At 61.2% G+C, this 56,797-nt stretch carries 51 protein-coding genes, 1 tRNA gene and 4 pseudogenes (2 of these 56 cut by a window edge); 20 read left to right on the forward strand and 36 right to left on the reverse strand.

Annotated features, from left to right (window positions below; all coding sequences use genetic code 11):
* The 7 genes from QX041_RS29630 to QX041_RS29660 form a co-directional block, all read right to left on the reverse strand.
* A protein-coding gene (locus tag QX041_RS29630; protein ID WP_316167490.1) for a DUF2339 domain-containing protein crosses the window boundary here: on the reverse strand, window positions 1-786 show its start. It extends 1,896 nt beyond the left edge of the window; only the first 786 of its 2,682 coding nucleotides appear in the window; the start codon lies at window positions 784-786; its stop codon lies beyond the left edge, outside the window.
* A gap of 188 nt (window positions 787-974) precedes the next feature.
* Window positions 975-1,481 (reverse strand): protein tyrosine phosphatase, encoded by a 507-nt coding sequence (locus QX041_RS29635; RefSeq protein ID WP_315754022.1) that lies wholly within the window; start codon window positions 1,479-1,481, stop codon window positions 975-977.
* Window positions 1,482-1,582: 101 nt separating this feature from the next.
* A complete protein-coding gene (locus tag QX041_RS29640) occupies window positions 1,583-1,807 on the reverse strand; it encodes a hypothetical protein (RefSeq protein WP_315717220.1) in 225 nt (74 codons plus the stop codon).
* Window positions 1,804-2,043: a hypothetical protein gene (locus QX041_RS29645; protein WP_315717219.1), complete on the reverse strand. Its 240-nt coding sequence runs from the start codon at window positions 2,041-2,043 to the stop codon at window positions 1,804-1,806. The genes QX041_RS29640 and QX041_RS29645 overlap by 4 nt, the downstream gene beginning before the upstream one ends.
* 1 nt (window position 2,044) lies before the next feature.
* Window positions 2,045-2,662: an HD family hydrolase gene (locus QX041_RS29650; protein ID WP_316167493.1), complete on the reverse strand. Its 618-nt coding sequence runs from the start codon at window positions 2,660-2,662 to the stop codon at window positions 2,045-2,047.
* A complete protein-coding gene (locus QX041_RS29655; RefSeq protein ID WP_316167495.1) occupies window positions 2,659-3,288 on the reverse strand; it encodes a DNA-3-methyladenine glycosylase I in 630 nt (209 codons plus the stop codon). Before QX041_RS29655 ends, QX041_RS29650 begins: the two co-directional genes overlap by 4 nt.
* Window positions 3,289-3,297: 9 nt before the next feature.
* Window positions 3,298-4,182: a folate-binding protein gene (locus tag QX041_RS29660; protein ID WP_316167497.1), complete on the reverse strand. Its 885-nt coding sequence runs from the start codon at window positions 4,180-4,182 to the stop codon at window positions 3,298-3,300.
* Window positions 4,183-4,380: 198 nt separating this feature from the next.
* On the opposite strand from QX041_RS29660, the gene QX041_RS29665 reads away from it, so the two are divergent.
* The gene (locus QX041_RS29665; protein WP_316167543.1) at window positions 4,381-5,715 is read left to right on the forward strand and encodes a dihydroorotase; all 1,335 of its coding nucleotides are present in this window, start codon (window positions 4,381-4,383) and stop codon (window positions 5,713-5,715) included.
* Between the two features lie 133 nt (window positions 5,716-5,848).
* Here QX041_RS29665 and QX041_RS29670 read toward each other — a convergent pair whose 3' ends face one another.
* Window positions 5,849-6,367: a protein phosphatase CheZ gene (locus tag QX041_RS29670; protein ID WP_316167499.1), complete on the reverse strand. Its 519-nt coding sequence runs from the start codon at window positions 6,365-6,367 to the stop codon at window positions 5,849-5,851.
* A 689-nt stretch (window positions 6,368-7,056) separates the two neighbouring features.
* On the opposite strand from QX041_RS29670, the gene QX041_RS29675 reads away from it, so the two are divergent.
* Both QX041_RS29675 and QX041_RS29680 read left to right on the forward strand, forming a co-directional pair.
* The gene (locus tag QX041_RS29675; RefSeq protein WP_316167500.1) at window positions 7,057-7,548 is read left to right on the forward strand and encodes a CBS domain-containing protein; all 492 of its coding nucleotides are present in this window, start codon (window positions 7,057-7,059) and stop codon (window positions 7,546-7,548) included.
* 215 nt (window positions 7,549-7,763) lie between these two features.
* A pseudogene (locus QX041_RS29680) lies at window positions 7,764-7,925 on the forward strand (transporter); the annotation flags it as partial.
* A 62-nt stretch (window positions 7,926-7,987) separates the two neighbouring features.
* Here QX041_RS29680 and QX041_RS29685 read toward each other — a convergent pair.
* A complete protein-coding gene (locus QX041_RS29685) occupies window positions 7,988-8,365 on the reverse strand; it encodes an Ig-like domain-containing protein (RefSeq protein WP_315717213.1) in 378 nt (125 codons plus the stop codon).
* Between the two features lie 245 nt (window positions 8,366-8,610).
* A complete protein-coding gene (locus tag QX041_RS29690) occupies window positions 8,611-9,870 on the reverse strand; it encodes an HlyD family secretion protein (RefSeq protein WP_315754037.1) in 1,260 nt (419 codons plus the stop codon).
* 390 nt (window positions 9,871-10,260) lie between these two features.
* On the opposite strand from QX041_RS29690, the gene QX041_RS29700 reads away from it, so the two are divergent.
* The 3 genes from QX041_RS29700 to QX041_RS29710 all read left to right on the forward strand — a co-directional run bounded on the left by QX041_RS29700 (window position 10,261) and on the right by QX041_RS29710 (window position 13,801).
* The gene (locus tag QX041_RS29700; protein WP_316167504.1) at window positions 10,261-11,757 is read left to right on the forward strand and encodes a DUF1254 domain-containing protein; all 1,497 of its coding nucleotides are present in this window, start codon (window positions 10,261-10,263) and stop codon (window positions 11,755-11,757) included.
* A 128-nt stretch (window positions 11,758-11,885) separates the two neighbouring features.
* Window positions 11,886-13,238 (forward strand): IS1182 family transposase, encoded by a 1,353-nt coding sequence (locus QX041_RS29705; RefSeq protein WP_316167505.1) that lies wholly within the window; start codon window positions 11,886-11,888, stop codon window positions 13,236-13,238.
* Window positions 13,239-13,501: 263 nt separating this feature from the next.
* The gene (locus tag QX041_RS29710) at window positions 13,502-13,801 is read left to right on the forward strand and encodes a hypothetical protein (RefSeq protein ID WP_316167506.1); all 300 of its coding nucleotides are present in this window, start codon (window positions 13,502-13,504) and stop codon (window positions 13,799-13,801) included.
* A gap of 852 nt (window positions 13,802-14,653) precedes the next feature.
* On the opposite strand, the gene QX041_RS29715 is transcribed toward QX041_RS29710, so the two are convergent.
* The 4 genes from QX041_RS29715 to QX041_RS29730 all read right to left on the reverse strand — a co-directional run bounded on the left by QX041_RS29715 (window position 14,654) and on the right by QX041_RS29730 (window position 16,525).
* A complete protein-coding gene (locus tag QX041_RS29715) occupies window positions 14,654-14,920 on the reverse strand; it encodes a hypothetical protein (protein WP_315717207.1) in 267 nt (88 codons plus the stop codon).
* Between the two features lie 168 nt (window positions 14,921-15,088).
* The gene (locus QX041_RS29720; protein ID WP_409998686.1) at window positions 15,089-15,469 is read right to left on the reverse strand and encodes a TIGR02301 family protein; all 381 of its coding nucleotides are present in this window, start codon (window positions 15,467-15,469) and stop codon (window positions 15,089-15,091) included.
* 49 nt (window positions 15,470-15,518) lie between these two features.
* On the reverse strand, window positions 15,519-15,938 hold the full coding sequence (locus tag QX041_RS29725; protein WP_315754043.1) for an NUDIX hydrolase: 420 nt from the start codon (window positions 15,936-15,938) through the stop codon (window positions 15,519-15,521).
* A gap of 65 nt (window positions 15,939-16,003) precedes the next feature.
* Window positions 16,004-16,525 carry a hypothetical protein gene (locus QX041_RS29730; protein ID WP_315828341.1) on the reverse strand — a complete coding sequence of 174 codons (522 nt, stop codon included), beginning with the start codon at window positions 16,523-16,525 and terminating at the stop codon, window positions 16,004-16,006.
* Between the two features lie 86 nt (window positions 16,526-16,611).
* Here QX041_RS29730 and QX041_RS29735 point away from each other — a divergent pair, with 86 nt between their 5' ends.
* Window positions 16,612-17,382 (forward strand): SOS response-associated peptidase, encoded by a 771-nt coding sequence (locus QX041_RS29735; protein ID WP_316167507.1) that lies wholly within the window; start codon window positions 16,612-16,614, stop codon window positions 17,380-17,382.
* Window positions 17,383-17,542: 160 nt separating this feature from the next.
* Here the strand turns inward: QX041_RS29735 and QX041_RS29740 are convergent, their stop codons facing one another.
* Genes QX041_RS29740 through QX041_RS29755 form a run of 4 tightly spaced genes read right to left on the reverse strand, consistent with a single transcriptional unit; the run spans window position 17,543 to window position 21,049 of the window.
* A complete protein-coding gene (locus QX041_RS29740) occupies window positions 17,543-18,124 on the reverse strand; it encodes an NUDIX domain-containing protein (RefSeq protein ID WP_316167508.1) in 582 nt (193 codons plus the stop codon).
* A 9-nt stretch (window positions 18,125-18,133) separates the two neighbouring features.
* Window positions 18,134-18,589: a GNAT family acetyltransferase gene (locus QX041_RS29745; RefSeq protein WP_315828344.1), complete on the reverse strand. Its 456-nt coding sequence runs from the start codon at window positions 18,587-18,589 to the stop codon at window positions 18,134-18,136.
* A 15-nt stretch (window positions 18,590-18,604) separates the two neighbouring features.
* Window positions 18,605-20,032 (reverse strand): FAD-binding oxidoreductase, encoded by a 1,428-nt coding sequence (locus QX041_RS29750; RefSeq protein WP_315828345.1) that lies wholly within the window; start codon window positions 20,030-20,032, stop codon window positions 18,605-18,607.
* Window positions 20,033-20,050: 18 nt separating this feature from the next.
* Window positions 20,051-21,049 (reverse strand): L-threonylcarbamoyladenylate synthase, encoded by a 999-nt coding sequence (locus tag QX041_RS29755; RefSeq protein WP_315828346.1) that lies wholly within the window; start codon window positions 21,047-21,049, stop codon window positions 20,051-20,053.
* 229 nt (window positions 21,050-21,278) lie between these two features.
* Here QX041_RS29755 and QX041_RS29760 point away from each other — a divergent pair.
* Window positions 21,279-21,355, forward strand: a tRNA-Pro gene (locus tag QX041_RS29760).
* A 174-nt stretch (window positions 21,356-21,529) separates the two neighbouring features.
* Here QX041_RS29760 and QX041_RS34430 read toward each other — a convergent pair.
* Window positions 21,530-22,090, reverse strand: a pseudogene (locus tag QX041_RS34430) (site-specific integrase); the annotation flags it as partial.
* A gap of 9 nt (window positions 22,091-22,099) precedes the next feature.
* On the opposite strand from QX041_RS34430, the gene QX041_RS29765 reads away from it, so the two are divergent.
* Window positions 22,100-22,399: a hypothetical protein gene (locus QX041_RS29765; RefSeq protein WP_246741431.1), complete on the forward strand. Its 300-nt coding sequence runs from the start codon at window positions 22,100-22,102 to the stop codon at window positions 22,397-22,399.
* 1,004 nt (window positions 22,400-23,403) lie between these two features.
* Window positions 23,404-24,339, forward strand: a complete 936-nt coding sequence (locus QX041_RS29770) for an AraC family transcriptional regulator (protein ID WP_315754057.1) — start codon at window positions 23,404-23,406, stop codon at window positions 24,337-24,339.
* Here QX041_RS29770 and QX041_RS29775 read toward each other — a convergent pair.
* Window positions 24,332-25,540, reverse strand: a complete 1,209-nt coding sequence (locus QX041_RS29775) for a Xaa-Pro peptidase family protein (RefSeq protein ID WP_315754059.1) — start codon at window positions 25,538-25,540, stop codon at window positions 24,332-24,334. The two genes, QX041_RS29770 and QX041_RS29775, sit on opposite strands and share 8 nt — an antisense overlap.
* A gap of 253 nt (window positions 25,541-25,793) precedes the next feature.
* Here QX041_RS29775 and QX041_RS29780 point away from each other — a divergent pair, with 253 nt between their 5' ends.
* From QX041_RS29780 to QX041_RS29805, 6 genes are all read left to right on the forward strand, one after another.
* Window positions 25,794-27,170, forward strand: a complete 1,377-nt coding sequence (locus QX041_RS29780) for a M24 family metallopeptidase (protein ID WP_315754061.1) — start codon at window positions 25,794-25,796, stop codon at window positions 27,168-27,170.
* Between the two features lie 128 nt (window positions 27,171-27,298).
* Complete coding sequence (locus QX041_RS29785; RefSeq protein WP_315754154.1) at window positions 27,299-28,027, forward strand: ABC transporter permease; 729 nt, start codon at window positions 27,299-27,301, stop codon at window positions 28,025-28,027.
* Window positions 28,027-29,097, forward strand: coding sequence for an ABC transporter ATP-binding protein (locus QX041_RS29790; RefSeq protein WP_315754063.1), 1,071 nt, complete (start codon window positions 28,027-28,029; stop codon window positions 29,095-29,097). Before QX041_RS29785 ends, QX041_RS29790 begins: the two co-directional genes overlap by 1 nt.
* A 5-nt stretch (window positions 29,098-29,102) precedes the next feature.
* Window positions 29,103-30,143: a PotD/PotF family extracellular solute-binding protein gene (locus tag QX041_RS29795; RefSeq protein WP_315754065.1), complete on the forward strand. Its 1,041-nt coding sequence runs from the start codon at window positions 29,103-29,105 to the stop codon at window positions 30,141-30,143.
* A 2-nt stretch (window positions 30,144-30,145) separates the two neighbouring features.
* Entirely contained in the window at window positions 30,146-31,009 is an 864-nt protein-coding gene (locus tag QX041_RS29800; RefSeq protein WP_315754067.1) for an ABC transporter permease, read from the forward strand.
* Between the two features lie 90 nt (window positions 31,010-31,099).
* Window positions 31,100-31,726, forward strand: a complete 627-nt coding sequence (locus QX041_RS29805; RefSeq protein ID WP_316159595.1) for a GAF domain-containing protein — start codon at window positions 31,100-31,102, stop codon at window positions 31,724-31,726.
* Window positions 31,727-32,152: 426 nt separating this feature from the next.
* Here the strand turns inward: QX041_RS29805 and QX041_RS29810 are convergent, their stop codons facing one another.
* From QX041_RS29810 to QX041_RS29825, 5 genes are all read right to left on the reverse strand, one after another.
* Window positions 32,153-32,365, reverse strand: a complete 213-nt coding sequence (locus QX041_RS29810) for a hypothetical protein (RefSeq protein WP_316167509.1) — start codon at window positions 32,363-32,365, stop codon at window positions 32,153-32,155.
* A 35-nt stretch (window positions 32,366-32,400) separates the two neighbouring features.
* A complete protein-coding gene (locus QX041_RS34435; protein ID WP_410051900.1) occupies window positions 32,401-32,745 on the reverse strand; it encodes a DUF6527 family protein in 345 nt (114 codons plus the stop codon).
* Between the two features lie 952 nt (window positions 32,746-33,697).
* The gene (locus tag QX041_RS29815; protein WP_316167510.1) at window positions 33,698-35,566 is read right to left on the reverse strand and encodes an ATP-dependent helicase; all 1,869 of its coding nucleotides are present in this window, start codon (window positions 35,564-35,566) and stop codon (window positions 33,698-33,700) included.
* 1 nt (window position 35,567) lies between these two features.
* On the reverse strand, window positions 35,568-36,485 hold the full coding sequence (locus tag QX041_RS29820) for an ATP-dependent endonuclease (RefSeq protein WP_316167511.1): 918 nt from the start codon (window positions 36,483-36,485) through the stop codon (window positions 35,568-35,570).
* On the reverse strand, window positions 36,433-37,569 hold the full coding sequence (locus QX041_RS29825) for an ATP-dependent nuclease (RefSeq protein ID WP_316167513.1): 1,137 nt from the start codon (window positions 37,567-37,569) through the stop codon (window positions 36,433-36,435). Before QX041_RS29825 ends, QX041_RS29820 begins: the two co-directional genes overlap by 53 nt.
* 789 nt (window positions 37,570-38,358) lie before the next feature.
* On the opposite strand from QX041_RS29825, the pseudogene QX041_RS29830 reads away from it, so the two are divergent.
* Together QX041_RS29830 and QX041_RS29835 are read left to right on the forward strand one after the other, a co-directional pair.
* Window positions 38,359-38,816, forward strand: a pseudogene (locus tag QX041_RS29830) (transposase); the annotation flags it as partial.
* Window positions 38,809-39,709: pseudogene (locus QX041_RS29835) on the forward strand (IS3 family transposase); the annotation flags it as partial. The pseudogenes QX041_RS29830 and QX041_RS29835, both read left to right, overlap by 8 nt.
* Window positions 39,710-39,987: 278 nt before the next feature.
* Here the strand turns inward: QX041_RS29835 and QX041_RS29840 are convergent.
* From QX041_RS29840 to QX041_RS29880, 9 genes are all read right to left on the reverse strand, one after another.
* Window positions 39,988-40,383 (reverse strand): hypothetical protein, encoded by a 396-nt coding sequence (locus QX041_RS29840; RefSeq protein ID WP_316167514.1) that lies wholly within the window; start codon window positions 40,381-40,383, stop codon window positions 39,988-39,990.
* A 1,224-nt stretch (window positions 40,384-41,607) separates the two neighbouring features.
* Entirely contained in the window at window positions 41,608-42,651 is a 1,044-nt protein-coding gene (locus tag QX041_RS29845; protein ID WP_316167515.1) for a hypothetical protein, read from the reverse strand.
* A 227-nt stretch (window positions 42,652-42,878) separates the two neighbouring features.
* Window positions 42,879-43,223, reverse strand: a complete 345-nt coding sequence (locus QX041_RS29850) for a hypothetical protein (RefSeq protein WP_316167516.1) — start codon at window positions 43,221-43,223, stop codon at window positions 42,879-42,881.
* A gap of 10 nt (window positions 43,224-43,233) precedes the next feature.
* Window positions 43,234-44,886, reverse strand: a complete 1,653-nt coding sequence (gene tnpC / locus QX041_RS29855) for an IS66 family transposase (protein WP_316167517.1) — start codon at window positions 44,884-44,886, stop codon at window positions 43,234-43,236.
* A 59-nt stretch (window positions 44,887-44,945) separates the two neighbouring features.
* A complete protein-coding gene (gene tnpB, locus QX041_RS29860) occupies window positions 44,946-45,296 on the reverse strand; it encodes an IS66 family insertion sequence element accessory protein TnpB (RefSeq protein WP_316167519.1) in 351 nt (116 codons plus the stop codon).
* Entirely contained in the window at window positions 45,293-45,658 is a 366-nt protein-coding gene (gene tnpA / locus QX041_RS29865; RefSeq protein ID WP_316167520.1) for an IS66-like element accessory protein TnpA, read from the reverse strand. Before tnpA ends, tnpB begins: the two co-directional genes overlap by 4 nt.
* 612 nt (window positions 45,659-46,270) lie before the next feature.
* A complete protein-coding gene (locus tag QX041_RS29870) occupies window positions 46,271-48,208 on the reverse strand; it encodes a hypothetical protein (RefSeq protein WP_316167522.1) in 1,938 nt (645 codons plus the stop codon).
* A gap of 73 nt (window positions 48,209-48,281) precedes the next feature.
* Complete coding sequence (locus QX041_RS29875) at window positions 48,282-48,926, reverse strand: hypothetical protein (protein WP_316167523.1); 645 nt, start codon at window positions 48,924-48,926, stop codon at window positions 48,282-48,284.
* Between the two features lie 9 nt (window positions 48,927-48,935).
* Window positions 48,936-50,543 (reverse strand): VPA1262 family N-terminal domain-containing protein, encoded by a 1,608-nt coding sequence (locus QX041_RS29880; RefSeq protein ID WP_316167524.1) that lies wholly within the window; start codon window positions 50,541-50,543, stop codon window positions 48,936-48,938.
* 469 nt (window positions 50,544-51,012) lie between these two features.
* Between QX041_RS29880 and QX041_RS29885 the strand changes: the two genes are divergently transcribed.
* Together QX041_RS29885 and QX041_RS29890 are read left to right on the forward strand one after the other, a co-directional pair.
* Window positions 51,013-51,324: a DUF736 domain-containing protein gene (locus QX041_RS29885; protein WP_316167525.1), complete on the forward strand. Its 312-nt coding sequence runs from the start codon at window positions 51,013-51,015 to the stop codon at window positions 51,322-51,324.
* Between the two features lie 368 nt (window positions 51,325-51,692).
* Window positions 51,693-52,889, forward strand: a complete 1,197-nt coding sequence (locus QX041_RS29890) for a DUF932 domain-containing protein (RefSeq protein WP_316167526.1) — start codon at window positions 51,693-51,695, stop codon at window positions 52,887-52,889.
* A 1,176-nt stretch (window positions 52,890-54,065) separates the two neighbouring features.
* Here QX041_RS29890 and mobF read toward each other — a convergent pair.
* Both mobF and QX041_RS29900 read right to left on the reverse strand, forming a co-directional pair.
* A complete protein-coding gene (gene mobF / locus QX041_RS29895) occupies window positions 54,066-55,196 on the reverse strand; it encodes a MobF family relaxase (protein ID WP_316167528.1) in 1,131 nt (376 codons plus the stop codon).
* A gap of 3 nt (window positions 55,197-55,199) precedes the next feature.
* Window positions 55,200-56,797: the 3' portion of a type IV secretion system DNA-binding domain-containing protein gene (locus tag QX041_RS29900; RefSeq protein WP_316167530.1), read on the reverse strand. Its footprint extends 217 nt past the window's final position; the window shows 1,598 of its 1,815 coding nt (coding positions 218-1,815); the start codon falls outside the window, past its right edge — the gene reads right to left on this strand; the stop codon is at window positions 55,200-55,202.

Here is a 56,797-nt window from a genome sequence, read left to right on the forward strand (position 1 = left end):
GTAGATGTACAGCGCCCAGTAGTTCGGCTCGCCGGTCGACACCAGCACCGGCGTCGTGAACGCCGCGACGATGCCGAGCCCGGCGAGCGCCGGGCCGTGCAGCAGCGCAGCCGCCAGCGTGCCCAGCGCGACGATGCCGAGCAGCACGAAGGCGATCGCGGGCGGCAGGAAGTCGTACAGCGCGTAGGCCGCATAGATGGTGGCGAAGGCGACCGCCGTGCCGGCCGCGGTGAGCATCGCCGGAATGTTGGCGATCGGCAGCGCCGCGATCTGCGAGATGCTCTCCTTGCGCCGTGTCCATTCGCCGGCCGCGAGCAGCGCGGCGGCGAACAGCGCGCCGAGCGCGACGCGCACCTCGGGGCCGACGAGGCCGGCCTCGATCGAGTAGCGCACCATGAAGAAGCCGCCGAGCGCCAGGGTCAGCCCGCCGATCCACACCACCCAGCGGGTGCCGATGCGCTCCTCGAAGCCGGCCGCGGGCTGCGGCACGGGTGGCGGCGACGCGAGCGGCGGCTGTTCGGCCGCTGCATCGCTCGCCATCGCCGCCGGCTGCAGGGTAGCCTCGGTCACCTCCGGCAATGGGGGCGGCATTGGCGGGGCTTCAGCGGGCTCCTGAAGCGGGCTGAGCGGCGGCGCGACCACCGGCGCGGCCGCGATCGGGCGTGCCGCCTCGAGCTTGGCCAGCCGTGCCTGCACCTCGGCCAATCGGTCGGAGGTCCGGCGCGCGAAGGCGAGCGCCGCGAACGCCACCAGCAGGGCGATCCAATCCAGGGGCCAATCGAACATCACGCGGGAATCCTGAAATCGATGCCGCCGGGAGGCGTCACGGGTGGAGGGAAGCTGCGAGCCCTTGCGGACCCCGGCGAATCGGCCAACCGCTCCGGCGGGCCGCACGATGGCCGTCGTTCCCTCTGTGTCAAACCGTGGAACATAAGTTCAAAGCGCACCGGTACGCGGCTACGCAGCGCCGCAACTCAGTCCAGATCGATCCGGAATGGCGCGCTGTCGACCATCATGGCGCCGGGCCCGATCGCGTCCAGCGCGCGCACCATGCGCCCCTGGCGGCCCAGTGCCCTGTCGGCCAGGCTGACGATCAGCCGGTTCGGCGAGGCGATCGGCGAGGCCTGGCGGATCGCCCAGGCGATATCGAGCTCGTCGCGATTGGGGTTGAGCGCGCAGGCCGCGGCGAAGGCGCTCGCGGTGGAGCGGCTGATGCCGGCATAGCAGTGGATCACCAGCGGCGCCGCACGATCCCAGCCGCGCACGAACTGCAGCACCTGGGCGACGTGATCCTCGCTCGGCGCCATGAAGCCAGGAAGCTGCTCGGTGATGTCGTCGACCGAGACCCGCAGATGGTTCTCGGGGCGGATCGTCTCCGGTCGCCGCACCTGCTCGACATTGGCCATGATGGTCAGCACGTGGCTGGCGCCGGTCAGGCGCACGGTCTCGGGCAGGGCGGCGAGTGAGCAGACGTGGATCATGGCGAGCCTTTGAACGCCCGATTATACGAATGGGGGCACAAGGGCAAAAGCGCGTTTTGGATGTCAGCCGTCGGGCTGGCGCATGTGTGCGCCGACGGCCCTCAGCGCGTGTTCTTGAGCTGCCGCAACTCCTGGCGGACCAGATGGGCCTTGCCCTCGATCTCCGCGTTGAGCCGCTCGAGATGATCGAGCACCCGCTCACGGTTCTGGGGGGCGATCTCGACCGGTTTCTCGGACCAGGGACGGCGCACGAACAGGGCCACGATGGCGACGGCCAAGGCGGTCAGGAGCGGAAAGCTCAGGGCAACGAACTGGTGCGTGGTCATCGAAGACCTCCCAGGATCCACTGACCGAGCAAATGTATGAGCACTCCGGTGATAATGCAAACGACCCCCGACCCGTAGATCAGGCCCGCGGGGGTGCTGGGCGGCAGCACCCCATAGACGAACTGGGCAAGCGGCACGAACGTCCCGGCAGTGACGATCGCCGTCGCCAGCGTGTTGACCCAGTTGGCGGCCAGCTTCAGCCGTTCGTTGCGGCGCTCGTCCGGCGTCAGCGGCATCTCAGCACGCCCCCAGCACCGCGTTGAAGCGGGTCAGGAACTGCTTCTCGGCCTTGGCCGCGCTCCAGGGCGTCAGATAATCCGTCACGGTGACGTCCGGCAGGCCGGGGTCGCGACCGAACAGCTTCTTCGCCTCGCTTTCCGAGAAGCCGGCCAGCCGGGTCGCCTCCAGAAAGGCGGCGCCGCGGTCGGCCGCCTTGATCTGGCGCTCGATCTCCGGAGCAATCTCCGCCGGCAGCCCGAAGCGGATGTGGATCGCCCCGAGCAGCCGCTTCTCGACTGATTTGTAGCCGTCGCCGAGCACCGCCTTGAACGGCGAGATCATGTCGCCGATGACGTATTCCGGTGCATCGTGCAGCAGCGCGGCGAGCCGCAGCTTCGCATCGATGTTCGGCTTGCGCGCGCGCATCACCGTCTCGACCAGCAGCGTGTGCTGCGCGACCGAGAAGATGTGCGCGCCGGTGGTCTGGCCATTCCAGCGCGCGACACGCGCGAGCCCATGGGCGATGTCGGCGATCTCGACATCGAGCGGCGAGGGATCGATGAGGTTGAGCCGCCGGCCGGACAGCATGCGCTGCCAGACGCGGTCGTGCCCGCTCGGGGCCTTGTCAGTCGTCATTTGGGAGGCTTGAGGCGCGGGGCGCGGCGCTTGCCGCTGCAGGTCTCGTGGCAGAAGCAGGTGACGAGATGGTCGTTGACCATACCGGTCGCCTGCATGAAGGCGTAGACGATCGTGGGACCGACGAACTTGAAGCCGCGGGAGGCCAGCTCTTTCGAGATCTTGATCGACAGCGGCGTCGAGGCCGGCACGCTCGCGGTGGTCTTGAACTGGTTGACCTTGGGCGCGCCGTCCATGAAGTCCCACAGCAGCTTGGAGAAGCCGGGACCCTTGTCCTTGATGTCGAGCCAGGATTTCGCGCTGAGAATCGTCCCTTCGATCTTGGCGCGGTTGCGCACGATGCCGGCATCGTTCATCAGCGCGTGGATCTTCTTGTCGCCGTAGCGCGCGATCTTCTCCGGCTGGAAATCATCGAAGGCGCGGCGGAAATTGTCACGCTTGCGCAGGATCGTGATCCACGACAGCCCGGCCTGGAAGCCGTCGAGGATCAGCTTCTCGAACAGCGCGCGGTCGTCATATTCCGGCACGCCCCACTCGGTGTCGTGATAGGCGACATAGAGCGGATCGCTGCCCGGCCAGGGGCAGCGCGTCAGGCCATCGGGATGGACGACAGCAGCGCGACCCATGAGACCGGCTCAGGCGACCGTCTGCTTCGGCGCGCCCTGCAGCGCGTCGGGATCAGCGATGCGCAGAACGAGGCCGCCGGCGGTGAGCGGCGTTCCCGCCTCCAACGCCTCCGCGGCGCGGTCGATGCGCAGCAGCGCCATGCCCTTCTGCGCGGCGGCCGAGCCCATGGTGCCGACCGACTTGTCGCCGGCCAGAATCGGCGTGCCCGGCTCGGGACTCGGCCCGTCGAGCAGCACCTTCGCCGCGCGCGTGCGCGTGGTGCCGCGATGATGCATGCGGCTCACGACCTCCTGGCCGACATAGCAGCCCTTGCCGACGTCGACGCCGTGCAGCCGGTCCATGTTGGTCTCGTGCGGGAAGGCGTCGCCATACATGAAGTCGAGCCCGCCGCGCGGCACGCTGCAGTCGATACGATGCGCCTCATAGGCGTCGGAATCGACGATCTCGGCGCCGAGCCGTGCGGCGATCTCCGCCAGCGCCTCCTGCGGCGCAATGACGCGCGCGCCGAGGCGCTCATGACGCGGATCGGCGAAGCTCGGCTCCGGCGTGGCGCCGATGGCGCCATCCCAGACCGCGATCACGCCGAGCTCTCCGGAGCGATTGCTGACCGCGACCTTGGCCCTGAGCTTGTAGAGGTTGAGCTTGTCGGTGAGCGCCTGCGCCAGCGCGCGCGGACAGTCGAGCAGGAAGCGCTCGCCGGCGTCCGTCGCCGGCACTTGCGCCACCAGGAAATCAACGATGATCTTGCCTTGCGGCGTCAGCAGCGCGCCGAACCGGGCCTCGCCAGGCGTGAGCTTGGTGACGTCGGTGGTGAAGAGACCGTTGAGGAACTTGCGTGCATCGTCGCCGCTGACCTGGACCACGCCCCGGTCGTCGAGAAACGTCGCCTTCATTCGAAAAACCTCTTGCGACAGGCCGCACTGAAACGTAAGCCGCCCTGGCATAAACCACAAGGCTGAAACGCCGCCGCGCGGTGGCTTCATTCTAAAGATCGGGACTCGCGTGCCACCGGAGGCCAGCAAATGGGCAGGCGCGCAGCATGATCGATCTGTCTTGGGGCGGTCAGGAGAATGAAATCCTATGAGGGCTTCATGAGCGCGCGCTTCGACGTCATTCTGAAATCCGGCACCGTGGTCAATCAGGACGGCGAGGGCGTCCGCGACATCGGCATTTCAGGCGGACGCATTGTCGAGATCGGCGATCTCGGCACAACCTCGGCCGCCGAGATCATCGACTGCAAGGGCCTGCACGTGCTGCCCGGCGTGATCGACACCCAGGTGCATTTCCGCGAGCCTGGTCTCACTCACAAGGAGGACCTCGAAACCGGCTCGCGCAGCGCCGTGATGGGCGGCGTCACCGCCGTGTTCGAGATGCCCAACACCAATCCGCTGACGGTGACCGAGGAGGCGTTCACCGCCAAGGTCGCTGCCGCTCGCCATCGCATGCATTGCGATTTCGCCTTCTTCATCGGCGGCACCCGCGAGAATGTCGAGCAGCTCCCGGTGCTGGAGCGCGCCGAGGGCTGCGCCGGCGTCAAGGTGTTCGTCGGCTCGTCCACCGGCTCGCTGCTGGTCGAGGACGACGACAGCCTGCGCCGCATCTTCCAGGTGATCCGCCGCCGTGCCGCGTTCCACGCCGAGGACGAGTACCGCCTCAACGAGCGCAAGGACCTGCGCGTCGAGAACGATCCGCGCTCACACCCGGTGTGGCGCGACGAGGAGGCGGCGTTGCGCGCCACGCAACGTCTCGTCACCCTCGCGCACGAGACCGGCAAGCGCATCCACGTGCTGCACATCTCCACCAAGGAGGAGATCGTGTATCTGCGCGACCACAAGGACGTCGCCACCGTCGAGGCGACGCCACATCATCTCACCTTGGCGGCGCCGGAGTGCTACGAGCGGCTCGGCACCTACGCGCAGATGAATCCGCCGGTGCGATCAGTCGATCATCGCGACGTCATCTGGTGGGGCGTCCACCAGGGCATCGTCGACATCTTAGGCTCCGACCACGCGCCGCACACCGCGGAGGAAAAGTCCAAGACCTATCCGGCCTCGCCCTCCGGCATGACCGGCGTGCAGACGCTGGTGCCGATCATGCTCGACCACGTCAATGCCGGCCGGCTGTCGCTGCAACGTTTCGTCGACCTCACCAGCGCTGGCCCCGCCCGCATCTACAACATCGCCCGCAAGGGCCGCATCGCCGCCGGCTACGACGCCGACCTCACCATCGTGGACCTCAAGCGCAGCGAGACCATCACCAACGAATGGGTCGCCTCGAAAGCCGGCTGGACGCCCTATGATGGCCTGCGCGTCACCGGCTGGCCGGTCGGCACGTTCGTCCGCGGCCAGCGCGTGATGTGGCAGGGCGAGCTGCTGACGCCAGCGACCGGCGAGCCGGTGCGGTTCATGGAGACGCTGCGGCCGTAACGGCGCTGCGCGTGAGTTTGCTCCGTCATTGCGAGCGCAGCGACGCAATCCAGAGTCCTTAGCGCGGCCCTGGATTGCTTCGTCGCCCTGCTCCTCGCAATGACGCGGAGCGGGCATCACACCTCGCCGTCGTTCACGCGAACAGCTTGTCGATGTCGTCCTGGGAAATCGCCACGCCCGGCCGCTTCGGGCCCTCCATCAAGTCCGGGGCGCTTGGGGCAGCAAGCTCGGTGGCCAGCCGCGCCAGCTCCTCTTTTCCCCAGATGCGGACGAGCTTGTTGATGTGGTCCTCCATGAACTGCAGCGACTTGACCACGCGCGTGATCCGCTGCCCTGTGAGGTCCTGAAACGCGCACGCCTCGAACACCTTGTTCGTGCTGTCGACGATCTCGTCGCAGACCGCTGCGGCCGTCGGGTCTTTGACTTTCTGCAACTTCGCGACGCTGGCGCCGATCGCCTCCATGCTTTCGAGGATCGCGTTCCCGGCCGTCTCCGTATTCTCGACGATCGCGTCGAGCGTGTCGGTCATCGTCGCGAAACTGCCCTTGCCGTCGCCTTGAAGAGCGGCGAGTTCGCGCCGCATGCTGCTGATCTGGCCGAACATCTCGACCAGGTACGTCTTCAGCAATCTCTCTTCTTCCGGCGCAATCATCAGAAATCCCCGAATTTTCCTTAACGTTTCCTTACCAATTCTTCACGCGGCAGTTGCAAACCCCGGCCTGCGCTTCTGTGAAGGCATTTCGGATTTCGCTTCGGCGGTGACCGGCTCGCGACGCGGCTATCGAGATTTCACGTCAGCTCGAAACGGTACTGTGGTCAGGTAGGTGAAGATCAGCGACCTATTTTTGCCCGTTTTCGTTAAGGGCGCATGTTCATTCACGTCAAAGCCTTCAAATTGCTTCGTGAAGAGTTTCCGAGCGACATGGCTGCCGGGGGAGGCCATTGGGCAGAGCTCGGTCTGCTGTCGGTTTCCGCGACGCGGGGACAGCGCTTGGCGCCTGGATGAGCGCGCGGGCGTCACGACAGGAGGCAGGCGGCGCGCGGCCGGCCAAAATGAATGCGAATGTCCGCTGCCAGGGACGACGCGGACGTGGGGGAGAAATTCCGGTACGCCGCCTCTTGACCCAGAGATCTCTACCTGACCGCGATCAGTCGATCGACTTGCGTTTTGCCGAGCAACATTCTTGCCGGCACCCGATGGTTCCGCTCTCGGGGACGACCTGACGTCTGCAATCCCAGGAATCGATGGGCCGCCTGTGACCCCGATCATCGTTCGGTTCACGGCCAGGCGCACGGCATCGGCGCGGCGCTGACGCAGCCGGATATTTCGACTATCCTGCCATGTGGACCATCAAGGCGGGGCAGGATGGGGTCCAGGAGGGGACATCGATGAGCACAGTAAGAAGCGCGCTGGCGCAGAAGAGTGGCGCCGTGATCCATGTTCGTTCCGACGACATGGTCGTCGAAGCCTTGCGCCAGATGCGCGAGAACCGGGTCCGGTCGGTGCTCGTCATCGACGACGGCGCGCTGGTCGGCATCGTGACGCAGGGGGACTGCGCCATCAAAGTGCTGCTGCCCGGGCTCGACGCCAAGCAGACGCCGGTGGGCCAGGTGATGACGGGCAACCCGGTGACGGTCAAGCCGGACCACCGGCTGGACAGTTGCATGGCCATGATGTCTCAGCGTGGTTTTCGCCATCTGCCGGTGCTGGACGCGGGCAAGGTCGTGGGCGTGATCTCGATCGGAGACGTCGTCAAGAACATCATCCGGGATCTGGAGCACAACGTCGACGACCTGATGGGCTACATCATGAAGGACGGCCCCGGGGGCTGACGGACGAACGTGGTGCCGTCGCCCTCCGCCTATGTCTGCTTTTGTGAAGGGTTTCGGATGCCGGCCGCATGATTGACGGCGCGGCATATTCGGGCGGCCGGCGTCCGAAAGCCTCCAAGGGAGGAAACCGCGCTTGGTGGGCAGGACTGGTACGGCAGGCTCTATGGGGATTTGATGGACGGCAGGTGCGGCAGCACGTCTGCGAGGCTACCGCTACGCAGTACCAGAGCGGCATCGACTTCCATTTCGACTGGGGCGTATCGCAATTCCTGTCGAAGCAGGTCTTTGTCGGCTTCGTCGGCTACGCCTACCAGCAGACTACCGATGATTTCAGTCAGCCCGCCGTGCTCGGCGGTTTCCGTTCGCGCGTGCTCGGCTAAACAAAAGCGGCCCACTCCGGTTGGAAGTGGGCCTTTGTCTATCGGCGAAAAAGGAAGTCCTATTGAACCGTCGCGTTCATGGTGATCACCGACGTTCCGGAGGCAGTCGGTCCCTTGCCAGTTGCCGTCACGGCGAAGCTGTCGGGGCCCTTGTAGCCTGCTTTCGCCGTGTACTGGAATGTCGAAATATTTAGCTTCTTCAGGGTGCCGTGAGCCGGCTTCTGTGAAATGCTCGAGCTTTTCATCACGCCCGCTATCCGAATTGGAAACAGGCAGCTTCCACCAGAAGCGACGTTGAAGTAGCCGGTCGAATTGATACCCCAGTCCGATAAGCTTCCGGAAGCTGGACACTCCGAAGCTGCGCGCGCTGGCGAGAGCGACGCCGAGATGGGCGCGGCGGCAACGAGGGCTAAAAGAACTGCTGTCGAACATCGCATGAAAGCCTCCCTTGTTTTTGAGTAACAATAGGATCGCGCTCCCAGCGTTTCCAATATTGACCAGGATCAACATACACCGCCGACTTGGCTGAAATGCGTGCCAAGGTGTGACCCTTGGCGAAAATTCGCAACTCCTGTGGCACCCAAGACTGCTCAGACAGCTATATGTCTGCTCCAAAGCGGTCATTAGACCGGAGACTTGATTCCTCGCCGGAGCCGTCGGTGTATTTGAGCTACGCAGAGTCTCACAAGTATGCGAGGTACGAACTTATCCAGACGAGAATCGACGTGATCATTCCGATTGGGCCGGCGTTTGCGGCGATGGCCCATGCGCTGCCGGGCATCCCGAGGCGCAGCCGCGTCTTGTCAAAATTATCCGGCAACGAGATCGTCGCCGGGTAGCCCTGAGCGCCACCGATCGAACCGACGCGTGCTAATTGGCCGGAAACCGCGATCTGGCCCTGACCGATGCCGCGAGGGATTTCGAGTATTCGCGCCCCGAATATCTCGCCGGGATTATCGTCGAAGACCAGCTTTACGGTTGCTCCGGGCTTCACTGTTTGGAAGGCGTTCGGCTTGAACGTCGCGAGAATGGTGATGTCGTTGGTGAGGATGAATGACATCTCGGAACGCGTCTGCAATGCCCGAGCGCCAACCGCCAGTGCCAGACTGCTGACGTAGCCGTCGCCCGTTGCCCGAATGGTGGTCTGATCCAGCTCCCACCGGGCGTTTTCGAGCTGAGCCTGGAGTTGTGCAACGTTGGTATTCTCGCCTCCGATCTCGGATTCCATTGCGAGCCGGGCGTTCTCTACTGCGGCTTCCGCTGCGAGCAATTGGTATTGCACGGTGTCGTACTGCACCTGCGTGTCCTGCAGACGAAACTCAGCCTGAGAGCCGGTTGCGACGAGCTTCCGAATGTCGGCCAACCTTTGGGTCTGGTAGACGAGCTGTTGCTTCAAGGCATCGGCGTTCGCCTTGGCTTGATCATAGCTGGCCTTGAGTTGTTTGACTTGCTGCTGCGCCTGAGCGAGCGAGGCCTCCAATTGGCTGACCTTGTATTTGTAAGGTGCCGGATCGATCTGGAACAAGATGGCGCCGGCCTTCACCGGGGCGTTGACTTGGACGGGGATGCTTACGACCTGGCCCGAGACGTTGGGTGTGACCTCGACCACCCTAGAGATCACGACAAAGCGGCCGGCGGGCGTGAGCGAGTTGAACAGGCCAAGGAAGACCATCAAGATGAAAGCGCCGATGACAACGGTGATGGTGCCGGCCCCCCATCCCCATTTCACAAGCTTCAGCTTCGAGAACAGGAGCCAGACCATGACGATGTAGAGTACCATCACGAGGACCATGGCGCTTCGCTCCTTCGTATGCCGCGAGACAGCCGAAAATTGAGCCGGCCGCATTACGGCGGTTTGCCAAGGACGATTCGGCTTCTCGCAAACGGCATCTGCAACATTCTCATCCAAATTATTCTGAGTTGGCCTGTTGATCTGGATCAACGCGAAGATCGATTCTAATGAAACTATTCGTCTTTGGCGGAGGAGGCGAAAATGAAGCTGTCAATCGCAATAGCGACTACGCTGCTGATAACCGGGTTCGTAGCCGCGAGCACTAAGAAAGCCAGCGCTGTGGTGTACTGCACATACGTTGGCTATCCAGCCAATTGCGTCGTACGGCCGGGCGTAGTTCTGAGGCCGCGACCCGTTGCACGACAGGCGGTGGTGGGTGCTGGGACGGTAAATCGCGGTGGCCCGGTCAATCGCGCTGGCAGACGTTGATTGGTCATTCTGCGAGCTGCGAGATTTGTAGCCCTGCACGAAGTCCCGATAATCATGGGATTCACGAAGAGATGCTTTATGAATTCAACATCTGACAGGAAGGGCCGTATCATGAAATTAGCGGCATCAGTAGTTTCTGCGTTGTCTCTTGTGGCGCTCTCGGCAATTCCGCTCAACGCTCAGCAATACAAAATGCAAACGCCGATACCGCCGGGCGTTGCAATCCCGGACAAGGTAGAGACCCGCCTTGGGACGCTGAACTTCTTCGACGGCTTTCCCGACGATGCGACCGTTGAAAGGCTCTACGACAATCTGGACTTCCAACACGCCGTCCAAGCTTACCTGTTGGCCTTAGCTCCAGTGAACCAATTGGCAAATCGGAAGGGAATGGCGGAGCTGGGTCCATTCAATCTGACGGTGCCGATCTTCGAGGATAGGATGGACTCGAAGTCGCTTTTTCTCACGCCGAACAACAACACGCCGTACACTTGGTTTTGGCTCGACCTGCGTGACGGGCCTCTGGTGCTCGAAGTGCCACCCAATGTGCTCGGCCTCATCAACGACATGTGGTATAATTTTGTCACTGATGTTGGACTCGTCGGTCCGGACAAGGGTCAGGGCGGCAAGTACCTGATCTTGCCGCCCGGCTACAACGGCGAGGTGCCGACCGGCTACTTTGTCGTGAAGCCGGCGACGTTCAGCGTCTGGGTTCCGTGGCGCTCGTTCTTGGTCAACGGCGATCCGAAGCCCGGCGTCGACGCGGTCGAAGAGCACACGAAAATCTATCACCTGAAAGATGCTGCGAATCCCCCGAAACTCAATTTCGTGCATGTTTCCGGCAAAGCATTTAGCACGCTGGCTCCGGGAGATTATCCCTTCTGGGAGTATCTGAATCAGGTTGTGCAGGAGGAGCCGACCGATACAGTCGACCCGGTCACACTCGGCCTCTACGCATCGGTCGGCATCCGCAAGGGTAAGCCCTTCGCGCCCGATGCACGGATGAAAAAAATTCTGACCGAAGCCGCCTTGGTAGGTGACGCCACCGCGCGTGCAATCAATGGCCGGTTGCGGATCAAGGAGAGCTACTATTATCCCAACAGCGCATGGCGCACGGGTTTCTTCGGCGGCTACAAGTTCGAGGAAAACGGCGCGCGCATCCTCGATGCCTACTCGGCATTCTTCTTCTACGCGACCGGCGTGACACCGGCGATGGATTCCAAGTCGGTTGGCGAGGGATCGCAATATATGGCCGCGTTCGTTGATAGCCAAAACAAGCCACTCGATGGCGGAAAAAACTACAAGCTGCACCTGCCACCAAATATCCCGGTCAAGCAATTTTGGTCGGTCATCCTCTACGACAATCAGACCCGCTCCATGCTGCAGACCGACCAGCGTTGGCCAGCCGCAACCAGCCAGAACCCGAAACTCTTGCCGAACGCGGACGGGTCAGTGGACATCTATTTCGGGCCCAAGGCGCCGGCTGGGAAGGAGAACAACTGGGTGCAGACCATCCCCGGCAAAGGATGGAACACGCTCCTGCGCCTCTACGGCCCGCTTCAGCCGTGGTTCGACAAAACTTGGCGTCCCGGCGAGATTGAGCCGATATAGCAAGAAGGAGGTCCGAGCTTCGACTCGCCTCTTCATTTCCGCTCCTGGCCGATTTCGTTGAAAAAGTCAGCAGTTGCGACGCAGAGATATCGGTGAGTCAGTCTGTCTAGTGGGCAGGACTGAAGGTCATGATGGGGCATCGGCAAGTCGAACAGGCTGCGTTGTTCTATGAGTTCTCGCTGGAAAGGCACATCCCAGCCGACCACCTCGTGCGGTCGATCGATAGGTTCGTCGACCTTGAGGACTTACGGCGGGAGCTGGCGCCGTTCTACAGCAACATCGGGCGGCCCTCGATCGATCCGGAGCTGATGATCAGGATGCTCTTGATCGGCTATTGCTTCGGCATCCGATCGGAACGGCGCCTCTGCGATGAAGTCCATCTCAATCTGGCATACCGCTGGTTTTGCCGGCTGGGTCTAGATGGAGGCGTCCCCGATCACTCGACGTTCTCGAAGAACAGGCACGGCCGCTTCCGTGAGAGCGATCTCTTCCGTCGCGTGTTCGAGACCGTCTTGCGCCGCTGCATCCGGGAGCGCCTGATCGGCGGCGAAGGGTTCGCAGTCGACGCGAGCCTGATCAAGGCGGATGCCAATCGGCAGAAGGGAATCGAAGGCGATAAGAGGCTTCCGCCGGAGGCTGCGGGTCGAGCGATCGACGAGTATCTTGCCGTTCTTGATGATGCCGCGTTCGGTGCCGCGACGGAGGTCACGCCCAAGTTTGTATCGCCCTCCGACCCGGCGGCGCGCTGGACGGGAGCGCACGGCGGCCAAGCCTTCTTCGCCTACTCGACGAACTATCTGGTCGACGTCGAGAATGCGATCATCGTCGATGTCGAAGCGACCACGGCGATCCGCCAGGCAGAAGTATTGGCCGCCAAGCGCATGATTGAGCGTTCAATCGAAAGGTTCGATCTTTATCCAAGCCGGCTTCTCGGCGACAGCGCCTATGGCTCCGCTGAGATGCTCGGGTGGCTGGTCTACGAGCACGGGATCGAGCCGCACGTGACCGTCTTCGACAAGTCGGCCCGCACCGACGGGACCTTCTCGCGTGAGGCCTTCACCTACGACCATACCAGGGACGTCTATCGCTGCCCCGCTGGCAACCCCCTCACCACTACAGGGACGCTGGTGAACAACGACACGACGGTCCTCTACCGTGCGAGCAAGCGCGATTGTCAAGCATGCTCTCTAAGAAGCAGGTGTTGCCCCAACACCCCGGCTCGAAAAGTGCCGCGCTCGATCTACGAGGGCGCTCGCGACATGGCACGCGAGATCGCAAGCTCATGGGAAGGCCGCACTTCACGCCGGCTCCGCAAGAAGATTGAGATGCTGTTCGCGCATCTCAAGCGCATCCTCAAGCTAGATCGGCTGCGACTAAGAGGGCCGAACGGCGCACGCGACGAGTTCACCCTCGCTGCAGCCGCTCAGAACCTTCGTAAGATGGCCAAGCTGATCCCGATGCCCGCGCTGACGCCCGCGTGAACCACACCGCGCCAATTCGTCCTCGAAACAGATGGCGTTCACGACGAAACTACTGCCGACTTTTTCAACGGAATCGGCCCATAACGGATCAGGTCGCCGGCTCGCGTGAAGGTCTGCTTCTGATTCTCAACCGGAAGCAGGGGCCCGGGAACAGCGCTCGGACACGGCTGTATTTTGCTGTCTTCTTAGGGTTGAGGAAACCGGTTCGCGCTATTCGCCTGTGACCTTCAAGACGGTACGGTTGGCCCCAAGGATAATGTCCGGTGTACTTCATCGCCTTTATGATCGTGGTCGTCTTGACTGCCGTGGTGTCGCTTCGCCGATCCATGACTCTATCACGGAACGCTCGGGGGGCTGGCCCGGCCCGGCGGCTGGCAGCGCGGCGGCGGGCGCTTTGGCCTGTATTCTGCGCGGCAATTTTTGAGCTTGGGTTGATTGGACTTAGTCATGTTCAAGACAACCAGGAACTTGGTCCCTCCGCGACGATCCATCTCATGGCGCTTACGGCCGCTTTTATCGGCGGCTGGTTTCTTGGCGTCATTGGCGGACTAGATTGGGACTGAAGCGCCGCAAGAAATGCAAAGCAAAAAGCCCGTCGGGCGAATCAGTTGCGCGATCTTGTTTGCAACGCCGTCGTTCGCGCTCGCCGCAACTATACGAAACACCTGTGCCGAAACGGCGATTTTGCGTATTGTCTCAACGTGATCGCGCCCGCAGCATCTTCCGGGCGAAAGATTTAACTTTCGTTTTTCCAGAATACGTGTCTATCCTCCACCCATCCCGCCTCAACGAGAGGGGCGTACGCGCGGTCGTCACGAGACGCGAGGCGGGCAGGCGGTGGACGTGTCGGGTTGCAGCGTGGCTTTGGCTGCGCGGACGAACAATCCCGATGCGGACGTGAAGTCGCGTGGTCCTGGCCTCCCGATGCCGAGGTCAAGCCTGAGCGTGATGCGAGAGCATCGGCGCAGGCGATGGGGGCAATCAAGCCGGTCCCCAGGGAGAGCGCGAAAGAAGCGTTAAAACCATCGCGCAGGGAAGGCTGGGCTCATCCGGCTGCACCTGTGGTTCCTGCCCCGTGCACTTTTGTTCGCACGGGGGCCATGGGCGTCAGCCGACGCCCAGCCTTCCCTGCGCCCTCGATTGAATGAGGGCCGAACGTCGGTCATCGCTCGGACGCATCGCGCCGCGAGGACGATGAGGCGTGTCTCGATGCTGTTTGAGATGTGAAGACGGATCTCGGCCCCGATGGGCGCTCTCCGTTTTGGCTCCGTCATTGCGCTCGCAATGACGCGGAGTTTGTCGACGTAGTTGTCGTAGCCTGGACGAGCGCAGCGATATCCGGGTTCAACGAGGCTGCGGATGAGACCCCGGATGTCGCTGCGCGCATCCGGGCTACGCGCGAGGAGCGGGAGACCCTACTGCGTCGCGCGCGACAGCGAGAACTCGCCGTTGCGGACGCGCTCCGGCAGGCCCTCGACGAACGTCGCCACCGCGTCCTCGCCATAGGTGGTGACGAGTTCGGCCAGCGCCGCGAACAGGCTGGCCTGCGCCAGGCAGTCGCCGTCGACGCCGTCGTGGCGCGCTTCCGCCCAGGCTTCGTTGAGGTAGCTGAGCGCGGCCTGCTTCTGCTCGTGGTCGGGCAGGACGGCGGGGAGGGCGCTGAAGGTGACGGGAAAGCTCATTGAATTCAGTCTGGCGGGGCCGCGAGGCGCGTTGAATTCCGAACGCGGACGCGCCGGACCAGTGAGGTTTACCACGCAGGCGGCGGACGCCTAGGCCAGTTCTTTAGGAAAGGTTAACAAGGTTAACGCAAACGTGGATAACGCCCGCGCGCCGTCAACCATGGCCCGTCAGTTGGCGTAGCGCGCCGTGAGGTCGCGCGAGATCTTCGAGCCCTCGTCGATGTAGCGGCGGATCGCCACCATCGCCGCCGGCGTGCAGGTCCGATAGGTCTGCTGAAAGCCGTTATAGCCGCGGTTGAAGCCGGCGATCATCCGGGCTCGGCGTTCGCCCGACGGCGTCTCGGCATCGATCAGAGCCTGCATCTGGTTGCGCCATTTGGCGCCTTCATTGCTGCCGCAGATGCCGCGGAGGTAATGCAGGGTTCCGAGGATCTCGGCCAGCCGCTGCAGATCGCCATCGAACGGCGCGGCCGCATCCTGCGCGCGCGCGGGCACAATGGCGCAGGCGACAACGAGCATGAGGGCGGCCAGGAGGCGCTTGGGGATCATGGGGAACACCGACGTCATATGCCTTTGCCGGACGGCGGACGCAAGGCGCCTACACCAGGGTCCGTGCGGCGGCGATGATCTCCGGCAGTCCGTCAGTCAGCGTGAGGCCCTCGAGCGCATCGGGGAGGCGCCACTGAAAGTCGTCCAGTTCCGGGTTGAGGCGGGGCTCTCCGGCCTGCCAGCGGGCCGCAAAGGGAAGGATCACATAGTGGCCGCCGCCGCCCTGGGCCGGCAGGACCTCGCGCCAGCCGGCCAGCCCGACAATTGCGATCGAGAGTGCGGTTTCCTCCATGACCTCGCGCGCGACGGCCTCGTGCAGGGTCTCGCCGAGCTCCACCCGGCCGCCGGGCAGCGTGTAGACGCCCTTGGCGGGGGAACGCGCCCGGCGCACCAGCAGGAGCTTGCCGTCGCGGAAGATGGCGGCGCTGACGGCGAGCTGGGGGTGGCGGGGCGGCGTCGGGGCGGTCATGCCAATGGCTCCAGGCGTGGTCTGCACCGTAGCGTGAAGACGACCGGGCCGGTAGCCCGTGCTGCTCAGAAGCTTGCCATGATGGCATCGACGGTGTCGACCTCGTCGACCGGGTCAGGGTCGACCTCGATGTCGCCATTGATGATGCCGCCGGCCTGCGTCACCAGCGGCTTGACCCACGCCGCGGCCTGCTCGGCGAGCTTGGCCTTGGTGGCGTCCTGCTTGGCAGCGCGCATCGCGCTGCCGACCGCGAGCAGGATGTCGGTCATGGTCTTCGTGAGATGATCGAACTTGTCGCGAATCGCCGGGTCGGCCTGCTCATAGGCCTCGATGACGAGATCGCGGGCCTTGAAATTGGTGTGCGTGAAATGTTCTGGATAGGTCAGCGGCGACCACGCCAGAAAATCCTCGGCGCATTCCGGAATATCGGGAATCATTTCGAGCAGCATCACGGCTTCGTTGAAATGATTCAGATAGTCGGTGGCGAGCCCGGTGCGCGGATTGATGTTGGCGGCGCGCAGCATCGCGGCCCGCGCCGGGTCAATGGCGCTGCCCGCCGGTCGTTGGGTCGTGCGATCGGTAGGCACGGAATGGGTCGCCGCTGCGGTCATCCGCTGCAGTGTTGGCAACCCAAGTTAAAAGGTGCTGAACACACGACGATTTGAGTGAGATTATGTGTGGACGCTTCGTGATCACTTCACCACCCGCGGCTCTCAGGCAGATTTTCGGCTACGAGGAACAGCCGAACTTTCCGCCGCGGCACAATATTGCTCCGACGCAGCCGATTCCCGTAGTTCTTCTGGATCAGGACATCAGGCATTTTCGGCTCATGCGCTGGGGATTCATTCCGGCCTGGGTCAAGGATCCCCGTAATTTCACGCTGCTGATCAATGCGCGTTCGGAGACCGTACGCGAGAAGCCGGCGTTCAAGAATGCGATCCGGCGGCGCCGCGTGCTGGTGCCCGCTGATGGATATTACGAGTGGCAGGTGATCGATGGTCGCAAGCGGCCGTTCTTCATCCACCGCAGTGACGGCGCGCCGCTCGGCTTCGCGGCCCTCGCCGAGACCTGGTGCGGGCCGAACGGCGAGGAGGTCGATACGGTGGCGATCGTCACCGCGGCTGCGAGCCGCGATCTCGCCACGCTGCATCATCGTGTTCCCGTGACGATCAGGCCGGATGATTTCGCGCTGTGGCTCGATTGCCGTTCCGATGATCCTGACGAGGCCATGAGGCTGCTGGTCGCGCCTCGCGAGGGCGAGTTCGCGTGGTATGAGGTGTCCACGCGCGTCAACACGGTGGCCAACGACGACGAGCAGCTGCTGCTGCCGATGACCGCGGAGCTGCGTGCCGCCGAGGACGCGCAGCGCAAGCCGGCGAAGAAGGTTGCATCCCGCAAAGTTTCGCCTGCGCCTGTGGATGACGGGCAGGGGAGTTTGTTCTGAGGCGGGATATCTCGACAGAGAAGATCGTCAGTACCGCGAAAGCGGGGATCCAGTACGCCGTGGCCTCTCGTGCCGAAACGGCTGCCGGTGGAATACTGGGTCCCCCGCCTTCGCGGAGGACGACAGAGGAGCAAGACCCGCGACCGAGCGTTGGCCGCGCTCAGCCAAAGATCCTCAGCGCGGCGTGCTGCAGAAGCATGATGGTCTTGGCGTCCTGGATGCGGCCGTCGGCGATCATCGCCAGCGCGTCGTCGATCGAGACTTCCAGCACCTCGATCTCCTCGCCCTCATGCGCGAGCCCGCCGCCGGCGCTGACGCGCATGTGAGGCTCGTATTCGGCCACGAAGAAATGGATCTTCTCGGTGACGACGCCCGGGCTCATGAACGCCTCGAACACGAACTTGACGTCGTGCAGCCGGAACCCGGTCTCCTCCTCGGCTTCGAGGCGGATGCGCTCCTCCGGCGAGGCGTCGTCGAGCAGGCCGGCCGCCGCCTCGATCAGCAGATCGTCATGGCCGTTGACGAACGCGGGATAGCGGAACTGCTTGACCAGGATGACGCTGCGCTGGGCGAGGTTGTAGGGCAGGATCGCCGCCGCGTTGCCGCGGTCGAACACGTCGCGGCTCTGCATCTGCCACGTGCCGTCGTCGCGCCGCCACTCGAACTTCGTCGAGGTCAGCGTGCCGTAATGGTCGGAGAGCACGCGCGTCTCGTGGACGCGGATGCGGTCGGAGATGCTCATCGCTCGCCTCTATTTCATGCCGGGCGTCGGCGGGCGCCCGTCGAGCCATTTCGAGAACACGACGCTGTCCTGCACGGCATAGTCGAGCGCCTGGTAGAATTCCTGCACCTTGGTGTTGTCGCCGCGCACCATCAGCATCAGCTTGGCGATGCCGCGCGCTCGCAGCCAGTCTTCGGCGGCGGCCATGATGCCGCGGCCATGGTCGCGGCCGCGATGCTCGGGATCGACGCTGACATAGTAGACCCAGCCGCGATGGCCGTCATGGCCCACCATGACGGAGGCTGCGATGGCGCCGCCGCTGCGGCCGACCAGCACGGTGGAGCTGTCGCCACGGCGGGCGAGCGCGATGTCGGCGGCCGGATCGTTCCAGGGCCGCGTCAGGCCGCAGCGCTGCCACAGCGCGATGATGGCGGGCACGTCGGCGTCGGTGATGTCGGAGATGGCGAGAGCAGGGGCACTGTCCATGGGAGCGTCGAAAGCCTAGAGCACCTTGCCGGGATTCATGATCCCGAGCGGATCGAATTGCGCCTTGATCGCGCGCATCAGCGCGATGGCGGTCTTGTCCTTCACGTCGGGCAGCTCGTCGCGCTTGAGCACGCCGATGCCGTGCTCGGCCGAGATCGACCCGCCCATGCGCAGCACGATCTCGAACACGACCGCGTTGACCTCGTGCCAGCGCGCGAGATAGTCGGCGGTGTTGGCGCCGATCGGCTGGCTGACGTTGTAGTGGATGTTGCCGTCGCCGAGATGGCCGAACGGCACCGGACGCGCGCCGGGCATCAGCTTCACCACGGCGGCATTGGCCTCGGCAATGAAGGCGGGCACTGCGGCGACCGGCACCGAGATGTCGTGCTTGATCGAGCCGCCCTCCGGCTTCTGCGCCGCAGAGATGTCCTCGCGCAGTTTCCAGAACGCCATGCGCTGGGCGAGGCTGTCGGCGATCGTGGCGTCGTCGACGATGCCGTCTTCGAGGCCCTGCTCCAGGATGGTCTCGAGCGTGGCGCGGGCATCGTCGCGCGACGACGACAGCTCCATCAGCACGAACCAGGGATGCTGGCCCGCGAGCGGCGCGCGGTTGCCGGCGGCGTGGCGGATCGAGAAATCGAGCGCGATCGCGGCGATCAGCTCGAAGCTCGTGAGATTGCCGGCCGCCTCGCGCTGCGCGATCGCCAGCAGCTTGAGCGCGTCCTCCGGCGACTTGAGGCCGACGAAGGCGGTCTCGATCGCGCGCGGTTTCGGGAACAGCTTCAGGCTCGCCGCGGTGATGATGCCGAGCGTGCCCTCGGCGCCGATGAACAGGTTGCGCAGGTCGTAGCCGGTGTTGTCTTTCTTGAGCTTGGACAGCGCATTGAGCACCCGCCCGTCGGCCAGCACCACCTCGACCCCCAACGCCATCTCACGCGCCACGCCATAGGCGAGCGCGGCGGTGCCGCCGGCGTTGGTCGAGAGATTGCCGCCGATGGTGCAACTGCCCTCGGCGCCGAGCGACAGCGGAAACAGGCGGTCGACCTCGGCAGCCTTCTGCTGCGCCACCTGCAGCACGACGCCGGCCTCGGCGATCATCGTGTTGGAGGCGGTGTCGACGTCGCGGATCTTGTCCATGCGCCTCAGCGACACCACCACCTCGCCATTGTGCGGCGTCTGGCCGCCGACGAGGCCGGTGTTGCCGCCTTGCGGCACCAGCGCGATGCGATGCTGGCTGGCAAGCTTGCAGATTGCGGCGACCTCGGCCGTCGAGCCTGGGCGCAGCACCAGCGGCGAGCGGCCGTGGAACAGGTTGCGCTCCTCGGTGACGTAAGGCGCGACGTCGGTCTCCGCGGTCAGCGCCTGGCGCTCGCCGACGATGGCAGCGAATTGCGCGATCAAATCGGGCGGCAGCGGCGGCAGGGCAGGCTGGCTGATGTTCATGCTTAGTCGCTTCCAGTGTTATCTCGGCGCGGCGGCGCGGCGCAGCCGGTCGTTGATGGCCTCGCCCAGTCCGTCGTTCGGGATCGGCATCACCGCGATGCTGCGCGCTCCCTTGGCATCGAGGCTGCGAAGATAGCCGAAAAGATGCGTCGCCGCCTCTGCCGGATCGCCGGAGGGCGACAGGTTCAGGATCGCGGCGGCCTCGTGGGCTCCGGGCAAGGTGGTGGGTCCGAAGGCGAGCAGCGCCTCGCCGGGCGCGACCTCGCTGGCGTCGAGGCGTACGCGGGCGCACGGGGCATAGTGGGAGGCCAGCATGCCCGGTGCCAGAGGCTGCTCGGACGTCTCGGTCTCTGCGGCGGGCCGCGCCAGCACACGGCCGAGCACGGCCTCGATCGCCTCGCTCGGAACTCCGCCCGGGCGCAGCAGCGTCGGCGCATCGAAGCAGCCGACGATGGTCGATTCGACGCCGACCTCGACCGGCCCGCCGTCCAGGATGAGGTCGATTCGCCCGGTGAGATCGGCCGCGACATGCGCCGCCGTGGTCGGCGACACGTGGCCGGAGATGTTGGCGGAGGGCGCCACGACGGCGCCGCCGAACGCCATGAGCAGAGCTTGTGCGGTCGGATGCGCCGGCACGCGGATCGCCACCGTATCGAGGCCGGCGGTGGCGAGGTCGGCGACGGGACAGCCGTCGCTCTGCGGCACCACGAGGGTCAGCGGTCCCGGCCAGAACGCAGCGGCCAGACGCTCGGCGGTGGCATTGAAGCGGCCGATACGCTGCGCCGCTGCGATATCGGCGACATGGGCGATCAACGGATTGAAGGCGGGCCGGCCCTTGGCCTGATAGAGGCGTGCGATGGCCGCGGCATTGGCCGCATCGGCGCCGAGGCCGTAGACGGTCTCGGTCGGGAACGCGACCAGTCCGCCGCGCGCGAACGTCGCCGCGGCTTGCGCGATTCCAGCCGCGTCGGCGGGCAGGATCCTGGTCTCGATCGCTTGCATGTCTGGGGCGGGCATCGATGGTACGGGACGGCGGTGGCTTCCGCGCTCGGCTATAGCGGGCGCGGACGTCCGAATGAAGCGCGCAAATCGCCTGTCGCCTTGCGCTCGCGCCATGGCCGCCGGACAAAGCCCCACGGCCTCAAGCAGTTAACCCCTCCGCCGACGATCGACGATTTCGATGCGATTTCCTGCCTTGTGTCCTTGCGAAGACGGAAACCCGACGCTATAAGCCGGCTTCCCAAGTCGGAGCGTGGCTCAGCCCGGTAGAGCACTGCGTTCGGGACGCAGGGGTCGCAGGTTCGAATCCTGCCGCTCCGACCATTTTTTCCCAGAGTTTCTCTCCTGCGTACGATCTTCGATGGGGCTGGCCACCGTTTTGGCCACCGAAACATTGAAGCCCTTTTGACCGATCGCAACCGCCGCACCTTGCAGGTAGTCGGGGTGATGGTGGCCATAGGTGTCTTGCAAGATCTCCGGGGACATTCCTAGGAACCCGGCTGCTTCCCAGATTGATACGCCCCGCTGCATCAGCCAGGTCGCGGCGGTATGGCGCAAGGTATGCGGGGTGACTTTGCCGGGCAGGCCAGCCAGCCCGACGGCTCTGCTGAACCCCTTCTTTACCGATGCGACTGGCTTGCCGTTGAACTCGACGAAGCACGTGGCGATCAGCTTGCGATCTTTCCACCGCCGCAGGTGGGCGAGCAGCCGCGGGGGTATGGGCGCTGGAGTCTGGCGCTTCTTGGTTGCACGCTTCCCGATCGGCTTTCGGTAGAATATCCCGTGCTCAAGGTCGACGTAAGAGCGGTCCCGCTCCGTATACGGCGAGGCTGACGCAATAGCCCCAGCCCGAGTGCCAGTGTAAAGGCCGATCAGAATAAATCTGGCCACATGTCTCAGTGGCCGACGGTTCGTGCTGACCGGATCACCTTTCGACGCTCCTGAATGGATCGTCTGCTTCTCTCGATGCCGCCAGCAATGCCAAATAAGCGCCGCAGCTTCCTGTCGCGTAAGCCATCGGTCGCGCGGAACTCCCTTCGGCGGAAGTGATACGCGCACTAAGCCCCGGTGAAAGCCTTCTTTCGCATGATGGTTGATGGCAGCACGAAATGTCTCCAGGTCCCGGCGTGCACCACCGCGGTTGCCACGATGCCTGACATATGCGGCGCAGGTCTGGGCATTGACCGCGGACAGTCTCTTGCCGCCCCAGAATTCATTGAGGCGGTCAATCCTAGCTCCGATCTCGAACTGGTCGCTCGGTTCGCCAATATCGGTCAGATAGATCGACAGTACGTCAGCACAGTCGATATCCTCGATATCCTGCCGGCGGCGTTCGGGTTGATACTTTTCGGCGATGTAATCCGCTAGGGCCTGCTCTGCCTCTCGAGGCGGTTTCGTTTCAGTCGGGCTTGCAACGCATCCCGTGGCGATGTGGCGATCTCCATCTTTGATAATCCAGACCGCCTGGTGAACAAGTTTTCCGTCTCGGTATCGGGCCTTTCTCTTGTAGAGTCTGATCCCTTTGCTTGGACGCGACATAACTCCCTCATGGCCTTGATAGCTTCAAGGGTAGTATAGTCTCTATTCGCGATCCGTTCGAGAGTCAGTCGACCTCTAGCGCCTTCTCTTCGCAGGCCAGAAGCGGTCATAGATCCATCCGGGAAGGCTATTTTGGCGGCAACATCTAGACGTAGCGGCGCAGATGGGTCGATCGTGTCAGCCGTAGGCTGCATGACTCGTTTCGACATTAAGGGCCTCAATCTCGACAGCCGCGGCAGTCGTATGGATTCCAAGCGCAGTTCGTGGGACTTGTCCGGTCACAAGCGACCTACATCTATCATCGCCAGACTTCCCAAATCAGAGACGAACTTGCCAGGTCGAAGCTTGTCGCAGATTTTCGCGCGCAAAGGACGGGCAATTCTGACTAAGAGCCCCGAGAGGGGAAGCAGAACACCTATCCGATGCACGAAGAGGCGCGGCACCAGTCCGATCTCGAAGCAACCCGACTTACCGCAAATTGGTGCGTTCCTGGTGTCGCACCCCATCCGCCGGGCCTCCACTCACCCGCAACCGATTGTACACACGGGAAGCCCGGGGAATTGAACTTGCAACCAGATCGTTATGAGCGGCGGTATATTGGTCGGGTTCGTTGGTCTTGCTATAATTTTGCTTGCTTTCGATCGCTTTCGTTGCGTTTCGGTGTCGTCGTTTCTGGTGCGAAACTGGGACGGTAGGGCGGTCTCGGCTATGGCGCAGAACGTGCGGAACATTCCACTTTGTCTTTTGAAATCTACGTAGTAGACCGTCTCGGAGCACGTAATTTTCGTCTTGTTTTGCCCCCGGGGTTCTCCCGCCCTGAACGTAGAGTAGGGATGCGCAATGTCTCCCTCACTCAACGACGTTCAGAGATCGCCGAGGGCAAATATGGAGTTTCGGAAATGACATCCGTGACTGAGGCCAAGATCGCAGCCAGATGGGGTATGCCTCCGGCGGCATTTCTTGAGCCCTTGCCGAAATCCGGCATCAGCCTCGCTCGTTGGCGGCGAACGGAGGCGGGCAGTCCATTCAGTCAGAAGGCTCCGCGAGCGAACCACTATCTCCTGTCGCTCGTCTTGAAGCCTATGAAGGCCCGATCGTTCGTCGACCGACGTCAGATCTGGGCTGGACCGATCCCCGCAAATTCGGTGCGAATTGTCGATCCGGATTGTGAACGGGAATGGTCCACCGACGACGGCTTCGATTTGCTCCACTGCATGATCCCAAGGACCGCTATCGCGGAAATGATCGATAGTGAGGAGAGGATCCGTTTCGTCGATCCGCTCTACTCGCGCGACGACAGGATTCTTCAGATCGGAAATCAACTGCTGTGGGCCATGCAGCAGGACGGCCGCTTTGGCGTTGAGTTTGCCAACGGGCTCACACATGCCCTGCTGGCCTATCTGCTGCAACAATACACGCGGAATAGCCTGCCGCATTCGGCGTCCGGCTTGCGTCCAGCGCAGCTCAGACGGGTGATGGATCTCATCGCCTCCAGAATCGCGAGCGGCGTATCGCTGCACGAGATGGCCAGGGAAGCCGGAATGAGTCCGTTTCACTTCTCGCGCCAATTCCGTTCGTCGACGGGCCTATCTCCTGCTCGATATGCGCTCGTCAAGAGGATCGAGTGGGCCAAGGAACAGCTGCTGGATCGTCGTGCCGACATCTTGGAAGTTGCGCTCGACTGCGGATTCAAGGATCCCTCGCATTTCAGCCGATCCTTCAAATCCGTCGTTGGCCAGTCTCCACGGGATTATCGTCGCCTCAACTGATCGCGGCCCTCTGCTGCACGTTCAGGGCGCGCTTGACGAGCGCCCCCTGGATGCGGGCGCTAAGCCTCGCTCCACCTACAATGAGATCATCCAGTCCGTCAGGGAATTTTGTCAGCATTTCCGCGCCGTCTCGGGTGACCAGTATCGTGTCCGAGTGACGAACGCCGCCCTCTCGCTTGTCGTAGATGCCGGGCTCGATGCTGATCACCATGTTCTCCTGCAGAGTCTCCTGGCTTCCTTCCGAGATCCACGGGCCCTCGTGGTTACCCAGGCCAAACCCGTGACCGACCCGGTGCAGGCGAGCCTCGTCGCCGGAATACCCCTCGGTTTTCAGGAAATCCGTTACGCGCTTGTCGACTTCCGCGCATGGAATGCCAGGACGCACGAGGGAAATTGCGAGCTCGCGCGCAGCCATCATCGCCTTGAAGGCGCCAACCGACCAGCCTTGCGGTCTTGAGGTGAAGAAAGTCCGCTCGCACTCGGCAGCGTAGCCGTTGCAGCGCGTCAGCGCGAGCGCTACGTGCGGACCCTCGAGGGTTCTGTCCGATAGCGCGGGGATGGAATGGGGCTGAGCGCTTTGGGGAGCTGCCCAGGTCGCCATGAGAACGTTGGAGTCGGCCAGTTCGAAATCGGATGTTTCGCGGATCATCGCGGCGGTCACGTGTCGGGTGCGGGCGATCCCTTCGGCGACTGTTGAACCGAAATAGGCCGCTGCGATGAGCTGCTGCACGGCAGTATCGGCATATCGCGCTGCGCGGCGGATCATTTCGATCTCGGCCGGCGATTTGATCAGCCGTAATTCCTCGACGAGCGGCAGCACCTGTACCTCGTGAGGAAGTGCGGCCCGGATCTCCATGCGGAGGCTCGCTTCGACGCCGATGGCCGAATGCGAGCCGATCAACTCCAGCAATGTCTCGCGCCAACCTCTGCCATGGGGCGCCGGGTAGTCCCAATAGGCCTTCAGGTTCGCCGGCCTGATATTGTGCGCCTTACCGAGGTGATCGAGGTCGAGCATCGGCGTCAGCAGCGTGGGAGAGCCGCTGCTCGGTACGAGAAGGAAGAACGGCCGTTCCAACGGCTCGAAACCTGCGCCGGTCAGGTAGTAGATGCTCTCGCGCGAAGTAACGATGAATACATCTAGGTCGCGAATTCTGTCTTGCAGACGCTTCAGCCGGTGAGCGTATTCCGATTTCGAGATCATTGGAGAGTCCATCCAAAGGGCGGCATTGCCGGCTCGACGGTCGGCATTCATCCGTCGTGGTGCATGGTTGCAAAACCGCTGCGACCGCCGAATTCGTGCGGGGCACCGAACAGGAATTGACGATGACCGTAAAGTGACGCGGTCGAAAATAAATTGGCAGGATCGGGCAACATTCCGCACGAAACGGCCATTCGACCGGCGCGTGCGCCTTCGGCGGAAGCATATTGCAGGGAAGAACGCGACGATCCCTTGGGTGAAAAAAGCAGGAATTGGCCGGTCTCAGCAGGAATCTGCCGGATGCTTTCGCCCCTTCACACCCATTATGCCAACGTCATTTGAAGGCAGGTTCGCGGGTGCGGGCGGGGCCCCGCGTTCGGGCCGCGTCGATTGGGCGATGAGCCGGGACAATCGATCGCGCGACTGGGAGAGTTGGAGAATCATGAAGTTTCTGAGCCGTTCGGTCTGGGACTATCGACGAAAACTGATGCGTGACGTCATGGCCCGAAATCGCCTCGACGCGCTTCTGTTCTCCACCGCCGACTTCTTTCAGTTTGCGACCAATTTCAACGTCGATGTGCAGACATGGGAGCGCCCGATCTTGGTTTGCGTGCCGTTCGATGGCGAGCCGCGCGCGATCATGAACGAACTGTCGACGCACCACGTCCGCATGGCGCGCGAGCGGGAGCAATTCTGGGTCGACGACGTGCAATTCTATTTCGAGCATCCGAAGCTGACGGAGCGCGGCTTCTCGCTGCCTCAGCTTCCCGAGATGATCCACGATCTGTTGAGTCGCTGCGGATTGAGGGCATCTCGCATCGGTATTGATGCGAGCCAGCCTAGTCTTGCCCGCGCCGCCGGAATGTCGCCCGAGGTCAAGCTGATCCCGTGTCTGGAGGACATGCGGGCAATGCGCTGGGTCAAGCATGCCGAGGAGCTCGAGATCATGCGGCAGGCAGCCTCGCTGTCGGACTACATCCAGGATCGCTACCGGGAAAACATAAGGCCCGGCCGCCTGGTCCAGGAGCTGGACTGTCAGATGGCGGTCAGCATGGTCGAGGAGGGGGCGCGGCGCTTTCCCGGTGCAAATCTCGAAGTGCTGAGGTGCTGGACGCTGAGCGGTCCCGCATCGGCGTCTCCGCATGGCGACGGTGCTTCATGCGGAGCGAAGATCGGCAAGAGCGACGTTCTGGTCAACATCGTCATTCCGCGCCTGAACGGCGTCGTGATCGAAAACGAGCGCACCTGGTTTGCAGGCGAGCCTTCGCCGGATCAGCGCAAGTACTACGAGGTCGCTCGCGCGGCCAATGAAGCCGCATCAGCAGCGGCCGTGACGGGTGCGCCGGTGTCATCGATCGATGCAGCCGCGCAGAAGATCATCGAAGAGGCTGGATGCGGCAGCTTCATTCGTCACCGAACGGGCCACGGAATGGGGTTGCTCGGTCACGAGTACCCGCATGATATGGCCTTCAACCATCGGCCCCTTCTGGACAATGAAGTGTATTCGGCGGAGCCCGGCATCTATGTCTATGGTCTCGGGGGCTTCCGCATGGATGACACCGTCGTCGTGGGGCGCCAGCCGGAGATCTTGACCAAGGCGCCAAGAGACATCAAGAGCCAGATCGTCAATTGATGTCCGAGGATGCACTCCGAAGTCTGGCATCGTCACCCTCGACAGGTCGGGGATACCCGAGACTTGGGCGCCTGGTCTTCGCGGCGAGCGTCGCCGGCGCATACCTCTTGGTGTTCGCTCCGGTGGCGATGATCGTGCTGATAAGTTTCTTCGCCCAGGAGATCGTGAGTTTTCCTGCGGATGGCTTGACGCTGGGCTGGTACGAAAACGCGTGGTCCAGGCCGGAGTTTTCGCGTGGGCTTCTGACCAGTCTCCAGATTGCGCTGGCGACGACCGCGGTTGGGGTTCCCATCGGGGTTGCGGCTGCATTGCCGCTCGTGCGTTCGAAGTTTCCGGCAAAGGGTGGCATCAATGCGCTCCTGCTGGCCCCTTTGGCCTTGCCCGGTGTCGTCACCGGTGCGGGAATCTATATGACGTACGTTGCCGTCGAAGATGCCCTCGACACCGATATCAAGGGGACGATGGCCGGTCTGGTGGCTGCCCACACTATGCTCACCATCCCGTGGACGGTGCGGCTGGTCGTCGCCAGCCTTCAAGGTATCGACCAAGCCATCGAGGAAGCTGCGGCAAATCTCGGAGCCGGACCATTCACGGTCTTCCGGCGGATCACGCTGCCGGTGATGAGGCCGGGCATTGTCGCCGCCGCCATGTTCTCGTTCATCCAGAGCTTCGAGAATCTGGATCTTACGCTTCTCCTGGTCGCGCCCGGACGCATCACGTTGCCCGTGGCCATGCTGAATTATTTGGAATTTCGCATGGACCCGACGCTCGCGGCCGTGGCGACGGCTCAGATTGTGCTGGTCGGCGCGCTCATGCTCGCAACCGATCGATTCGTGAAGCTTTCGAGGATTGTTTGATGGCCAGGCTGACAGTCGAGCGGCTCACGAAGCAGTTTGGAGCCTCGGTCGCGGTGAATGATCTCAATCTAGAGATTGCTCAGGGGGAGATGGTGGCGCTGCTCGGGCCATCGGGCTGCGGCAAGACCACCACGTTGCGCATGATCGCGGGTTTCGTGACGCCGACGAGCGGCCGAATGCTGTTGGCGGAAACCGACATCACACGAAGCCCGCCGCATGCGCGTGAAACGGGTCTCGTGTTTCAATCCTATGCGCTGTTTCCGCACATGACCGTTGCCGAGAACGTCGGCTTCGGTCTGGAGATGCGCGGCCTTGGCCGTGCGGAGCGCGCACCGCGCATTGCGGACGCGTTGAACCTCGTCAGGCTGTCACATCTGGCCGACCGTTTCCCGAAACAGATGTCTGGAGGACAGCAGCAACGTGTCGCTCTTGCCCGCGCACTCGCGATCAGCCCGAAGCTGTTCCTGCTGGACGAGCCACTCTCCAACCTCGATGCCAAGCTCCGGGCGGAGGTCCGTACCGAGATCCGCGCGCTTCAGCAGCGGCTCGGCCTGACGACCTTGATCGTCACGCACGACAGAGAGGAAGCGCTGACGATGGCCGATCGGCTGGTCGTGATGGAAGGAGGGCGGGTTCGGCAGGTGGGCTCCGCGCGCGAGCTCTATGAAGAACCTTGCGATGCATTCGTCGCCGAATTCGTCGGACGCTGTAATCTGTTGCCGGCGAGGCGGGAAGACGATGAGCGCGTCAGAACGCGCGGCGGTCTTCTGCTGCCGTCCAGGAAACGACAGGACGAACGTTCCACGGCAGACACGATTGCCATCCGCCCCGAGCGCATCGCGATCGAGCCCGGCCATCGCGCGGCGATCCAGGGGCGGCTCGAGGCTGTGACTTATCTCGGCGCGCAGACGGAGTACCAGGTGCTGCTGGGCGAGGCGGAACGGGTGGTCGTTACCCGTTCAACGCCGGTCCGGGACGACCCGATGCTCTCAGTGCGCCCGCACGATCCGGTCTCGCTGAGCTGGGACATGGATGCTCCTCGGCTGATTCCCGAAACCGCGAAGGATTAGGCAAGATGAGATACTCACGGCGTAACTTTCTATCGCTGGGCTGCGGCACCGGAGCCACCTTTCTCTTCGGCAACCCCCGATCGGTCGCAGCGGCGAATGGACCCATCGTGGTAGGAACATGGGGAGGCGACTACGGCCAGCTGTTGGGTGATCTCCTGGACAAGCCGCTGGCTTCGGTCAAGGGCGTCGAGGTCGTTCAGGACGTCGCCAATGTCGATCCCAGGAAGACCAAGTTGCTGGCCGAGCGAGGCAGCCGCCGTGGCTCGATGGAGATAGCCTGCCTGTCCGATACGGACGCCTACCTGATGTCGCAATCGGAGGTCCTGGAGGAGATCCGGCCCGAGCAACTGTCCAGACTTGACGCCGTGTTTCCGGAGTTGCGCAAGCGATATTCGATTCCGCACATCTACTCGGCGCAGGTCATCCTCTACAATCCGACCAAGGTGACCGTTCCGCCGCAGTCATATGCGGATCTATGGGATCCGAAATGGCGTGGTCGTGTCGGGCTTTCCGATATTCTTTATGGGGCGAACACGCTTGCTGCAGCGCTCGCGGGCGGCGGAAGCGTCAACGATTTCGAGCCGGCCGACAAGAAGCTCCTGGAGCTGCGGTCACTGGACGCGAGGATATATCCGTCCAACGAAGCGCTGGCAGCGGGCCTCAAATCGGAGGAAGTCTGGATCACGATCATGTGGCTGGCGCGTGGCTTCATGTGGAAGAAAGCCGGAATCCCCCTCGCCCATGTGGTGCCGAAGGAAGGAACTCCTTCCGTTGTGTTCGAGGCGGGTATTCCCCGGAACGCCAGGAACAAGGCGGGAGCCTTCGCTTATCTCGATGCGATGCTGGACGCCAAGGCGCAAACGGGCTTCGCCGAAAGGATGGGATATGCCCCGACGGTGCGCGATGCGGTGCTCCCGGAAGATCTTGCCCGGGAGGTGCTTCTCACCGAGGAGGAGCGGACCAGGCTATTGAAGCTCGACTACGCCTACTCGACGGGGCGCTCGCAACGTACCCTCGATTTCTGGAACAAGCAGTTCAAGGCCTGATCATGGCGATCCTGCTCGTTCCCGCATGTCTTCTCATTCTCGGCTTGCTCGTCGGTCCGCTCGTTCTGATGTTCAGGATCTCGTTGAACGAGCTAGGTCCGACGCAGATGATGGTAGAGGCGCTGACCGCCGGCAACTACCTACGCGCAGCGACCGATCCGTACTATCAGCAGATCGTTCTCACGACGCTTGGCATTGCGCTGCTGTGTACGATGGTCACGCTCATCATCGCATTTCCGGCAGCCTATTGGCTGGGACGCATCGAGAGCCGGTGGAAGAGCATCGTTCTGATCGCTACTCTGTTTCCCCTGCTTGTGGGCAACGTGGTCCGGTCCGCGGGCTGGATGGCATTGCTCGATCGCGACGGTCTCATCAACTGGGGACTTGCGCGGCTGGGTCTGATCGCACAGCCTATGCAACTCATATATACGCCGAAAGCGGTCGTATTCGGCATCATTGCGGTGGTGTTGCCGTACATGATCATAACCATTTCGTCGGTGATCGAGAGTATTCCCCTCCAATTGGAAGAAGCGGCCGCCAACCTCGGAGCGTCCCCGGTCGTGGTCTTTCGGCGCATCGTTCTTCCGCTCGCGCTGCCGGGCGTCGCAGCTGGATGCACGCTTGTGTTCGTTCTGTGCATGAACACCTACGCGACTGCGGTTCTCCTGGGCGGTCCCAGGTTCAAGATGATGGCGCCTGCCGTGTACGACCAGTTCATAAGGAGCAACAACTGGCCGATGGGAGCGGCGTTGGCGTTCTTGCTTCTGATCTTCACCATGGCCTTCACCGTGCTCGGGAGCGTTGGTTTCGCTCGGCGCTACGGCAAGCTGTCTCGTGCTCCGCCGGAGCGACTTGCGCCGGCGTGAATGTTTCAATCTGGATTCCGCTCCGCGGTCGTTGGCGCCTCTCGGGAGAGAAGCTTCTATTGTCAATTTTTGATGGAAAGGAGATACGCAATGCTGTCGATCAGCTCACCGGTCTTCGCGCGCCGTGGCCTATTGACAGGAGGACTGGGGACGGTTCTTGCGACGCCGATATGCGGTTCAGCTCGGGCCGCGACGGAGGCGAGCATCGCGCCTGATTCGAAGGTTCGTCTGGCTGCGATAGACGAGGTTGCGCGGGCGGGGACAGAGCCGGGGCAGCCCAATGTCATTCTGGCCAGCCTCAACCTCGCGTTGGCGCAAACGGTTGGACACAAGCTGTTCACCGTTCTGGTGCTCAACGAGGATGTCGGGCAGAACCAGCGCTACTATTCCAACCAGCCAGGGGCCTATCCCGTCGGCGGAAGCAAGCCCATCGATCGATCAAGCGCATTCTACAAGGAGATCGTGCTGACCGGTAAGCCGCGCATCTGCTACGACTACGAAGACATGAAGCGCGCATTCTTCGATCATGAGCTTATCCGGTCGCTCGGCTGCGAAAGTGCCGTCAACTATCCCGTGCGCTGGAACGGAAAGACAATCGGATCGCTCAATTTACTTCACCAGGCCGGATGGTATGACGAGCACAAGGTCGCCGCGATCGGTGCCTTCGCTGCACTGTCGGCTCCGGCCCTCCTCGATATTGTGCGCGGCTGGAAGTGACGAACGCTTGCGTCGGCATTTCTGGCGCGGAAGCCGACTTCGGCGACAGTCCGTCTTCGCTTTCTCTCGCTCCTCGGTCTCCGCATGGCTGCGCCACGCGTAGCCCGAAGGACGAAGCGTGGTGGGCCCGGCAGCCGCCATAATAGCGAGATAAATCGACTAAAGATCAACAACATGGCCTCATGTTGAATAGGAACATACCAACAAAAGTGCCAACATTTTTGGCATGTGCCCTCACAAGGCCGAAGCCGGGGTTCGATACCCCCTTGGAGACTGCGCGACGGTGCGAGCATCCGTTGACGCACCCAGCGTCTTCGCTCCCCCCAAAAGGCCGCGAGCGGCTTTGGAAGCATGGCGCGCCCTTTGCCGTCGGCCAGTATCTTCCGCGAGGCTAGGTCGAGCCACCGCGACCCATCGTCGACGAAGCTACCGGCTCTTCTTGAGCAACTGATCGAGACTTTCGAGCCCTTCTTTCTTGAGCACGGTGCCGAGCTTGGTGTCGGCACGATAGCCCTTCGCGACCTTATCGCCATACTCGTCGCGCAGGGTGCCGACGAGGGTATCGGAGCGCTTCTTACGGATCTCGCCGTCCTGATCGCGCATGCGACCATCAAGTCCTTTCGGATAGTGCTTCGGCATTTAACGGTCCGTTCGAGGTGACGGTGCAGAGATACTCAAGCCCAACGCACTTTGCCATTCTGTAGCAACAAGTGAGCTTCGCAGTCCGTCTTCAACCAGACTGACGGGTGGAGCGTGGCAAGGCCTTCCGGTGACTCAGTGAATGTCCAGCAAGGCTGGGCATCCGGCAACAAATTCATCTCCAACACCTTACCACACCCGCACGGGCAGAGCATCGTGGCCGACCAAGCATAGCCATCCTCTCCTACCACGTAGAGCCGCTCGGCGCGATACTTATCGGGAACGTCGCTAACATGCTCCGCGCGGTAGGTCGGCGCTCGCAGTCCTAGCCATGTCAGAAGCCAGAGCCAAAGTTCAACAATCTGATGCCAGAGCGTCATAGGCTGAGCTCCGGCAGTCCAAGCAGGGGACCGGTGCCGCCGCGGCCCACGAGCTTGCCCTTATTGAGATGCGGAGTGCGTGAGCAGTTCAGCATCCTGGGAGATCACAATCGGGTCGTTGATTGCTATCGCCTCGTTGTAGTGATCTATTGAAATTCCTTGTTCCGTCCCTCTCAGGTCGAAGTGCGCCTGCCCAAAACGGGGAATGGTGAAAATGAGGTAAGGCAGTCACTGGGCCTCGGGAACCACAAGATGAACGTCATTCCCGACCGTGTAAAATGCCTCTGGTTTGGTGCCGACAACCATCTTCTCGAGCAAGGCATTTGAGTTAAGGTCCTTGTTGTCGCCACTCCTCTGCTCTGGACGCGAGATGATCGATGACGATCAGGGGCGGCCTTGTCACCGTCCTGGTGTTCCAAGCTTCGTACTTTGTCGATTGGGGGAGGAAGCCGCATGGCCACATTTTCTCCATGACCTCACCGCAAAATCTGACGGCGAGGCGCGTTTTCCCCTGTCCACCTGATCCGGACCAAAGCCACCATGCGAAGTCGGCGGTAACGCTCGCGCGCGCCGACGCAAATGCGCGCAATTCCGCGAGCTCAGTCTCGCGGCCAGAGAATTCAACATCGTAGTCGTAGAATACTAGGCGCGGACGTCCCTCTCCGAAAGGAGGTGATAGCGGCGGGCCGGGATTTTGATCTCGCCGAGCAATCTCCCAGGTTTCCGTAGGGCCCGCAACTGTTCGGTCACCTCCCTGAAGCCTTCTCGCGCCTCAGCTCGTGCACGTTCAGCATCGGGATTGAACGTAGGATCAATGATCCGCCATGCCTCTGGGTCTCTAGCTGCAGCGTCCTCGACGTCCTCCCACCCCCACACTACAATCCGCATTCGACTGCCCGCCGCGCGTTGGCGTGTGGCTGATCCGGGATGAGCAACCGATGCTATGCTCGGCCTAAAACTCGACGATTGGCACGGCAGCGTTCGTCAACAGGTCCACGAGGCCTTGGATTTCGCGAACGCCACCGCCTTGTTTCGAGCGAGTAAAGTACACTCGCTCTCGTGCGCGCGAGAGCGCAACAAAGAATGCATTCGTCTCTTCTTCACGGTTGTTGCGATAGCCGAAGAATGCGTTTTGATGGAGACCGACGAATATCACCGTGTGGTACTCCAGGCCCTTACTCTTATGAACAGTCATTAGCCTGACTTGGCCTCTGCCTTCTGCGGCGTCGACCAGCGCGGGCCAGCTATCTGCTTCTGACCCGAATTCGGAAAATAGATCAGCCAGCGCTTCTTGCACATCATTGAAATACGTGTCGTTCTCGTACTGTCGAAAAACACGCCTGATGGGAGCTAGTCCCAACTCTCCAACAATGTATCTAATAAGCGCGCTAAAATCAGCTTGTGCCGGTGGCGCGTGGGTTAGGTTCCTAATACCCCCAATGATTCGGCGCAATGTTGAATCGAGATGCTTGATATCAGACGGGTTTTCAAAATCCGTCCCAAGTATGGCCTCCAGCGACTGCTGGACCGCTGTGTAGATGTCGTGCCCGCGGACCCCAAGAGCTAGCCTAATCAAACCCAACAGTAACCCAACGAGATCGTCCGTTACGAGTTCCTGTATCGCGATCCCCCGTATTAGGCGGGCCTCGTTGCGAAGCCGCAAGTTATGCGCCGCAAACGCATCGCGCAGTCGTGCTTCAGCTTGATCGGCCCGAACGCGCACCAGCAGGACGAAGTCGTCTGGCTTTAAGCCGCGATCAATATCGTTGGCAATGACATCTGCGAGATAATTGCACTCGTCTTCGTCCGTGTCGAAAATCCAAAATGCGGCAGCATCTGCTGGCACTTCTTCATCTGGCCGCGCGCACAGCGTATTGACGGCATCAGGTTCAATCTCGCGCACCAGATCATTTATTATCTGAACGATACGACGATTAGAACGATAATTAAGTTGCAGCCGCTCGCGCCTCGCGCGAAACTGCTCCTCAAACCATGTAAACACTTCAGATTCTGCACCCGCCCATGTCATGATCCGCTGCTTAGTGTCGCCAACCGCCGTCAGTACGGCGCGCGATCGCGCAAATCCGGTAGTGATAAATCGAAACTGTGCGCGGGTCGTATCTTGAAATTCATCCAGAAAGACGTGCGAGTACGTCAACTGAAGAGCCTTCAAGATCTGAGGATTATGCGAGAGTATGGCTTCCGCCAAACGCGAGATCATCGCGAAGGTAAGTCCTGGGTGTCGGTCGCCCAGACTGGTTCGCCACCACTCGACGGCTACCCAGGGAAGTATCTCAGTAGGCTCCTCAAGAATGAGTGGCAACGGCCCCCACCGCTCAATAGCTTCGCTCTGAAGAGCTTGGGCCGCAGCCATCCCACCCAAGCGCCTTGGTGGCTCAAGGCCTCGGATGAAATCAAGCCAATCGTTGCGGCGTGGAAATACGATACGGTAGTCGCGCGGGGGTCTACACCACTCGGGCGTGACGGCTATGAATCGATCAACTAGGCTTTTTGCAAAGGCATCGAAAGTGTACGAATCGAAACGTTGAGCTTGCTCGGGCGAGCAGCGGCGGGACACGCGATCCTTGAGTGTCTTCGCCGCGTCACGCTTGAAGCTGATTGCCAAAATCCGTTGAGGCGGCTTGCATAAACCCGTTTGCAGAAGATAGAGGGCACGCTGCGCGAGCAGCTCTGTCTTGCCTGCTCCCGGTCCGGCAATAACGCTTCGATTCTGCGTGGACATAACGACACGCCGCGCAGCGTCCTCAAGGCGAATGCCATCGCTTGGTTGCCAGGCTTCCGGACGTATCAGGCGGCTCACGCTAGGCCTCCTCATTGTTGCCCGCTCGACGGCGCAGGATTGACCTAGCTCGATTGACGAGATTCTTGAGCGGGCGCGGACAATTCTCCTTGAGATCTTCGTCCGAGAGCGTCGCAAGCGCTTCGATGTGCGATCCGGGTTTGCCGCGCTTTTTAAAGAGCCGGTCGTACGTAACTAGCTCTTCTATTGATGGATGGTGGTATCCAAGTGCTCGCTTTTCGTACTCGGCAAGACCGTCTCCTTTTCCAAAGACCGACGCTTCAACCTTGGCGGTATCCGACGGGATTTCTGCCTCGGAAACATCGTAAGCGTCAGGAAATGCCTGGATCATCATTAAATCGAGATCGAGAGGATACGAAAAGAAAACTCTGTGCCTCGCAAGCCAACGGCGCCAAGTTCTAATGCCCTTCTGCCGACGAGTTCTCCAGTAGGACGTTTGCTCTGGGTCGCCGCGGATGCCCTCTGGCGGTTCCGGATCAGAGATTTCGTTTAGTTGGTCGTATGCATACTTCAAACGCAGCGGCCCGGCATTGTGGCGACCAAGGTCGAAGTCGAGCAATGTCAGAACCGGAATGTCCAGATCCTCCAGCAGCCGCCAGAAGTGATTGACGTGACGTCCCCCGAGCGGGGCAAACGCGATGAAAGAGGGATCAAGATCAACGCCGAGAGCTTTCGCAACTCGGGGAATGATGATCTCTTCGCTATCGCCTTCTCCAAGAATAACCAGGCTTGCGAAATAGATTTCAGGCTGCGCCAAGACTGCTTCGCGGACGAATTTGGCAGCCTCACCGTCATCCTCTGGAAGGCGGAGCGCATTAACTCGTGTAACCAACGATTCTGGATCGAGACGGAAATGGCGAACCCACTCAGGTCCGATCCTGCGCATCACGCCAGGTGCATGGCTTGTAATAATCCCCATGGCTTGATGACCTGCGCATAGCTCGCCCAAGAGATTGACAAGGCGCGAAAAGATAAAAAGGTGCCAAGTGGTTTTCAGGTTCCTCGACCGCGTAGATGGTTAGAGCGGCAGGTGAGGTATCCAGCGCCCCAAATCCTTTCGGAGGTGTCCCTGCGAGCTCCGTTTCTAGCTGCGCTAACGTCGCCGCTAACGCCAAGAAAAACAGCGAGGTTAGACCTTCGCTCAGTTCCTCAAGGCCTCGTTCGCGTCCATCAGGAGTCGGCGACAGTTTCGCCGTTAAGCTACGCAGTAGTTGCGTAAACTCCTGTGAAATAACCACGAGACGCGGCGTTCTGAGATGTGCCGCATTGTGCAGCGTTCCCCAATTTCGCTTCAAGCGTTCCGTCACCCATTGAAGCGCAGGAAGCGCATCGATCGTTTCCTGGAGATCCTCGCTGATCTCTTGAACATCCTCCTCGGTCTCGTTCCCAAAGTCACCGCTACGCTCAATTCGTCGGAGGAGCTGTCTCAATGCCTGGCGCGTTACTGCCGCGCCATTGCGGGTTGCCGGAACGTACACAAGCTGTATTTTGGTGCGATCTGCGCTGCTGACTTTCTGCTTGTCTAGGCCTGCACCCCCCTCGTCTCCGAAGGCTACGTCTGACAGGGTCATAACCCAGTAGAGGGTGACATCGATTTCATCGACAAAGCTTTCGCCGCGCTTCCACAGGGCTTCCAGACGGAGCCTTGCCTTTAGCGGCTCTCCCGGACCCGCAGCGGTCATAACTCGGAATACATCAGGGACAGCGCTCGCGGCGGCTGCGTCACCTCCAGTCAGTTCATGAAATGCGAAGACGACGTCGATCACGACTTCCCGGCTATCTACCGTTTCTGGCTTTTCGTCAGGACCAAAATGAACGTCGGCTCTACTTAGCGTGCGTTCCTCGCGGGTAACGCCGAAGAGACGTCGAAGAGCTTCGATAAAAGCGCTTTTGCCTGAACCGTTTGCGCCTATGAGTGCCGTAAGATCCTCGCCCAGAGTTACCGTCGTAGGCTCGGTTCCAAAGCAGCGAAAATTTTGAAGTGTTACGGATTCTATATGCATGGAATGTGCGAAATCAAGAAATCATGCTGTTGAAAGTATTCCGTGTCGGCCTTTCGATGCAACGACAGGATGCATAGCATGGAGTCATGCTGTTTTGCACCAGTGCCATCTCCATTTTTGGCTTCGAGGTCCTGAGGCCGCGTTTCCTCGCAGGCGTTCGGTCCTGCCGAGGGGCGACGTTTGCCGGCGCGTCCGCGTGAGCGGACCGGGCTCTCGTGAACCGAGCCGCGGACGCGTCTCGGCCTTCGGCTTCGATCCCTCGCGCTGAGGGGAGGCCGAGGGCTCTGCCCTACACCCCCTTCAAGAACAAAATCGGCATCCCCCGATCTTCGGTCGCAGGCTCCCTGCAGACCGGGCGGTCCCCCTGCCGATTTTCTTCTTGCACCCCCCCCCCCGGTACCCGGTCTCGCCGACGGGCAGGGTGCAGGTCCCCGCAACCACTTTTATTATAACTCGCTTGCCGTCCGGGTCTAAAGACCGGGACGGACGGACCTGGTTAGCTTTTGTTAGAACGGCGCCGGGCCGCCGGTCCGAGCGAGCCAGTACTGACCATCTACGCCTATTGGATTCTTGGCGTTCGGTCACCGACGCTCCAAGCCGCGGCGGGGCTGCCGACACACGCCTCTCATCCACGACCTCGCCATTTGAGCTCTTTGTCTTCGCAGCCAAAGCTTCTCCGTCACGGTCAAAGCTTTCTACCTGTCTGGATGGACCAGTAGAGATCGACTGACCTTGCCCCTCGGGCTCAATCCAGTTTGAAGTTCGTTCTGGCCCAACGAGGACCAGAGCATGAAGCGCAGCCGCTTTACGGAAGAGCAGATCATTGGGATTTTGAAGGAGCACGAGGCTGGCGTTCCGGTCGACGATCTGTGCCGCAAGCATGGCGTGAGCGACGCCAGCATCTACAAGTGGAAGGCCAAGTTCGGCGGAATGGACGTCTCGGAGGCCAAGCGGCTGAAGACGCCGGAGGACGAGAACACGCGGCTCAAGCGGCTGCTGGCGGACGCCATGCTGGACAATGTCGCCCTGAAGGATCTCCTGGGAAAGAAGTGGTGACGCCCGCGGCGAAGCGGAAAGCTGTCGCACATCTCGTGGGCGTTCACGGGATGAGCGAACGGCGGGCGTGTAAAGCCATCGGCTGTTGTCGCATGACGATCAGATATCGGACGAGCCGGGCCGATGATGCCGGGCTGCGGCAGCGCATGAGGGCGATCGCCCATGAGCGCCGCCGCTTCGGCTATCGTCGCCGACCTGTCCCTGGATAAGGCGATGCTTCAGGATGTACTCTCAAAAAGCTCTGAGGCCTGGCCGCAAGCGCGAGCTTGTCGACAAGGTGCGACACGACTGGAAGGTCTCGATCAGGCGAGCCTGTTCGACGCTTCGGATTGATCGCGCACTGTACGTCTACAAGTCCAAGCGCGGCGACCAGGCCGCCCTCAAGAATCGGATCAAGGACGTCTGCCAGACACGGGTGAGGTACGGGTATCGCCGTGTCCACGTCCTGCTGCAACGTGACGGTTGGGCCGTCAACGTCAAGCGCGTCTATCGTCTCTATAGGGAATTAGGCCTGCAACTGCGCAATAAAACGCCGAGGCGTCGCGTCAAGGCCAAGCTGCGCGAGGACCGTACCGACGCGTGTCAGATCAACGAGACCTGGGCGATGGATTTCGTTCACGATCAGCTCGCCACCGGTCGCAAGATCCGGGTTCTTACGATCGTCGATACCTTCAGTCGCTTTTCACCAGCCGTCGATCCGCGCTTCAGCTATCGAGGCGAGGACGTCGTGCTGACCTTGGAACGCGTCTGCAAGTCTGTTGGCTACCCCAAGACGATTCGCGTCGATCAGGGGTCGGAGTTCATCTCCCGCGATCTCCACATCTGGGCTTACCAGAAGAATGTCATTCTCGACTTCTCCAGACCAGGCAAGCCGACCGACAACAGCTTCATTGAATCCTTCAATGGCAAGTTTCGAAACGAGTGCCTGAACACGCACTGGTTCCTGAGCCTTGACGACGCCCGGCAGAAAATGGAGGATTGGCGTAGAGACTACAACGAGGTCCGGCCACATAGCGCGATCGGCAACAAGCCGCCGATTTCGCTGTTGACTGGCTCACCGGCGCCCCCGCCGGCACGAGCCTAACCCCGGAAAATTCCAGCATCGGCTGGCCTAGTTTCGGGGAGCACTTCAACCAACCGCCCGAACGAACTCAGACCTGGGTAAAACTTGGGAGCAAGGTCGGTATCGCCGATCTTCCCGCCTCGCGTCTGAACGAACTGCTGCCCTGGGAATGGAAACGCTTGCGCCAAGCCGACCAGCCCGCCGATCAGCAGGCCGCCTGAACCTCACGCAACGCCATCATAGAGCTCGCCTTACCCGCGCGCGTGCGACAATCCCGCGGCCTTGCCCATGTGCGTAAGCTAGAACCTGATTCCTTCAAGCAGAACGTTTTGGATATCGTCGACAATGTCGCCTAAATACACGATCCGGCTAGGGGAATCCGTGCTGTTTCGTCCGGGGCCTCGCGGCAGAAGAGATACGTCGAATTGTTCGACCCGAAGAATTTTTTCCTGATTCCGGAAGATCACACGCATATTGTAGTGGAATGCGTTCCACTGTTGCCCGTTATCGCAGTTGAGCGCGATCAAATAATTTCCACCACCTTCAGGTGAAATCCAGGCAGTGCAGAATTGCTGTGTGTCCATATTGGCGAAGGCGTGCGTCCGCCCATTCGGAACGAAAGTATCGGCCTGCGCAAAGTTGGCATTTGCAAGCACGAGAGTCGCCACAATTGCGAGGAAAAGCGGCTTTTTCACGCGGTTCTCCAAATCTATTAGTCTACCTAGCTGCCGGCCCCTGCAAGGACCACTTATAGATAAAGTTCGGATTCTCGGCGCAGCTCTGCAACGTAATCGCGATCGTTCCCTGTACGCTTCGCACCGCGCACGCGCCAAGGTGCTCACATGCACGAGAGGCTGTGATCAACACCTTCTTTCCGTTGTATCCATGACACCACTGCAGCCAGAAGGGCGGCGACCCGTAGCGATGACCCGCGAATGAATCGCCATTGTCACAGAGGCAATCAACTACTGCGGTTCCGATCTGAGCGGTGGCTGGCTCCAGGCCGCAAATCCCAGTATATACTAAGCTTGCAATAATTACGTTTCGCATGGAAAGTTCGTCTACCGAGGATTCTGTGCATTCGGAGGGGGCGGGGTACATCTTCGCTCGCAACGAGCTCGACAAGCATTCGCTGCCTGGTCACATCTTGCCGTGGCGCTCGGAGCCCTCATGCATGCCTGGTACTGAGCATCGCAGATGCTAGGGCACCCAGGATCGACGTACATGCAATTTTGTGCGTGCGCGCTTTCCGCCATGAGCAGAGCTAGAACTCCAGCCGCGGCAACAATCGCAGCTCGCATCGAAAAATCTCCTTTGAAAGGTTGTAATAATCATAGCCCGAACACGGCTTTGTCAAGAGTCTATTAGACAGGGTGTCTGTCAGAGTCATCGAAAGGGATCAGGAGCGGTCAGCGCCATTCGCAACAGGCAACGAACTATGAAACTCAGTACGTCATGAGCACGGTGAACTCGCCCGCTCCGCGCGGTTCGGCTACGCAACCCCGAAAGCTTCGCCGCTCGTCCCTTGCCCGCCCACGCCACTTGACTGCAACCCCCGAGACTCTAACTGCCGTCGGATGGAATGGAACTTCCTGCGCAAAGCCGACAAACCCATCGATCAGCAGGCAGCCTGGGCTTCACGCAACGCCCAGCCATCATAGAACTCGCCGCTTTCACGCGCACGTGCCAATCTGGCGGCCATCGTCGTGTGCGTACGATTCCAATCGTCCGCTGCCCGGTCGAAACTCGCATGGCCGAAGGTTTGAAGGAATCGAGCGCGTCCGTCTAACGCTTAGGGGGAGAGATACCGGCTATGCGCTCGGTAAGTGCAGTTTGATGGAATATATGCTTCGCACCGCGCTTCATCTAACCACCCGATCGCGAGGCTCGCGCCACAAATGAAAAGCGAGGGTCGACTCCTACTTGGGTATCCAACCACTTAACATCCCCTGGAGATATGCCGCAAGGAGAGTGGCGACTATTCCAGCCGTCGCGGAGATGAGCCAGGAAACAACAGTTGGCGTCGCGCGAGCGACAAAGCTAGGGGGCCGTTTGCCGAGATAAATTGCTGCGAACGGGAGAAATCGCCCGTGGAGCCAGTTTACTATATAAACTAGCACCAGAACCCCAATCATCAGAACTGCCCTATCTCGCAAGTTTCCCAAACTAGGTATAAATATGATTGCACCCACAAAAAGCAGCTGATTGATGCCAAAGCCTAGCCGTTTGAAATTTGTGGTGTAGGTGTGTTCCAAGTTTCGGAGTGTTTGCTTTAGTAATTCTAGTTCTCCAAGCACCCACGCCTCGTCTGCTCCCTGCGTCATGACGGTGTTCACCTGAGGGCCCAATTCGACAGACACCACCTTATTTACATTGCCTCGGTCTGGCTCTTGGACGAAGAGCTTCACAGCCGTTGCTTGTTCCGTACTGAGGTTGAGCGACTTGAAATCGTTCAAGAAGCGCGACTGTTCCGTGCCAGCGACAACCGTAACCACGACTTGCGCGCTCCTAAAATCGCGTTGGATCGTTTCAGCAAGTGTGGTGAGTTGCTGGCGATCGATGCCAATTGCACCGAAATGATGCCTAGCGGTGTGGAGCTGATCGGGCGTTGCTTCGCTGCCGCTTGCTGCAGGTTGTGAAGCATCGTGGGGGAAGAGAACGAAGGTCCCGGCCGAACCTATTTCGGTCTCCCACTGACCCTCCAGATTGCCTTTGGGATTAAGAGCAGCGTCCGTTTTCAGGTCCCCAAACGTCAAGCCTTCAATCTTCGTCTGCGGCTTTCCACTCAGTGTTAGCCGCCTGCCGTCGAAGGCACCTCCGACAGCGTACACCACCAGACCGACACCCTGTTCGTTGAAATGCAGGGTCCCTGTCAGAGCTCGGTCATCGCCTTCCAGTTTGACGAAAAGGTTTCCAATGTTGGTGCCGAACGCACGTCCTGCCCAAAGATGCCCCAACCCCATTTTTCCCTCACAAGTCGGTTCTAGAGGTAACCCAGGTCCCCGATCCTGGTCCGCTGGGTGAAGTCGCCGACTCAGCCAAAGGGGGCCTTAACTACCAGATAATGCAGCAACGAAGGGCGCGTGTGAATGCGTCGGCTGAGGTCTTGGACACGGTTATTTCATTGTCTGAAATCCGCGAACTCCTGCCGTTTGTCCGTATGCATCCGGCCGAGACCGCGGCAGATCTGTTACGCGATTTGCCACGCGACGTGATCGTATCGTGCTCCATCATTGACGAAGAAGTACGCAATCGCTTTGTGGCATCCTTCTAGATCTATGCACCAGGATAGGGGATGTTCGTCGACCTCCCCGTTGGAGAGTGTGTAAGCGCAGGTTCCCTGACGGTCTTGGTTATCCTTTGTCACGACGCCGCTATCACCATTGAACCGCAGATACATAAGCCAGGCGTGGCTACCATTGCGCAGCATGGCTAAGGACTGACCGTTCGGTACCGAGATCCAGAGTTCGAACTGCGGTTGCTTGTCGAAGCGATCCAGAGCAAGGCTCAGATGCTCGACAGAGGCAATCGACAAGTCAGTTCCGTTAAACGTGATCTTCATCTGATCGGGCAGCGGCGACAAGGGTTCTGGGTTTTGACCAATTCCACGGCAGCAGCTCGTCGAGCCTCGACGCCGGATGATCATTGATCCGCAGCAGCACGTCGGTCAACCAGGCCAGCGGATCGAGATCGTTGAGCTTGGCGGTCTGGATCAGGGTGTAGATGGCGGCGGCACGGCGGCCGCCATCGTCGGAGCCGGCGAAGGTCCAGTTCTTGCGGCCGACGGCTACGGCGCGCAGTTCGCGTTTGGCGGCATTGTTGGTCATGCACAGGCGACCATCGTCGATGAAGCGTGTGAACACCTGCCAGCGCTTGAGACTGTAGTCGATCGCCTTGGCGGTCTCGCTCTTGCCGGAGAGCTTGGCGCGGCGGTCGCGCAGGAAGGCGTGAAGCTCATCGACTAGCGGGCGGCTGCGTGCGTCGCGCACGGCTTTGCGCTCGTGGGCTGGCAGACCGTTGATCTCGCGTTCGATCGCAAACAGCGCGTCGATCTTCGCGATCGCCTCGATCGCGATCGGCGCTTTCTTCAGCCGCGCGATCTCGAAGAACTTGCGCCGTGCATGCGCCCAGCAGCCGACCTCGATGATCGGGCCCGGCTTGCGCGAGGCCTCGTAGAGGCGGTTGAAGCCGGCATAGGCGTCCGCCTGCATCGGTCCGGCATAGCCGGCAAGATGCGTCTCGGGATGCGCACCGGAGCGGTCAGGCGAGTAGAAGAACAAGGCTGCCGGCGGCGCGTGCCCGGCAAAGGGACGATCGTCGCGGACATAGGTCCAAACGCGCCCCGTGCGCGTTTTGCCCTTGGCCAGAACCGGCACCGTGGTGTCGTCGACGTGGAGACGCTCGCCTGCAAGTACGTGCGTCTTGATCGCCTCGACCAGCGGCATCAAGGTCGCAGCTGCCGCGCCGACCCAGTCGGCCAGCGTGGAGACATGGAGCGCCACGCCCTCATGCGCATAGGTCGTGCTCTGCCGATTGAGCGGCAGGTGCAGTCCGTATTTGGCGAATAGGATGTGCGCCAGCAGGCGCGGCCCCGCGCGTCCACGCGAGATCGGGTGGAACGGCGCCGGAGGCTGCGTGATCGCCTCGCAGGCACGACAGGAGAACTTCTCTCGGACGTGCTGGATCACCTTCCACTGTCGTGGAACGAGCTCCAGCGTCTCCGTGACGTCCTCGCCGATCTTGCGCAGCCTGTCGCCACCGCAGCACGGGCAATGGGCCGGTGCAGGATGCACGATGCGCTCGCGCGGTAAGTGCTCGGGCAGCGGCCGCCGCGCCGGCTGCCGGCGCTCGAACGGGCGCACGTCGATCTTCTCGGCCTTGGCTCGTTCGGCTGCCATTTGCGCCGCAGCTTCTGCCTCGGCCGCATCCTCTTCGAGATCGGCGAGTTCGAGTTCGAGCTGCTCAAGCACCGATGCACGTTCTGACGAGGGCCCGAACTGCTCGTGCTTGAGCGTGGCGATCGTGAACTTCATCTGCTCGATCAGCAGCGTGCGGGAGCGGACCTCGGCTTCGAGATTGCGCGCCTTGGCTTCTGCCGCGAGCTGGGCTGCCGTCGCCTCGGTGAGCGCCGCCTGGCCAGCGAGCACCAGCGCCTTCAGCGTCGCGACATCATCGGGGAGCGAATCGGCTGTGATCATCGACAGGGATGGAATCACAGCTCCGCCCGGCACGCATCAGTGCCGTTACGTTCGAGCGCTCAACCAACAGCTTCCGGGCGCCACGTCCGCTGCGGATGCCGCCAGTCGATGCCTTCAAGCAGATAGCCGAGCTGGGCCGGCGTGATCGTCACCGCTCCGTCCACAGCCTGTGGCCAGATGAAGCGGCCGCGCTCCAGCCGCTTGGCGAACAGGCACATGCCCTGACCGTCGTGCCACAGCACCTTGATCAGGCCGCCGCTGCGGCCGCGGAACACGAACAGATGACCGCCATGCGGATCGCGCTTCAAGGTCTCCTGCACCAGCAGCGCCAGGCCGTCGAAGCCCTTGCGCATGTCGGTATGGCCGGTCGCCAACCAGACCTGGGTCCCGGAGGGGATCGGGATCGTCATCGCGAGCCCGCTCGGAGTGCCGTGATCACCGCCGTCACCGTCGCAGCATCCGCCGCGCCGCTGATGCGGATCTTGGTCTCAGTCCCGATCTCGACTTCGATAAGCCCCTGCGTCGGAGCGGCCGCTGCGTGAGGATCGGCTGCAATCGTCACAGCGGCGAAGCCGAGCGCAGCAGCCTCCTTGCCGCAAAGCTGCTGGCGCCAGCGGAACACCTGGCTGGAATGCACACCGAACGCCCGCGCCACACCCAGGATTGTCGCTCCCGGCTGCAGCGCGGCAGCGACGATCCGCTCCTTGTCAGCCTGCGACCAATGCCGCCGTCGCCGCTCCGACGTGATCACTTCAACTTCCGCTTTGGCCATAGGACTAGCTCCAGGACTAGTCCTATGGCTTCGCGAAGCCTCACTGCCGACGCAAGGCGGCCGTCACCGGGGGCTTACGTTTGTCCGTCCATATGGAATTTGCGGTGGTGGGGATCTAACAAAGAACGCAGCAGCGCCCACGAGCATATTTTTGACCCTGGAGTGCTTCAGGTCGTTCGTGCCGCCACTGGCAGGACTACTCCTAGAGCTATGTTGCCGGGACCTCTTGCTGAGGGCTTTCCCGGCATTCCGTGACGGTTATCAATCAGGCGCTATACCGAACAAAACCGCCTCATCTTGCTCCGCCGCCTTAGATTGCATTCCTTGCTGAACCGCCTTTCGGGTTCTTCAGAATTACAGTCGCGCACGGGACCTTTGGAGCCATCGCCAGGTAGCAACCAGCGGCTACGGACGGATTAACATTTGCTAAGAATGTAGGCGGCTTCAATTCGGTTGAACGCTCCGATGACCGGGGCGGCGGCTGCCAATACGCCGCACCCCTCACAACACCGCCAATATCACACACGAACTCAGGTTCGGCTAAAGAATTCGAATCAGCTCATCTTCTTGCGGTCGAAGGGCATCCGCCGTTTCATCATACCGCAATTACGATCAATGACTTCGCATCCTATGAGCAATCTGTTCGGCCGCCTCAATACCATATTGCCGTCTCTCGTCGATTTCGTTGAGGCGATTTGCAGCATCGATGAATGAGAGGAGATCGATTCCAGTGGAGCTTAGTGCTTCCGCAATCTTTTCGGAGGACAGACCATTTCGGATAAGATTGTCCAACGCGAGAAAGAAAGGCTGCCTTATGCCAGCCGCATCGGCCAGCATTTCCGAAAGCGTAGGCCTTGCTGTCGTACGCAGGGGAGCCGCAAGCTCAAAATCACCTAGCTGTGATCTTTCGTAGATCACTCGCCGCACGATGAGGTGCGTGAACAGCGTCGACCAAAACGATTGCTTGAAAAGCTCAATTGCCTGCAGTTCGCGCAAGCTATTGTAAATGGCCTCGAATAGTCGTCCAAACTCATCTGCATTCCGTTGAACATTCCCAGTGCCGGCAGACCGCGCATCCGCATAGAGGTCCAGGATGTTAATGCCGATAGCGAGGACCATTGCCAAGACCTGCTTAGCATCAGACCGGCCGTCATCTTGTTCACCGCTCTGCCAATGCTCCGCCAACTCACGAAGCGTAAGTGTTCGCCTCCAGAGATCTCGATACAATTCGACGGGATCACCTTGGAAAAAAAGCAGGCCGAAGACTCGAAATTTGAGAGCATCTGGCCTGGTGTTGTAAGTTGAAAACGGTAGCGTCATCGCGCGCATCTGAATTGCGCTCGTACCTAAGAAATTCTCCGGCTCATCTGGGCAGCAATCTAGCAGCGGCCTTATGGCCGGAAGCTCTGACTTCCTCTCGTTTGCAGCAACGATTTTCGCGGCCAAGATACAAAGCACTTCTTCAGGCATCGCGTCGGGCGTTCCAATATCATTCCAGCCAATTGCCGCATCCGATCTACCCAGGGCCTCAAGCATACACCACAAGGCCGTCGTTTGCTGCCGCAGGTCTCTCGGATACAGCTCTTGATCACTTCCTCCTGCACTCTTACGAAAGAGTTGGGCACTCCAGCGTAGGGCGAGTGAAGAACCCGTCGGCTTTTGTGCAATAATCTCGCCTATTCTCTCGGTGAGTAGCCGGAATTCTTCGCCGCGCTCCCTAACCAGATCATCGGTGGCCTCCTTTGGTAGCCGCGCTTCCTTAAGTGCATCCTCCGCCACCACCAATAGGAGTGCCTCTAGAGTCTTTCCTGTCCAGCTTCCGTCTTTGTTGAAACTCGGCTCTGCGTGCAGGAATAATTCGGACCAAACGGCAAACGTCTGCTCGAGCCCTAACTGTGCCCAGCCGCTTAGTATGTCCCAAACCTGATAAGGATTATCGAAGCGATCGAGAAATCCTGCGAGAGCGTGCTTGTTCAGCGCAACGTAAATATACGCAAGGATGTTTATTTCATTGGGACCGAAGTCAGGTCGTAGCCAGTGTATGCCGGACCAGACATCCCTCAAATTAGGGGCCTCGCGCCAGTTCTCGGCAAGCGCCAGCACGTTGCTGCGCGCGGAGTGATCTTCTGCTGGCCTTTGAGTGGCGGCTTCGAGAGACACGCCATCGGCCAAATCATCGAAACGTAAACGGAATTGATCGTCACTATCGTACTTCGACTTCAGGCTGCCGCGTAGCGCAGCTAGCATGCTGTCGAAATGGGACCGCAATCCAACGGCCATGGTCCATGCATTGCGCCCAGTGTTTCGAATGAGAAGCAAACCCGCCGCTTCCCCGACGATTGAGTCAATCATCAAAGACTGCGATTCATTATCTAATCGTGCTTCAGGACCGGACTCTGGTATCGAGTTCTCTTGCCGCAGTGCTTCAGCGATATGCTCGATATCGGCCGCACCTTCTTCGAATCCGGTCGTGAGCGCTCGCTCCAATATCTTGTACGCCCGCTCGACCGCGCCAAGACGCCAGTCTGCCGCGTCCAGCAGAGCGGACACGCGTTCTGCTAATCGTAACCAATACACCCTCCCTTCGTTTGGGCGAGGATGGGCTTCTAAGGGCCAGCGTGGATTAGAGCGATCGGCCAATGTCCTCGTCCAATAGCCTGCAAATTTGATTGAAGAATTCCACGGCCCTCGTGGCTTGCGCGCACCATCCGAAAGTCATCGCGTTGATTTGATGGTGTAGACCGCCAACAGTTGCGCCGCAGTGCCAAAGCACGTCGTCGATGATCGCAAAACGATCATGTATCTCAGGGAGACCTCTCAAGGGTCTCTTTAAGTTCAGATAGATTTTAATTTGGGGTGGAGCGTTGGTGGTTCGCGCCTGCAACGCAGGCTCCAGCTCCTTCAACGATTGTGCACGTTCATGGGCGCCATCACTAAGCCCCGTTACAACGCGGAGGTCTGATGCGACAGTATCGCAGAATAGGCTCCATAACTGGTCTCGGGAGGCGTCGTCACCAAGCAGATATTCGTCAAGAAGCCAGACACGTTGCCGCGCGACACGCACTGCGTCTTTAAAGGCGCACGACATTGCCCCGCCGATGCCAATTCGGAATCGTTCATAGTAGGAGTCCGCCTCGGGAAACCACTTCAGGTCGCCTTCGATATAGCCGTTCTCGCCGAGCACCATTGTCGGCCAAAGAATTTGTGGCTTCGCAACGGGAGCGGGCTCAGTCTCGACAATTGGCGGTATGCCCCCTCCAAGAACCATTCAAAAACCCTATGAAGTCGCAAACGAGAGAAAGTCTTCAGACTCGTCCTTGAAAATTCGGTCGAGCCGAAAGATAACCGGCTGGGGGTCAGGTAATTTAACAACCAGACCCTCACGCTGTCCGATGGAGTTCAGCGAATTGCCCGTGAGCCACACGGCCCCGTCAACGACGAGAAAACGGTCATGCAACAGTGGTGCGCCGTCACTGTTGCGCATTATGCGAACGTCGATTTGCCTAAAGCCACGGTCCCGCAAGCTTTCGATGCTCGCGTTCATCTGCCGTATCGCAGCGCCACGGTCCGGCTTAAAAGCCTCACGAGATGTGAGGATTTTGATGTGAACGTCCAAGCGCGAAACGAAATGCAGGTAGCCACCCAGGTCTTCGCCGCCAAGGAAGCAATCCGCCACGAAGACGTCTTGCCTAGCTCCGCCGATCAGATCGCGAAGAAAAGCTCGGGCAGCAGCAGGATCATCAATCCACCTCTGGTCACTTGTACGGGCTTGGCTCCGCACAACCCGTTGGGCGGCAGCCTCCCAGAAGCGAGCATACGGGCCTGGCTGCGGTTCGCTTTCTCCAATAAGGCTATTGGCGCCGAGCGCTCGCTCGTGGATCTGATGCTCTCTGATCCCCGCGTCCTTCTTTTTGCTCTCGCGGGTCTTGAGCTTCACCAGTCGTGATGAAGTCTCCGTCGTGATGCCTATCGTTCGAATAAACGGTGTTGGCGTCTGGAAATCGATAAGACCCCGCTCGGGATGCCCCAGCATGTAGCCGGACGCCCTGATTTCTGCGGGAGCCTCCGTTATCACGACGCCATCCGAGGGCACAGGCAGTTGTCGAAACGTAGAGATAACCCCGAGCCGTTCTTCAAGAATCGTCAGATTGAGATTATCAAGCTGTTGGTTTGGTCTCGGTTGGATTTGCGTGATGAGGCGTTCCTTCTGGTGACGATCACGGACAAAATATTGCGATACGTTCTCCACTTGAGGGTCAGGGGCCACCAATACCAGACCGCCTAACAGCTCCGGATATTCCTCAATACGAAAGTGTATCCGTGGAGCAAGCCAATCGCGTACCAGAGGATCGTCTGTGAGAGAGTCGAGGTCCGGGTCCGCTGATGCCATCAATCTATGAATGCGAGCAGGCGCAGCGCCCGGACCGAGAAACGGCGTCGGATAGGTTTTCATGAGTCCGCCAAACAGCGTTTGGTCGGGCGCCGGAAATCCTAGACGGGGCCATGCGGGCTCCTCGATCAGCCTCGGGGCGCGCAATGGACCACCGTCGAACTTACCTTGCTCGGCAGCATCAGCTGGCAAGGGCACGGTCAAAGTGCCTTTAGACGCTTCTCGATACCAGTTTAGGCCCTCATTTGCCCTCATACCCACCCGTCGAAAAAAGACCCGCAGCCCAGACGTCCCCTGAATGTAAGGAGGAACACCTCTTACACTTAGTGGGGCGCTATCGGGTTGCGGTCGGGCCGAATGGACAAATTCGATGCTGGCAAAGACCAGCAGCGGCGGATTTGACGCTGCAGAGGCAGGCATGCAGGTCGCAAGCCGAACGATAGCCCATTTGTAATATTCGAATAGCTCAGTTCCAGCTTCCGTTCTCATCATCATGAGTGCATCGATCGCTGCCGCCGACCTTCAGGCGAACGACATGCTAGCAACCCGGGGTGGTTGTCGCAATAGGATCGGCCAAGCCGGTGAACCCTGAAGGCCTGAAAGGTATCTCGATTGCTCGGTGTTGGCATCGTGCGACCGAGCGAGCCTAGTCCGTTGCCGTGCCGCGGCGGTCGCCAATGTTCTCTCCGTCAGTACGGTCATGACGCGTCCGATGCGGACCTCGAGTGGCTGATCAGGCCCGAGGGACGGAAGGTCCTCGATCGCCTTCCCGCAACGGCTAGAGGCCAGCTTTTTTCCCCTGCCGCGAAGGCGCGGCATTCCTCGCGCAAGTCAAAAAAGCCGGCCTTCCGCCGTCCTCCGCTGCGCTGCGGGCCCTGCAGGCTGCGGGCCGATCGTCCCCGGGCATAAGGGGCGCCATCGAGGCCGCGATGGGCGCGGCCCGAGCAAACAGACGGAGAGAATCATGGCAACCATCGGCACTTTCACGGCATCGGAGAACGGCTACACCGGCTCGATCAAGACGCTGACGCTGAACGTCAAGGCCAAGTTTATCGCATCCGAGAAGGACCACGAGAAGGCGCCCGACTATCGCATCTTTGCCGGTCCCACCGAGTTCGGTGCGGCCTGGAAGAAGACCGCCCGTGACAGCGATCGCGAATATCTCTCGGTCAAGCTCGACGATCCAAGTCTCCCCGCGCCGCTCTATGCCTCGCTGGTAAAGGTCGACGGCGATGACGGCTTCACCCTGATCTGGTCGCGCCGCGCCGGCGACTGATCAGGCGCTGGATCATCGGCCCTGCCTCTTCGGAGGCCGGGCCTTTTTGCGTCTTGATTGTAGCCTGGAAGCAAGGACAAGGGGGCCTTCTTTAGAGAAGGGAACGGCTCAGGGCTTCGCCCTCGCGCGGGCAAGGGTTAAGCACGAGACGTGCCGGCCGGTGCGGTCTCCCCGGTCTTCCGCGCCTCTCATCTGATCTCAGTACTCTCGACTGGAACGGCGCGTGCAGACGCGCGCGAATCTCGCGCGCCCTTGTCAGGCGGGGGATACCCCTCCGCTCCCGGCCGCCCTTGCCCTTGCTTCCCCCGGTCTCGCCGACGGGCAGGGTTGCAGCGCAGCGCTGCGCTTCAACCTGACAGGAGATGACGATGAATCTGACGGTTTCTAAGCACGACGGGCAGAAGGTTTCTGGTGGCTTCCGGGTAGACATCTCGCGCGGCCAGCGCGTTGGCCGGGTGTCCTCGGAATGGTTTACGCGCCCGGATGACGAGCGATATCTCAACCTGCCGGGCCTTTACGACGCCGTCCGCAGCAGGGCAGAGTGCGCGCAGGCCCGCACCGTCGAGAGCCGATCCATTCGCGTCGAAGCCGCCCGAGACAACGCTGAGCGGCTGGCCTTGATCGTTCCCGGTCGTGACGAACCGGTGGCGCCGACGCATTGGAGTTTTGGGCAATTGTGCACGCTGGTTAGAGCGCCCGCCCCCTATCTGCGGCAGCTACCTGGAGCGCTGTCGGCCATCAATCTGCAGCATGGCTTGCTGTCGCATCGCGCCGAACTCGTCAAAGCCCTGGAGGCCGATAGCGGTCGAATCGAGCTTCGCGCCGTCACCGGTCCCGACTACGGCCGCATCTGGGATCATGAATTAGTGGCCGCCGTCATGCAGATCGCCGGCAACGGCACCGGTGAGACCTGGTGGAAGGTGCCGGGCGTGCTGGACTGGTCGAGCATGACCCATAATCCATTGGTGGACGTGACCAAGGACACGACCACGCTCTATGCCAGTGATCGCGACGTGTTCCTGTTTCTGGTCGATGACACCAATCCGATCGAAGCGGGACGGCTGCCGGACGGTTCGCCGGATGTCTATTTCAGGGGCTTCTACTGCTGGAACTCCGAGGTCGGCAGCAAAACGCTCGGCATTGCCAGCTTCTACCTGCGGGCCGTCTGCATGAACCGGAATCTTTGGGGCGTCGAGAATTTCGAGCAGATCACGATCCGCCATTCGAAGTTTGCCGCGCACCGCTTTGCTCATGAGGCCGCGCCCGCATTGACGAACTTTGCCAACTCCTCGCCCGCGCCGTTCGTCGCCGGCATTGCAGCCGCACGGCAACGGATCGTCGCCCGCACGGATGAGGATCGGGAGACTTTCTTGCGCAAGAGCGGCTTCTCCAAAGCCGAGACAACGAGGGTCATTGAAGCCGTTCTTGGCGAGGAGAACCGCAAGCCCGAAAGCATCTTTGAGTTCGTGCAGGGCATCACGGCTGTGGCGCGAAGCAAGGTGCATCAGGACGCAAGGCTTGAGCTCGAAGGCAAGGCCAAACGCTTGATCGAACGCGCCGTCTAAACGTGAGCTGCGCAACCGGTGACACCCGGTTACGCAGCCGTCTGAGCTTCCGATCAAACGCGCCGCCGCTCCGGTCAACTGCAGCCGCGGCGCGGCCGCATGCACGCGGCCGGAGCTCGCCGAGCCTCCGGCCCGGCTCGCAACAGCAAATCCAATAGTCGGCCACAGGCAAAATCTCCAAGCAGACGGACGAATTCGTCCGGCGTCTCTGAACTACGTCGGCTGCGCGATCTCGCAAGATCGTCGGCTGTCGCGACTTCACGACGCCAAGAAATGGCCTACGACGTTGACCCGCAGTGACGTTGCTGGCGCTTGCTTTCTGCCGAGAGTTTTCCGAATAATCGATACCGTATTCGAGTCAGCCGCGACGAAAGTCGGACGAAGCGCGCCGCCTCGACGCACCGCTGCTGCGTCCAACCCTGGCCATCGGCGGCGGTGCATTTTCGTGGCGTAAGGGCTTTGAACGGACGATTGCCAGCATCCGCCCGCGTTCTCAAGTGCAGCCGGTCTGCAGAGGAGTTGCCGAGAGACCGTCGCCCACGTGGGAACGAGCAAGGGGCAACTCCGTGCGGTTATTCTGCAAAAAGACGGCATGAATTCCTCAGTTGGACCGCAGCTTGTTGATGGCGACAGTCACGGCTGATCGACACGCGGATCGCAGGATGTATCCGAATTGTGGAGTGAGGTTGGTCTGGTTCAGAAGGTGCGCAAGAGAACGACAAGTCAACCGAAGGCTCAGGGAAGAGAAGGAAGAGATTGTTCACACCCTATGCACCTCCGGTGCTGACGCTTCGCGGTGCGCGGTGCGGCTATCTCATTGGGGTGAAGAACATATTCTTTCTTAGGCGGCGTTTACACGAGCAGGTGCGAGCGAAAACAGCGGTCTTGCGGGATGATCGATAAGTCAAAGCTCATCAGTTACTTGCTGGCGTTCGCGCGCGTATACGAGTGCAAAATGCCGGTTCTGCTCTTGATCCGTGCCGGTTTGCGTCGTTTCATAGGCCGGCCAGAGCATTCGACTCGTGAAGCCTGAGGTCGAAATTTTGCACACCGCTTCCCGAGGGCTGCAGATCGATTATGAAGCGGGCAGGGTACTGCCAAGCCAGTGTTCTGCTGCGCGATCAGGGCCATCGTAGGCCTGGGAACCTGCGATCCAGTTCGGTTCGCAGCTTCCAATCAATCCCGCTCGTGCTCCCGGTAACGGAGTTTGATCCTGACGCCAGACATGCCGGCTGGCTGATTCAAGGTTCGAAGGACATGTCCGAGACGAGAACCGAGCTGGGCGGCGCCTTGGTGCTCGGCTGGCCTGGCAGCTGAGGAGACTGTTGATGCTGATGCCTGTGTGACCGGGGAGGGGGCATGGCTCCGCTCAGCAGAGGTTCCTGCGTGAGAGCGCCCGCTGGCAATGGAGCGCGTCCGATCGCGGCTCCGGCCAAGCTCGAACCCGAGCGCCTTGGCCTCGGTCTGCCAATGCTTGATGAGCTCGCCGAGCTTGGCATCTCGTTTGGGGCGGCGCGTGCGTAAGGTTGCGAGCTCCATTCCCTTTGGCGTGCTGTAGCCGTGGACCTTTGCGGCCTCCTCGATGGCCTGGCGCCGCTTCGAGAAGGCGCGCTCGACATGGCGCGGGATAGCCGCCACCCGGAACGTATCCTTCCGCTGTTCGAGCCGAACGCCTTGCCTCTCGAGCTCCGAGGCAAGGGTTTGGCGATAGATCGCGCCGGCCTGCTTCTGCGCCTTGTAGAGCTCGCGGCTGACGATCGCGCCCCAGCTGCCGTCGCGGCGCGGGGCGAGATTGAAGATGAAGGTGTGGGTGTGCAGCTGCGGGTCGGATTCGCGGCTGGTGTGATGATCGAACTGCGCCATCAGCAGCCCTGCGGCTTGTTCTCGCGCAGCTCCGCCACGGCCGCGCCTGGCCCAGCCGGCGGTCGCCTCCAGTTGAGCGGATGCGGCCACGACGGCTGTGCGATGGGCCTGCGCGATCACCTGACGCTCGGGAGCCTCGGCGAGCGCCCAGAGCACCGAGACCGATTTGGGGGCGCTGAAAGTCATGTCCCAACCGGCCGCGTGCTCGCGTTCGCGGCCGCCAAGCTGCGCCAGCCGCTCGCTTGTTTTCGGATCGATGCCGCGCAGCGCGGCATCGAATTCGGTCTGCGTGACCGGCCCGTTGAGGCTGAGCCGGTCGGCCCCCTTGCCGGCCCAGCGGCCGGGCGGCTCGCCGTCCCGGCTGTAGTAGTCGTCGCGCTGCAGATGGCCGTAGTAGCGCGACGCCGAGGCGGCATTTCCGCGGGCGGAGATCGAGGCCACCATGGATCAGTGCAGCGTCCGCTGCTGCCGGATCAGGTCGGCCAAATCTTGGGTCAGGCGCGAGCCTTTCGGCGGCACCTCTGGACCTGAGCCTTCATTGGTCGGGCCGGACGGCTTGGGTGGCCATGGTTGCGTCCACTCGGCTGGCACGATCGGATCGCGCAATGTGAGCAGATGGATGTATGGCAGCTCGATCTCATAGACGTCTTCGCCAAGACCAACGAAAAGCACCCGGACTCCATCTTCAGCCGGCCCGAGACGTGAGGCCAGCTCCGACGCCGTCACCACGCGGCGCACCTCGCGCTGGGTGCTTTCGGTGATGCTGACCTTGCCGCCGGCGCGGGTCTCACTTCGCGTGCGCCGCTCGACCTCCTGCTGCCCGATCAAGCGGCTGATGTCTTCAGCCGCCTCGCTGGCGTTGATCCGGGTGATGATCTTGGTACCGGTCATGCCGAACCAGGATTTGGCCTGGTCAGGACCATAGACCGCGCGGATCTGGGCCGTGTCCTGGGCCCCGATGACGACGGCGATCCCTTTGGAGCGGCCGAGCTCGAGGAAAGTCGGAAACTGCTTGACCGGAGGCAGTTGCGGGAACTCGTCGAGAAACAGCCACACCCGCCGCCGACGGCTTTCGGTCAAGGTAGGGCTTCCCACCGCCGAGGCGAGGAGACCGAGCATGCTGCCGATCCAAGTTCGCGACAGTTCGGGATAGCCGGGATCGTGCTGCAGAATCAGCGGGCGGTCCGGAGACGGGTTGTGCAGCCAGGCTCTGATCGAAAAGCGTCCGGCCGAACGATCGGGCCAGGCTTCCGCCAGAACCGAAACAATCCGCACGTGAGTCTGGAAGGTTGTGAGAATGCTCAGGGTCGTCTTGCTGTCGGGCTGGTTGAGGAGCCGCAGCGCATTCGGATTGTGGTCCCTTGCATAGGCCGTGAGCTTATCGATATCGGCGGTCACGACCCTTTCCAGGTCCACCCAGCTCCAATCCTTACCCATGGTTGCCTGGAGATGGACGACGCAGGCGACAAAAATCTCCTGCGCCGCCTCCGACCACATTGGATCGGAACTTGCCGGAATGAAGCGCGCCGCGAGCTCACGGGCGTCCTGCTTGATGCTGCAATCGGCTGCAATGTCCCACACCCACGATCTCCGGTCATGAGGCGCGACGAGCACAGGCTCTCCCAGTGCAGGGAGACCACTCATCATGTCGCCCTTGGTGTCGAGCACCAGGACGCCGTCCCGGCGAGCCTGTGCCTCAAGGATCAGATGCAGCATGGTCTGAGTCTTGCCGCCGCCGACGCTGCCAAGGATCAGGAAATGCCGCGTCTCGCGTTCGCGACCCAAAGGAACAGAGGGTACGAGGGCGACGCCATTGCTGTGGAGCTTGCACTCTGCGGCTGCGGCCCGGGCGAACGCCTTCAAACCTCGCTGGCCGGACTGCAACCGTGCGCCGCGAAGGACCTTGAGCGAGACTGAATCCAGGCGAAGACTAAGCGCAAAGCCGAGCAGCGCAGCAAGCCCCGCAAGGCTGGTCCCGATCACGCTCCAGAACCGAAGCTCGAAGCCAGCTAGTGCCTGGTACTGCGACAGACTGCTCCGGCAGG

It is taken from the genome of Bradyrhizobium sp. SZCCHNRI2009, from assembly GCF_032485115.1.
Classification (GTDB): Bacteria; Pseudomonadota; Alphaproteobacteria; order Rhizobiales; family Xanthobacteraceae; genus Bradyrhizobium.

What these genes read in the sequence shown, in the direction of transcription:
- QX041_RS29635 (WP_315754022.1), bottom strand. Translation starts at nt 1,481, where the DNA reads ATGATCCACGTCTGCTCACTCGCCGCCCTGCCCGAGACCGTGCGCCTG.
- QX041_RS29640 (WP_315717220.1), bottom strand. Translation starts at nt 1,807, where the DNA reads ATGACCACGCACCAGTTCGTTGCCCTGAGCTTTCCGCTCCTGACCGCC.
- QX041_RS29645 (WP_315717219.1), bottom strand. Translation starts at nt 2,043, where the DNA reads ATGCCGCTGACGCCGGACGAGCGCCGCAACGAACGGCTGAAGCTGGCC.
- QX041_RS29650 (WP_316167493.1), bottom strand. Translation starts at nt 2,662, where the DNA reads ATGACGACTGACAAGGCCCCGAGCGGGCACGACCGCGTCTGGCAGCGC.
- QX041_RS29655 (WP_316167495.1), bottom strand. Translation starts at nt 3,288, where the DNA reads ATGGGTCGCGCTGCTGTCGTCCATCCCGATGGCCTGACGCGCTGCCCC.
- QX041_RS29660 (WP_316167497.1), bottom strand. Translation starts at nt 4,182, where the DNA reads ATGAAGGCGACGTTTCTCGACGACCGGGGCGTGGTCCAGGTCAGCGGC.
- QX041_RS29665 (WP_316167543.1), top strand. Translation starts at nt 4,381, where the DNA reads ATGAGCGCGCGCTTCGACGTCATTCTGAAATCCGGCACCGTGGTCAAT.
- QX041_RS29670 (WP_316167499.1), bottom strand. Translation starts at nt 6,367, where the DNA reads ATGATTGCGCCGGAAGAAGAGAGATTGCTGAAGACGTACCTGGTCGAG.
- QX041_RS29675 (WP_316167500.1), top strand. Translation starts at nt 7,057, where the DNA reads ATGTGGACCATCAAGGCGGGGCAGGATGGGGTCCAGGAGGGGACATCG.
- QX041_RS29685 (WP_315717213.1), bottom strand. Translation starts at nt 8,365, where the DNA reads ATGCGATGTTCGACAGCAGTTCTTTTAGCCCTCGTTGCCGCCGCGCCC.
- QX041_RS29700 (WP_316167504.1), top strand. Translation starts at nt 10,261, where the DNA reads ATGAAATTAGCGGCATCAGTAGTTTCTGCGTTGTCTCTTGTGGCGCTC.
- QX041_RS29705 (WP_316167505.1), top strand. Translation starts at nt 11,886, where the DNA reads ATGATGGGGCATCGGCAAGTCGAACAGGCTGCGTTGTTCTATGAGTTC.
- QX041_RS29715 (WP_315717207.1), bottom strand. Translation starts at nt 14,920, where the DNA reads ATGAGCTTTCCCGTCACCTTCAGCGCCCTCCCCGCCGTCCTGCCCGAC.
- QX041_RS29720 (WP_409998686.1), bottom strand. Translation starts at nt 15,469, where the DNA reads ATGATCCCCAAGCGCCTCCTGGCCGCCCTCATGCTCGTTGTCGCCTGC.
- QX041_RS29725 (WP_315754043.1), bottom strand. Translation starts at nt 15,938, where the DNA reads ATGACCGCCCCGACGCCGCCCCGCCACCCCCAGCTCGCCGTCAGCGCC.
- QX041_RS29735 (WP_316167507.1), top strand. Translation starts at nt 16,612, where the DNA reads ATGTGTGGACGCTTCGTGATCACTTCACCACCCGCGGCTCTCAGGCAG.
- QX041_RS29740 (WP_316167508.1), bottom strand. Translation starts at nt 18,124, where the DNA reads ATGAGCATCTCCGACCGCATCCGCGTCCACGAGACGCGCGTGCTCTCC.
- QX041_RS29745 (WP_315828344.1), bottom strand. Translation starts at nt 18,589, where the DNA reads ATGGACAGTGCCCCTGCTCTCGCCATCTCCGACATCACCGACGCCGAC.
- QX041_RS29750 (WP_315828345.1), bottom strand. Translation starts at nt 20,032, where the DNA reads ATGAACATCAGCCAGCCTGCCCTGCCGCCGCTGCCGCCCGATTTGATC.
- QX041_RS29755 (WP_315828346.1), bottom strand. Translation starts at nt 21,049, where the DNA reads ATGCCCGCCCCAGACATGCAAGCGATCGAGACCAGGATCCTGCCCGCC.
- QX041_RS29770 (WP_315754057.1), top strand. Translation starts at nt 23,404, where the DNA reads ATGCGCAATGTCTCCCTCACTCAACGACGTTCAGAGATCGCCGAGGGC.
- QX041_RS29775 (WP_315754059.1), bottom strand. Translation starts at nt 25,540, where the DNA reads ATGATCTCGAAATCGGAATACGCTCACCGGCTGAAGCGTCTGCAAGAC.
- QX041_RS29785 (WP_315754154.1), top strand. Translation starts at nt 27,299, where the DNA reads ATGATCGTGCTGATAAGTTTCTTCGCCCAGGAGATCGTGAGTTTTCCT.
- QX041_RS29790 (WP_315754063.1), top strand. Translation starts at nt 28,027, where the DNA reads ATGGCCAGGCTGACAGTCGAGCGGCTCACGAAGCAGTTTGGAGCCTCG.
- QX041_RS29795 (WP_315754065.1), top strand. Translation starts at nt 29,103, where the DNA reads ATGAGATACTCACGGCGTAACTTTCTATCGCTGGGCTGCGGCACCGGA.
- QX041_RS29800 (WP_315754067.1), top strand. Translation starts at nt 30,146, where the DNA reads ATGGCGATCCTGCTCGTTCCCGCATGTCTTCTCATTCTCGGCTTGCTC.
- QX041_RS29805 (WP_316159595.1), top strand. Translation starts at nt 31,100, where the DNA reads ATGCTGTCGATCAGCTCACCGGTCTTCGCGCGCCGTGGCCTATTGACA.
- QX041_RS29810 (WP_316167509.1), bottom strand. Translation starts at nt 32,365, where the DNA reads ATGCCGAAGCACTATCCGAAAGGACTTGATGGTCGCATGCGCGATCAG.
- QX041_RS34435 (WP_410051900.1), bottom strand. Translation starts at nt 32,745, where the DNA reads ATGACGCTCTGGCATCAGATTGTTGAACTTTGGCTCTGGCTTCTGACA.
- QX041_RS29820 (WP_316167511.1), bottom strand. Translation starts at nt 36,485, where the DNA reads ATGGGGATTATTACAAGCCATGCACCTGGCGTGATGCGCAGGATCGGA.
- QX041_RS29825 (WP_316167513.1), bottom strand. Translation starts at nt 37,569, where the DNA reads ATGCATATAGAATCCGTAACACTTCAAAATTTTCGCTGCTTTGGAACC.
- QX041_RS29845 (WP_316167515.1), bottom strand. Translation starts at nt 42,651, where the DNA reads ATGGGGTTGGGGCATCTTTGGGCAGGACGTGCGTTCGGCACCAACATT.
- tnpC (WP_316167517.1), bottom strand. Translation starts at nt 44,886, where the DNA reads ATGATCACAGCCGATTCGCTCCCCGATGATGTCGCGACGCTGAAGGCG.
- tnpB (WP_316167519.1), bottom strand. Translation starts at nt 45,296, where the DNA reads ATGACGATCCCGATCCCCTCCGGGACCCAGGTCTGGTTGGCGACCGGC.
- tnpA (WP_316167520.1), bottom strand. Translation starts at nt 45,658, where the DNA reads ATGGCCAAAGCGGAAGTTGAAGTGATCACGTCGGAGCGGCGACGGCGG.
- QX041_RS29875 (WP_316167523.1), bottom strand. Translation starts at nt 48,926, where the DNA reads ATGGTTCTTGGAGGGGGCATACCGCCAATTGTCGAGACTGAGCCCGCT.
- QX041_RS29880 (WP_316167524.1), bottom strand. Translation starts at nt 50,543, where the DNA reads ATGATGATGAGAACGGAAGCTGGAACTGAGCTATTCGAATATTACAAA.
- QX041_RS29885 (WP_316167525.1), top strand. Translation starts at nt 51,013, where the DNA reads ATGGCAACCATCGGCACTTTCACGGCATCGGAGAACGGCTACACCGGC.
- QX041_RS29890 (WP_316167526.1), top strand. Translation starts at nt 51,693, where the DNA reads ATGAATCTGACGGTTTCTAAGCACGACGGGCAGAAGGTTTCTGGTGGC.
- mobF (WP_316167528.1), bottom strand. Translation starts at nt 55,196, where the DNA reads ATGGTGGCCTCGATCTCCGCCCGCGGAAATGCCGCCTCGGCGTCGCGC.